Annotated in this window: 60 protein-coding genes (2 of these 60 running past the window's edge); 3 read left to right on the forward strand and 57 right to left on the reverse strand. The window is 37.2% G+C overall.

All coding sequences use genetic code 11. From position 1 onward, the window contains the following. From ACWNMY_RS02480 to ACWNMY_RS02495, 4 genes are all read right to left on the reverse strand, one after another. On the reverse strand, positions 1-150 hold the 5' portion of the coding sequence (locus ACWNMY_RS02480) for a YppG family protein (RefSeq protein ID WP_449536704.1). It extends 258 nt beyond the left edge of the window; the window shows 150 of its 408 coding nt (coding positions 1-150); it begins with the start codon at positions 148-150; its stop codon lies beyond the left edge, outside the window. 98 nt (positions 151-248) lie between these two features. Further along, positions 249-620 carry a YppE family protein gene (locus ACWNMY_RS02485; RefSeq protein ID WP_449536705.1) on the reverse strand — a complete coding sequence of 124 codons (372 nt, stop codon included), beginning with the start codon at positions 618-620 and terminating at the stop codon, positions 249-251. Positions 621-648: 28 nt separating this feature from the next. Further along, positions 649-909: a hypothetical protein gene (locus ACWNMY_RS02490; RefSeq protein ID WP_449536706.1), complete on the reverse strand. Its 261-nt coding sequence runs from the start codon at positions 907-909 to the stop codon at positions 649-651. A gap of 519 nt (positions 910-1,428) precedes the next feature. After that, complete coding sequence (locus ACWNMY_RS02495; protein WP_449536707.1) at positions 1,429-2,460, reverse strand: DUF2515 domain-containing protein; 1,032 nt, start codon at positions 2,458-2,460, stop codon at positions 1,429-1,431. Between the two features lie 191 nt (positions 2,461-2,651). On the opposite strand from ACWNMY_RS02495, the gene recU reads away from it, so the two are divergent. Both recU and ACWNMY_RS02505 read left to right on the forward strand, forming a co-directional pair. Beyond that, the gene (gene recU / locus ACWNMY_RS02500) at positions 2,652-3,251 is read left to right on the forward strand and encodes a Holliday junction resolvase RecU (protein WP_449536708.1); all 600 of its coding nucleotides are present in this window, start codon (positions 2,652-2,654) and stop codon (positions 3,249-3,251) included. 125 nt (positions 3,252-3,376) lie between these two features. Further along, positions 3,377-5,950, forward strand: a complete 2,574-nt coding sequence (locus ACWNMY_RS02505) for a PBP1A family penicillin-binding protein (protein WP_449536709.1) — start codon at positions 3,377-3,379, stop codon at positions 5,948-5,950. Positions 5,951-5,977: 27 nt separating this feature from the next. Here ACWNMY_RS02505 and ACWNMY_RS02510 read toward each other — a convergent pair whose 3' ends face one another. The 17 genes from ACWNMY_RS02510 to ACWNMY_RS02590 all read right to left on the reverse strand — a co-directional run bounded on the left by ACWNMY_RS02510 (position 5,978) and on the right by ACWNMY_RS02590 (position 22,076). Beyond that, positions 5,978-6,349 (reverse strand): YpoC family protein, encoded by a 372-nt coding sequence (locus ACWNMY_RS02510; RefSeq protein ID WP_449536710.1) that lies wholly within the window; start codon positions 6,347-6,349, stop codon positions 5,978-5,980. After that, entirely contained in the window at positions 6,342-7,001 is a 660-nt protein-coding gene (gene nth, locus ACWNMY_RS02515; RefSeq protein WP_449536711.1) for an endonuclease III, read from the reverse strand. The genes ACWNMY_RS02510 and nth overlap by 8 nt, the downstream gene beginning before the upstream one ends. A 24-nt stretch (positions 7,002-7,025) precedes the next feature. Then, entirely contained in the window at positions 7,026-7,736 is a 711-nt protein-coding gene (locus ACWNMY_RS02520; RefSeq protein WP_449536712.1) for a DnaD domain protein, read from the reverse strand. A 230-nt stretch (positions 7,737-7,966) separates the two neighbouring features. Further along, complete coding sequence (gene asnS, locus ACWNMY_RS02525) at positions 7,967-9,259, reverse strand: asparagine--tRNA ligase (protein WP_449536713.1); 1,293 nt, start codon at positions 9,257-9,259, stop codon at positions 7,967-7,969. 271 nt (positions 9,260-9,530) lie between these two features. Beyond that, complete coding sequence (locus ACWNMY_RS02530; protein WP_449536714.1) at positions 9,531-10,718, reverse strand: pyridoxal phosphate-dependent aminotransferase; 1,188 nt, start codon at positions 10,716-10,718, stop codon at positions 9,531-9,533. A 17-nt stretch (positions 10,719-10,735) separates the two neighbouring features. Further along, on the reverse strand, positions 10,736-11,209 hold the full coding sequence (locus tag ACWNMY_RS02535; RefSeq protein WP_449536715.1) for a cell wall elongation regulator TseB-like domain-containing protein: 474 nt from the start codon (positions 11,207-11,209) through the stop codon (positions 10,736-10,738). A 16-nt stretch (positions 11,210-11,225) separates the two neighbouring features. After that, positions 11,226-11,396 (reverse strand): YpmA family protein, encoded by a 171-nt coding sequence (locus tag ACWNMY_RS02540; protein ID WP_449536716.1) that lies wholly within the window; start codon positions 11,394-11,396, stop codon positions 11,226-11,228. Between the two features lie 367 nt (positions 11,397-11,763). Continuing rightward, positions 11,764-14,535, reverse strand: coding sequence for an ATP-dependent DNA helicase DinG (dinG, locus tag ACWNMY_RS02545; protein WP_449536717.1), 2,772 nt, complete (start codon positions 14,533-14,535; stop codon positions 11,764-11,766). 185 nt (positions 14,536-14,720) lie between these two features. Then, complete coding sequence (gene panD, locus ACWNMY_RS02550) at positions 14,721-15,104, reverse strand: aspartate 1-decarboxylase (protein WP_449536718.1); 384 nt, start codon at positions 15,102-15,104, stop codon at positions 14,721-14,723. 29 nt (positions 15,105-15,133) lie between these two features. Beyond that, a complete protein-coding gene (gene panC, locus ACWNMY_RS02555) occupies positions 15,134-15,979 on the reverse strand; it encodes a pantoate--beta-alanine ligase (RefSeq protein ID WP_449536719.1) in 846 nt (281 codons plus the stop codon). Beyond that, positions 15,976-16,815, reverse strand: coding sequence for a 3-methyl-2-oxobutanoate hydroxymethyltransferase (gene panB / locus ACWNMY_RS02560; RefSeq protein WP_449536720.1), 840 nt, complete (start codon positions 16,813-16,815; stop codon positions 15,976-15,978). The genes panC and panB overlap by 4 nt, the downstream gene beginning before the upstream one ends. A 313-nt stretch (positions 16,816-17,128) precedes the next feature. Further along, positions 17,129-18,115, reverse strand: coding sequence for a biotin--[acetyl-CoA-carboxylase] ligase (locus tag ACWNMY_RS02565; RefSeq protein WP_449536721.1), 987 nt, complete (start codon positions 18,113-18,115; stop codon positions 17,129-17,131). Beyond that, complete coding sequence (locus tag ACWNMY_RS02570) at positions 18,100-19,284, reverse strand: CCA tRNA nucleotidyltransferase (protein ID WP_449536722.1); 1,185 nt, start codon at positions 19,282-19,284, stop codon at positions 18,100-18,102. The genes ACWNMY_RS02565 and ACWNMY_RS02570 overlap by 16 nt, the downstream gene beginning before the upstream one ends. A 21-nt stretch (positions 19,285-19,305) precedes the next feature. Then, entirely contained in the window at positions 19,306-20,436 is a 1,131-nt protein-coding gene (gene bshA, locus ACWNMY_RS02575; RefSeq protein WP_449536723.1) for an N-acetyl-alpha-D-glucosaminyl L-malate synthase BshA, read from the reverse strand. Positions 20,437-20,501: 65 nt separating this feature from the next. Then, positions 20,502-20,912, reverse strand: coding sequence for a methylglyoxal synthase (mgsA, locus tag ACWNMY_RS02580; RefSeq protein WP_449536724.1), 411 nt, complete (start codon positions 20,910-20,912; stop codon positions 20,502-20,504). Positions 20,913-20,926: 14 nt separating this feature from the next. Continuing rightward, entirely contained in the window at positions 20,927-21,727 is an 801-nt protein-coding gene (gene dapB, locus ACWNMY_RS02585; protein ID WP_449536725.1) for a 4-hydroxy-tetrahydrodipicolinate reductase, read from the reverse strand. Between the two features lie 13 nt (positions 21,728-21,740). Continuing rightward, positions 21,741-22,076 carry a nucleotide pyrophosphohydrolase gene (locus tag ACWNMY_RS02590; RefSeq protein WP_449536726.1) on the reverse strand — a complete coding sequence of 112 codons (336 nt, stop codon included), beginning with the start codon at positions 22,074-22,076 and terminating at the stop codon, positions 21,741-21,743. Positions 22,077-22,364: 288 nt separating this feature from the next. On the opposite strand from ACWNMY_RS02590, the gene ACWNMY_RS02595 reads away from it, so the two are divergent. Further along, on the forward strand, positions 22,365-23,231 hold the full coding sequence (locus ACWNMY_RS02595; RefSeq protein WP_449536727.1) for a YitT family protein: 867 nt from the start codon (positions 22,365-22,367) through the stop codon (positions 23,229-23,231). A 210-nt stretch (positions 23,232-23,441) separates the two neighbouring features. Here ACWNMY_RS02595 and ACWNMY_RS02600 read toward each other — a convergent pair whose 3' ends face one another. From ACWNMY_RS02600 to der, 36 genes are all read right to left on the reverse strand, one after another. Then, positions 23,442-24,119, reverse strand: a complete 678-nt coding sequence (locus tag ACWNMY_RS02600) for a zinc metallopeptidase (protein WP_449536728.1) — start codon at positions 24,117-24,119, stop codon at positions 23,442-23,444. 207 nt (positions 24,120-24,326) lie between these two features. Continuing rightward, positions 24,327-25,127 carry a sporulation protein YpjB gene (ypjB, locus tag ACWNMY_RS02605; RefSeq protein WP_449536729.1) on the reverse strand — a complete coding sequence of 267 codons (801 nt, stop codon included), beginning with the start codon at positions 25,125-25,127 and terminating at the stop codon, positions 24,327-24,329. A gap of 106 nt (positions 25,128-25,233) precedes the next feature. Next, on the reverse strand, positions 25,234-25,824 hold the full coding sequence (locus ACWNMY_RS02610; protein WP_449536730.1) for a DUF1405 domain-containing protein: 591 nt from the start codon (positions 25,822-25,824) through the stop codon (positions 25,234-25,236). A gap of 123 nt (positions 25,825-25,947) precedes the next feature. Further along, positions 25,948-26,715 (reverse strand): c-type cytochrome, encoded by a 768-nt coding sequence (locus ACWNMY_RS02615; protein ID WP_449536731.1) that lies wholly within the window; start codon positions 26,713-26,715, stop codon positions 25,948-25,950. A 153-nt stretch (positions 26,716-26,868) separates the two neighbouring features. Then, positions 26,869-27,543 (reverse strand): menaquinol-cytochrome c reductase cytochrome b subunit, encoded by a 675-nt coding sequence (gene qcrB / locus ACWNMY_RS02620; protein WP_449536732.1) that lies wholly within the window; start codon positions 27,541-27,543, stop codon positions 26,869-26,871. 3 nt (positions 27,544-27,546) lie between these two features. Beyond that, complete coding sequence (locus ACWNMY_RS02625) at positions 27,547-28,062, reverse strand: Rieske 2Fe-2S domain-containing protein (protein ID WP_449536733.1); 516 nt, start codon at positions 28,060-28,062, stop codon at positions 27,547-27,549. Positions 28,063-28,386: 324 nt separating this feature from the next. After that, entirely contained in the window at positions 28,387-28,845 is a 459-nt protein-coding gene (locus tag ACWNMY_RS02630) for a YpiF family protein (RefSeq protein ID WP_449536734.1), read from the reverse strand. 235 nt (positions 28,846-29,080) lie between these two features. Then, a complete protein-coding gene (ltrA, locus tag ACWNMY_RS02635; protein ID WP_449536735.1) occupies positions 29,081-30,355 on the reverse strand; it encodes a group II intron reverse transcriptase/maturase in 1,275 nt (424 codons plus the stop codon). A gap of 536 nt (positions 30,356-30,891) precedes the next feature. Next, positions 30,892-31,428, reverse strand: coding sequence for a ReoY family proteolytic degradation factor (locus tag ACWNMY_RS02640; protein ID WP_449536736.1), 537 nt, complete (start codon positions 31,426-31,428; stop codon positions 30,892-30,894). 116 nt (positions 31,429-31,544) lie between these two features. After that, positions 31,545-32,798, reverse strand: a complete 1,254-nt coding sequence (locus ACWNMY_RS02645; RefSeq protein ID WP_449536737.1) for a tetratricopeptide repeat protein — start codon at positions 32,796-32,798, stop codon at positions 31,545-31,547. A gap of 18 nt (positions 32,799-32,816) precedes the next feature. Further along, positions 32,817-33,755, reverse strand: a complete 939-nt coding sequence (locus ACWNMY_RS02650; RefSeq protein WP_449536738.1) for a hypothetical protein — start codon at positions 33,753-33,755, stop codon at positions 32,817-32,819. A 202-nt stretch (positions 33,756-33,957) separates the two neighbouring features. Beyond that, positions 33,958-35,259, reverse strand: a complete 1,302-nt coding sequence (gene aroA, locus ACWNMY_RS02655) for a 3-phosphoshikimate 1-carboxyvinyltransferase (protein WP_449536739.1) — start codon at positions 35,257-35,259, stop codon at positions 33,958-33,960. Positions 35,260-35,364: 105 nt separating this feature from the next. After that, positions 35,365-36,477: a prephenate dehydrogenase gene (locus ACWNMY_RS02660; RefSeq protein WP_449536740.1), complete on the reverse strand. Its 1,113-nt coding sequence runs from the start codon at positions 36,475-36,477 to the stop codon at positions 35,365-35,367. 175 nt (positions 36,478-36,652) lie between these two features. Beyond that, a complete protein-coding gene (gene hisC / locus ACWNMY_RS02665) occupies positions 36,653-37,747 on the reverse strand; it encodes a histidinol-phosphate transaminase (protein ID WP_449536741.1) in 1,095 nt (364 codons plus the stop codon). Positions 37,748-37,768: 21 nt separating this feature from the next. Further along, positions 37,769-38,575, reverse strand: a complete 807-nt coding sequence (trpA, locus tag ACWNMY_RS02670; RefSeq protein ID WP_449536742.1) for a tryptophan synthase subunit alpha — start codon at positions 38,573-38,575, stop codon at positions 37,769-37,771. After that, entirely contained in the window at positions 38,538-39,770 is a 1,233-nt protein-coding gene (trpB, locus tag ACWNMY_RS02675) for a tryptophan synthase subunit beta (protein ID WP_449536743.1), read from the reverse strand. Before trpB ends, trpA begins: the two co-directional genes overlap by 38 nt. Then, positions 39,754-40,407, reverse strand: a complete 654-nt coding sequence (locus tag ACWNMY_RS02680; RefSeq protein ID WP_449536744.1) for a phosphoribosylanthranilate isomerase — start codon at positions 40,405-40,407, stop codon at positions 39,754-39,756. Before ACWNMY_RS02680 ends, trpB begins: the two co-directional genes overlap by 17 nt. Further along, positions 40,388-41,167, reverse strand: coding sequence for an indole-3-glycerol phosphate synthase TrpC (gene trpC, locus ACWNMY_RS02685; RefSeq protein ID WP_449536745.1), 780 nt, complete (start codon positions 41,165-41,167; stop codon positions 40,388-40,390). Before trpC ends, ACWNMY_RS02680 begins: the two co-directional genes overlap by 20 nt. Then, a complete protein-coding gene (trpD, locus tag ACWNMY_RS02690) occupies positions 41,157-42,182 on the reverse strand; it encodes an anthranilate phosphoribosyltransferase (RefSeq protein WP_449536746.1) in 1,026 nt (341 codons plus the stop codon). Before trpD ends, trpC begins: the two co-directional genes overlap by 11 nt. Beyond that, entirely contained in the window at positions 42,175-43,692 is a 1,518-nt protein-coding gene (trpE, locus tag ACWNMY_RS02695; protein ID WP_449536747.1) for an anthranilate synthase component I, read from the reverse strand. Before trpE ends, trpD begins: the two co-directional genes overlap by 8 nt. A 315-nt stretch (positions 43,693-44,007) precedes the next feature. Beyond that, positions 44,008-44,379 (reverse strand): chorismate mutase, encoded by a 372-nt coding sequence (aroH, locus tag ACWNMY_RS02700; RefSeq protein WP_449536748.1) that lies wholly within the window; start codon positions 44,377-44,379, stop codon positions 44,008-44,010. A 29-nt stretch (positions 44,380-44,408) separates the two neighbouring features. Continuing rightward, a complete protein-coding gene (aroB, locus tag ACWNMY_RS02705) occupies positions 44,409-45,488 on the reverse strand; it encodes a 3-dehydroquinate synthase (protein ID WP_449536749.1) in 1,080 nt (359 codons plus the stop codon). Next, positions 45,488-46,660, reverse strand: coding sequence for a chorismate synthase (gene aroC, locus ACWNMY_RS02710; RefSeq protein ID WP_449536750.1), 1,173 nt, complete (start codon positions 46,658-46,660; stop codon positions 45,488-45,490). Before aroC ends, aroB begins: the two co-directional genes overlap by 1 nt. Positions 46,661-46,874: 214 nt before the next feature. After that, entirely contained in the window at positions 46,875-47,648 is a 774-nt protein-coding gene (locus ACWNMY_RS02715) for a CheR family methyltransferase (RefSeq protein ID WP_449536751.1), read from the reverse strand. Between the two features lie 71 nt (positions 47,649-47,719). Then, positions 47,720-48,166 (reverse strand): nucleoside-diphosphate kinase, encoded by a 447-nt coding sequence (gene ndk, locus ACWNMY_RS02720; RefSeq protein ID WP_449536752.1) that lies wholly within the window; start codon positions 48,164-48,166, stop codon positions 47,720-47,722. A 281-nt stretch (positions 48,167-48,447) separates the two neighbouring features. After that, on the reverse strand, positions 48,448-49,410 hold the full coding sequence (hepT, locus tag ACWNMY_RS02725) for a heptaprenyl diphosphate synthase component II (protein ID WP_449536753.1): 963 nt from the start codon (positions 49,408-49,410) through the stop codon (positions 48,448-48,450). A gap of 38 nt (positions 49,411-49,448) precedes the next feature. Beyond that, entirely contained in the window at positions 49,449-50,153 is a 705-nt protein-coding gene (locus ACWNMY_RS02730; RefSeq protein ID WP_449536754.1) for a demethylmenaquinone methyltransferase, read from the reverse strand. Between the two features lie 3 nt (positions 50,154-50,156). Continuing rightward, positions 50,157-50,972, reverse strand: a complete 816-nt coding sequence (locus tag ACWNMY_RS02735) for a heptaprenyl diphosphate synthase component 1 (RefSeq protein WP_449536755.1) — start codon at positions 50,970-50,972, stop codon at positions 50,157-50,159. Between the two features lie 148 nt (positions 50,973-51,120). Beyond that, a complete protein-coding gene (gene mtrB, locus ACWNMY_RS02740; RefSeq protein WP_449536756.1) occupies positions 51,121-51,351 on the reverse strand; it encodes a trp RNA-binding attenuation protein MtrB in 231 nt (76 codons plus the stop codon). A 110-nt stretch (positions 51,352-51,461) separates the two neighbouring features. After that, a complete protein-coding gene (folE, locus tag ACWNMY_RS02745) occupies positions 51,462-52,028 on the reverse strand; it encodes a GTP cyclohydrolase I FolE (RefSeq protein WP_449536757.1) in 567 nt (188 codons plus the stop codon). Positions 52,029-52,156: 128 nt separating this feature from the next. After that, positions 52,157-52,429: an HU family DNA-binding protein gene (locus ACWNMY_RS02750; protein ID WP_449536758.1), complete on the reverse strand. Its 273-nt coding sequence runs from the start codon at positions 52,427-52,429 to the stop codon at positions 52,157-52,159. A gap of 378 nt (positions 52,430-52,807) precedes the next feature. Then, positions 52,808-54,286 carry a stage IV sporulation protein A gene (gene spoIVA, locus ACWNMY_RS02755; RefSeq protein ID WP_449536759.1) on the reverse strand — a complete coding sequence of 493 codons (1,479 nt, stop codon included), beginning with the start codon at positions 54,284-54,286 and terminating at the stop codon, positions 52,808-52,810. A gap of 456 nt (positions 54,287-54,742) precedes the next feature. Then, a complete protein-coding gene (locus ACWNMY_RS02760) occupies positions 54,743-55,462 on the reverse strand; it encodes a hypothetical protein (protein ID WP_449536760.1) in 720 nt (239 codons plus the stop codon). A gap of 27 nt (positions 55,463-55,489) precedes the next feature. Then, positions 55,490-55,690 carry a DUF2768 domain-containing protein gene (locus ACWNMY_RS02765; RefSeq protein WP_449536761.1) on the reverse strand — a complete coding sequence of 67 codons (201 nt, stop codon included), beginning with the start codon at positions 55,688-55,690 and terminating at the stop codon, positions 55,490-55,492. 445 nt (positions 55,691-56,135) lie between these two features. Next, positions 56,136-57,176: an NAD(P)H-dependent glycerol-3-phosphate dehydrogenase gene (locus ACWNMY_RS02770; protein WP_449536762.1), complete on the reverse strand. Its 1,041-nt coding sequence runs from the start codon at positions 57,174-57,176 to the stop codon at positions 56,136-56,138. 15 nt (positions 57,177-57,191) lie between these two features. Further along, a protein-coding gene (gene der / locus ACWNMY_RS02775) for a ribosome biogenesis GTPase Der (RefSeq protein WP_449536763.1) crosses the window boundary here: on the reverse strand, positions 57,192-57,671 show its 3' portion. The gene runs 831 nt beyond the window's last position; 480 of the gene's 1,311 nt are visible here — the last part of the coding sequence; its start codon lies beyond the right edge, outside the window; it ends in the stop codon at positions 57,192-57,194.

Genomic DNA, 57,671 nt, shown 5'->3' on the forward strand with positions numbered 1-57,671 from the left:
GCCGTGCAAATACGGATGAGGACTTGGATAGTTCCAATATGGTTGATACCCTCCATAATTCACATACTGATAAGTAGGCTGACCTTGGTACGGTGTTGCAAAGCCATTTGGTCTGGTAACATATTTGTTCCTTCTATAATTTGAATACATGGTGGAACAAACCTCCTGTGATATTCTTTTTCCTATAGAATATGTGAAATATGGGTTATTGTTAACAAAAAGAAAAGATACCACTCTTAATAGGGTATCTAAGTCATTTTATTAATTGTTACCTTTTCAAGTATATTATCAAGTACATATTGTATAGATTCATACATGTTTTTGAATCGTTTGACTTTAGTATCCCGGTAAAAACCTTGGATCGAGATAAATTGGATATTTTCATGTGTGGCATCTATTTGATTGGGATGGAGATTTTTTGGATGCTCTTGTTTAATCCAAGAGATGGCTAAATCTCTCCAGCTATCCGCTATTGCCATTGTATCGTCTACAAATGGCTTAACTTCTTTATAGAAATCCGCTTCATATGTTTCATTATCTTTAATTTCCTCTAACCTTACAAGTGATTGATCACAAAGATCTTTTAACAAGTTGGTTTTTGCGAGTAGTTCCGTATACATTCTCTCACCTCAACAATATCATACAGCTTTAGTAGCTTAATGTTAAGTGATAGGAATGGTCCTTTTTAGCTTTTGTACTATTTTCGAAACTTTGTTTGCGATAAAGGCTACGTAAAGACAACACGTCACTTTCTAACCTTTTCATATGCTCAACAAGTTGACTCTCCCCCTCATTTAGATGCTCATTAATCTCCACTTGGACTTGCTTATCAATCTTATTTAGCGTATGAATTAATTGATCAATATCCTCAAGAACTTGTGCTTTTGTTGTGAAACCATCCTTTACCATATTCATCCTCCTCACAGGCTTTTTTAACTAATTCGATGTCAAAATTTTTCCTCCTGCACACTTGACAAAACTAGTTTTCATTCGTCAAAGAAAGTGGATATATCTCAAAGTTTCTACTCTGTTTCGACAACAGTTCCGCATTATTGAGAATGGTAAATCGCAAATATGCTCAAACTACCTGTAGGAGGTGAGGGTTCCATGGCAAAGAAAGATAAAAAGAAAAATAAACAAAGACCTAATGAAGAGACAGCAACAGGTTATGGGGACAAAAAACTAGAAGGACCTAACCGACCAGCAGAATAACATTACATACAAAGGCTGATCATCAGCCTTTGTTTCAGACTGTTGACAAACGCTCGCATACTGCGTTGCTTGCCTCTCTCGTCCGCTCATGAAGGTAACTTCTATTCGCGTCTTCGATCGACTGCGCGCCTTGTCTGACAAGTGTTTTCAAGACAGTCTGGGGAAAGTAATTTATTTTTAGAAGTACTGTGAAAAATCGTGTAGACAAAGGCTTTATCAGCCTTTGTTTTTTAGTATCAATTCCTCTAATAAAATTCCAGCCTGTAGTTGCTTTTGTTTCTTCAGATACCATTCCGTCAGATCAAACTGTTGATCCAGGTTCGCTGGACGAAACCATTTATCCTTCCTCTTCCCCTTATACCAATCCATTGTATGCCCCCTGCTATGCTTAATCACCGGATATGTAGAACGTAGAAAAGGTGTATTACGGAACCTTCGCTCCGACACAAATCGCTCATAATCAAACCTTGAACCCGTATGTTCGTTTTTGTTGGAAAATCTTTGGAATAACTGATAATACTTTTTATGAAATAGAAGTGAAGCCAACCTTTTACCTAATTCAATTCTTTCATCAAGTTTCGTAAATTGATGAACCGAAAACCCATATAGACGACCATCTAGTGTCGGAAAAATTACAGAGCTAAAATGTAGAAAATCTTGTAGGTTATAAAAAAACGTACGAAAGACCTTTTTCTTATAAAAAGGATGTTCTAACACTGGCTTTTGAATGATATTTTGTTCATTAATAATTTGAGACGTGATTAAGCGAATACTATCTCCATTGTGCCAATAATACTCCCATTCTGCTTCTATGAATCGTGATACAGAAAAGAATGGGAGGAGGTGAAATAAGGGTCTACCAAGTTGTTTAGAGTATTCATATAGTAGGATCTGTGGATACGCATCAGAAAAAATAAGCCAGTTCGCACGTTCATATGTGTGGAACAGGACTTTTCTCTCTTTTTTAGTTAGGACCTTTGGAAACCATTCTCCCTCTAGATCTGTCATGTTCCAGCCAGCATTCCGTGAGACCATGCTAGCTAAAAAGGACCATTTTATCTCATTATTACGTTGGTAATAACTTGCATAGCTCTTTGTCCTTGAAATATTATCAATATTTCCTTTAGCTATTTTCGCTTGAATTTCGTTTATCAGGTTCTTTTCATCTATACTTAGTCCTTTTTCCTGCTCTCTTCGCCTGGTTACCATCATCTCAAATTCATCTATTCCAAACTCTTTTTTGTTCATTCAAACACCCCTCATACTGTAGTGTAACCATCCTTTTGTATAGCACGCCCAAAAAGTATATCTTTACTCGAATTGTATGATATAGTGATATATATTCCGTGAAGTCTCTCTATCTTGGTCAAACAATTTGACAAACTATTGTTGAATATTTTTTGATATGATAGATAATAGGTTTTTAGGGGGGAAGAATCATGGAGTTTCGGTATCCAAATGGGAAAGTATATAAGCCCCAACAGGCAAAAAGTAAGCCTCATCTCAAACAAATGATCTATGGTAATCGGGGAATGACTTTAGAAGAAGACCTTAACGAAACGAATCTTTATTATTTAGAGCAGGCAATAGCAGTCATTCATAAAAAACCAACACCTGTACAAATAGTAAATGTTGATTATCCTAAGAGAAGTGCAGCTGTCATTAAGGAAGCCTATTTTAAACAAGCCTCAACCACAGATTATAACGGTGTTTACAAGGGCCGATATATTGATTTTGAAGCAAAGGAAACCAAAAATAAAACATCCTTTCCACTTCAAAACTTTCATCAACATCAAATTAAGCACATGGATGATGTTATTAAACAAGATGGAATTTGTTTTGTCATTCTACGATTTACTACTACGGATGAATTATATTTACTTGAGGCAAAGCATTTATTAACATTTTGGGAGCGTAAAGAAGCAGACGGCAGAAAATCAATTGCAAAACAAGAAATTGAAACATTTGGCCATCAATTAGCAATTGGTTACCATCCGAGGATTGATTATATTAAGGTGGTTAAGGAACTTTACTTTTAACCAATATGTTTTCAAAAATTATCTTACAGGAAAATGCAAAACGTAAAATTTAGCTTGAAATTGAAACCTAGCTGAATCAATTTACGTCATAATGTATGAAAGCATTTGAAAGGCAGGAAACTTGTATGTCTGAAAAATTCCAATCACGTGAAGCACGTCGACATGCGAATCAACAGAATAATAAGAAGAAAAAGGGTAAAAAGCAAAAAAGCTCTATATTTAAACGAATTTTATTAGTAATCCTTGCTCTAGGAATAATCGGTATGATTACAGGAGCTACGACATTTTTTGTCATGGCAAGTGGTGCCCCACCATTGGATGAATCATTACTAAAGGATCCACTATCTTCAAAGGTTTACGATATCAATGGTAATAAGATTTATGAATTCGGGGCAGAAAAAAGGACCTATGTACCACTAAATGAAATACCAGATAACCTTAAAAATGCAGTCTTAGCGGTTGAAGACGCTCGCTTCTATGAACACCATGGATTGGATGTTATCCGACTGGGTGGAGCGGTCTTAGCAAATATCACAGACGGATTTGGTTCTGAAGGTGCTAGTACTATTTCACAACAGGTCATTAAAAACTCTTTCTTTGCTGAAGGAGAGAAAAAACTCACTCGGAAGGCGCAAGAGCTCTGGCTTGCTTTTCAACTAGAACGAAAATACTCAAAAGATGAAATACTTGAGATGTATTTAAACAAGATTTATTACGGTGTCGGAAATACATATGGGGTAGCAAAAGCTGCTGAGTTGTATTTTGGAAAAACTCTTGATCAAATTGAACTACACGAGGCAGCATTTATAGCTGGTAGCGGACAGAATCCTGGTATCTATAATCCATTTGTTCATCCAGAACGGGCGGAAAAACGTCGAAACATCGTGTTAAATCTCATGGTTAGACATGAATTTATCTCGCAAGAAGAAGCAGATGCTGCAAAAGAAGTTCCAATTGAGTCATCTATAGTTGAATCGAAGGAACAATCTCAACCGATTGATTCTTTCTTAGACCAAGTAAAAGTAGAGCTTAAAGAATATGGTGATATTGATGTGTACAACTCTGGTGTAAAAATTTATACTACTTTTGATCCTAATGCACAAGCTCATGTCGACTCATTATTAGCAAACAAAAATGCAGATATCCAGTTCCCTAACGATGAGTTTCAGGCGGGAATCGCAGTTGTGGATACAAAGACTGGTGAAATTCGAGCGCTTGGTGGCGGAAGAAACCAAGCCCAAAATACGCGGGTGAATTTTGCGCTCGACGCGTCAAATCAGCCGGGTTCAACAATTAAACCGATCTTAGATTATGGCCCTGCAATGGAATATTTAAAATGGTCCACCTATCACCAAATAAAGGATGAGCCATATACCTATTCAGATGGCGTTCCAATTAATAACTTTGACCGAAAACATATGGGTCAAATTACAGCTAGAGTAGCTTTAGCCCATTCACGTAACATTCCAGCGCTTAAAGCGTTCCAAGAGGTAGGAGTTACGAAAGCAACTGAATTTGCTGAAGGCCTTGGAATAACATTTAAAGAAAGATTAAATGAAGCTTATTCTATTGGTGGAATCGAGGGAGGTATCTCTCCTCTTGAAATGGCTGGTGCTTATGCAGCATTCGGTAACCAAGGGAACTTTATTAAACCACATGCAGTTAAGAAGATTGTCTTTCCTGATGATAGAGAAGTCGTTCTATCTCCAGAGCCTGAAGAAGCAATGTCTGAGGCAACTGCCTTTATGATTACTGACATGCTGAAATCTGTGATGGATTTTGGTTCAGGACGAAGATATGATGTTTCAGGCTTACAAATTGCGGGTAAAACAGGAACAACAAATTATTCAGAAAAAGATCGCAAAAAGTATAATATACCTCCTGGTGTTCCAGATGTTTGGTTTAGTGGGTATACACCAAGCTATACTGTTGCAATTTGGACTGGATATAAAGATAATAAGACTCCAATTAAGCCAGCAGAACAAACCTTAGCACTAAGCTTGTTTAGAGACATTATAACGAATCTTTCTGAAGGAAAGGAAACGGAAGATTTCCCAATGCCGAAGACTGTTGTCAAAGTTGGGGTTGAAAAAGGGACAGATCCAGCGAAGCTTCCTAGTGAATTTACACCTAAAGAAAATATTGTTTATGAATATTTCCTTAAAGGAACGGAACCAACAGAAGTATCTGATAAATATGATAAGCTAACTACACCTACAGACCTAAATGTCATGTATGACGAAGTGGCAAATCAAATTAATTTATCATGGGCATACGCAGAAGGTGAACTTGAAGGAAAATCCTTTGAAATTGGGGTTTCCATCGATGAAGGACCAGTAAAGGTATTAACGACTACGAAAGAATTAACATATACGGTGCCTGATGTCATACCTGGAGCCATCTACCAATTTACAGTTACTGTTGTCAGTGATAAAGATCCTAAAAAACGAAGCGAGCCTGCCACTAACAAAATTGAAGTGCCAGAGCCAACTGAGGAGGAAATAGAGATTCCACTTCCACCTGGTAATAATAATGGCGGCGGAAATGGGAATGGTAACGGCAACGGAAATGGTGAAGGTAACAATGACGGCAATAACGGTGACGGTGAAGGAAATGGGAATGGAGGAAATCCAGGAGATGGTGACGCTGGAATGCCAAGTTTCCCTCCCCTCCCTCCTGACACCGGCAATGATGAATAAGCAAAAAATAACGCACAATATTGTGCGTTATTTTTTTTGCTTTATTATTTGTTTTTTAGCATTCAGCTTTTCTAGCTCATGAAACAGTTCTGTAAGTTGGATAAAGGAATGGTACTGATGCGGCTTTTTCATAATAAATTCAAGTCGTTCTTTTACATTTATCGGCTTATACTGTAGTGAATCAAGCTCTTTATTCAGCTCTTCTTTGTTCTTGGGATGTTTGTCATTTACTGCGTATAAAAACGAGAGAAATGCAGTTATTGATTCTTCCATGGGTTTACCAACTGAAGCCTTGTCTCTTTTTCGAAAAAGATTTGTAAGAAGTTCCTTTCGAGAGTCCCATGTTTGAATCAACTCGCTTATGGTCGTCTGTTTATTTGAGAAGTCCTTATTATCCAACCTTTTCTTTCCCCTTCATTCTCTTTTTCCCTTCTCTACAAACCTCTAGAAGAGGACATATTTCACATTGAGGATTCTGAGCTTTACAATGATATCTTCCAAAAAAGATCATTCTATGGTGCGTAATAGACCACTCTTCCTCTGGTACCTTTTTCATTAAAGTCTTTTCAACCTCTAAAACTGAATCCTTCCATCTACAGAATCCAAGTCTTTTGCTTACTCTTTCAACATGAGTATCAACGGCAATTGCTGGGATGTCAAATGCAACCGAGACTACAACATTAGCTGTTTTTCGACCTACTCCTGGTAACTTCGTTAGTTCATCACGATCTTGCGGGAGTATGCCACCGTATTCTTCAATTAGCATTTGACATAGTTTACGAATATTCTTGGCTTTATTTCGAAAAAGTCCAATTGATCGTATATCATTTTGCAACTCTTCAAGCGATACCGCCAAATAATCTTCTGGCGTTTTATACTTTTCAAATAGAGATGCCGTTACTTTGTTGACTAATGCATCTGTGCATTGAGCTGATAGTGAAACAGCTATTACCAGTTCAAATGGATTTTTATGATGTAATTCACAATGGGCTTCTGGAAACATTTCACCCATTATGTCTAGACAAAACTGAATTTGTTGTTTATTCAACATTTTTATCACCTAATTTTATACACTTTAATTTTCAAGCCAGTTGTAAAACGGGATGGTTCTTTTATAGTTGTCTTGCTGGTTTTGTTCTGGTTGTTTATTTTTATTCTGATATTGTCGAAATTTTTGTGAATGAGATTGTGCTTGTGCAATCGTTCGGATACCATTCTTTTTCCATTCGAATAGGATACGATCAATATAACGAAAGTTAAGCTTTCCGGACATAACAGCCTCTCTTAAAGCTGCTTTAATGATGGTAGGGTCGTGGTGATCCTGGTCTAACCACATGGCAAGCGATTCGCATTCAAAAGGAGAAAGGGGTCGTCCAAATTCTTGTTCGAAAATACTATACAAATTTGTTTCTACCTGCTTTTCTTTTTCCTTTTCATCATTCATGTCTTGATACAATAGCTGTTGAAGCATTTTTTCCCACAATGGACGTAATGAGTACTTTTCGTAAATTACTCGGTTTTCATCGTCCCCATCATTTATTTCTAAAAATCCACGTTGAATTAACTGACGTAGGATTTCCATGCATCTTGTTTCAGATATAGTCATACGATTTGAGATTTCAATTGGTGTCGGGAAAAAATTTCCGCTATCCATAAACGTTAGAATATGAAATAGCACCATCATTTCCTCTTCTTTTAATTGTAGATGTCGATACGAGGACATTAACATTTTGGGAATTGAAATACTACCCTGCTCAAATAAATCAATTAAGTTATCCATTTTCATGTATAAACACCTCTTCATACCTAGTATAACATGAGATTGAGAGTGTGAAGAAGAAAGAAATATTTGGTTAGGCTTGTACGTTAATTATCACCAAAACGCAGCCTTCCCCTATGCTTTCTTAGCCTTGCTCTTCTAATTTTACTTTCCGTATCAGAGTCTCATGCTTTATGTTAAAACTAAAAACAAAAATAAAATGAACCTCCCTTTTAGGAAGGTCCATTTACATTTTATTAAGGATATAAGCGATTTAAGAGACGTGGGAATGGAATTGATTCACGAACATGTTCTACTCCACTGATCCACGCAACCGTTCTTTCTAGGCCTAACCCAAAACCTGAATGTGGGACAGATCCATATTTTCTTAATTCTAGATACCACTTATACGCATCACCAGTTAAATTATGTGCTTCTAGTTGTTTCTCCATTAATTCATAATCATGAATTCTTTCGGATCCACCGATGATTTCACCATAACCTTCTGGAGCAATTAAATCCGCACATAATACGACATCGTCACGGTCTGGTGCAGGCTGCATATAAAACGGTTTAATATCTTTAGGGTATTGTGTAATAAATACAGGCTTGTCATAACTTTCTGCAATAGCAGTTTCATGTGGGGCACCAAAATCATCACCCCACTGAATATCTGTAAAGCCCTTTTCGTGCAGGAATTTGATTGCATCGTCATATGAAATACGTGGGAAAGGAGCCTTCACGTTTTCTAATTTGGATGTATCGCGACCTAAGGTTTTTAATTCTAGTTGACAATTTGTTAATACTGATTGGACAATATATGAAACATATTCTTCTTGTACCTTTAAACTATCCTCATGCTCATAGAAAGCCATTTCAGGCTCAATCATCCAAAATTCAATTAAATGACGTCTTGTTTTGGATTTTTCCGCACGGAAAGTAGGTCCAAAAGAGAATACTTTCCCTAAGGCCATCGCCGCAGCTTCCATATATAACTGCCCACTTTGAGATAAATACGCATCTTCATCAAAGTATTTTGTAGCGAATAGCTCAGTTGTACCTTCAGGAGCACTTCCTGTTAAAATTGGTGGATCTACTTTTACAAATCCATTATTATTGAAAAACTCGTATGTTGAACGAATGATTTCATTACGTACTTTCATTACTGCGTGCTGTCTCTTCGAACGTAGCCATAAATGGCGATTGTCCATTAGGAACTCAGTTCCATGCTCTTTTGGTGTGATTGGATAATCAATAGATTCATGAATAATATCTATATTAGTTACTGTTAGTTCATAACCAAACGGTGATCTTTCATCTTCCCTTACAATTCCAGTCACATAAAGAGATGTTTCTTGTGTAATTGATTTCGCTTTTTGAAAAACAGCTTCATCAACTTCTGCTTTAACAACGACACCTTGGATAAAGCCTGTCCCATCTCGAAGCTGTAAGAATGCAATCTTTCCACTTGAACGCTTGTTTGCTAACCAAGCTCCAATTTTTACTTCTTCACCAACATATTTATGAACCTCTGCTATTGTTGTTTTCAATACTTTCCCTCCAAAACCCTAAAACCTTATGTAATAAATACGCTTTGGCGAAATACGCCAGATTATCTTTTACCCACACGTAATGGGTTCTTCAAACAATGCCATAGGTTATGGCGTCATCTTACGTCAATAAATGCTATAAATAACGAAGCATCTGCCTTTTTATTATACATTTCTTGCTATAGTGAAGCAAGAAAATGGCGAAAACCGTAACATTTTGCATGAACATTCATAAAAAAGATGCCTAGTACCACTAGACACCTTATCTTAATTATTTCGACATTTTTTCTTCAACGAATTTGTGGATACGTTGAATTGCTTGCTCTAATTGATCTAGAGATGTCGCATAAGATAAACGAATATTTTCAGGTGCACCGAAGCCTGAACCAGGTACTACAGCTACTAGTGCTTCTTCTAGCAAAGCTTTTGCAAAATCATCAACATTGGTATACCCAGTAAGTTCAGCAGCTTTTTTTGCATTTGGGAATAAATAAAATGCACCCTGTGGCTTAATACAAGTGATTCCCGGGATTTTTGTTAGTTTTTCATAAATCACATCCAAACGCTTTTCAAACGCTTGTCTCATTGTCTCAACTGGCTCTTGAGTGCCCTCATAAGCAGCAATAGAAGCATATTGAGCAATCGACGTTGGGTTCGAAATACTATGGCTTGAAAGGTCAGTCATACTTTTAATAATTTCTTTTGGACCAGCCGCATAACCAATTCTCCAGCCAGTCATTGAATGAGATTTAGATAATCCATTAATGATAATTGTTTTTGCTTTTACATTATCATTAACTTGTGCGATAGAAAAATGCTCTGCTCCGAAGTAGACTAATTTTTCATAGATCTCATCTGAAATTACCCAAATATTATGAGTAACGCATAGTTCTCCAATTGCTTCCAACTCTTCCTTTGAATAAAGCATTCCAGTTGGGTTACTTGGTGAATTTAATACTAATGCTACGGTCTTGTCCGTAATTGAATGTTCAAGTTGCTCTACTGTTACCTTAAAATTGTTTTCTTCCTTTCCTTCAACATACACTGGCACACCTTCAGCAAGCTTTACCTGCTCTGGATAGCTAACCCAATATGGGATTGGAATAATAACTTCGTCCCCTTTATTTAAAAGAACTTGGAATAGAGCATATAATACAAATTTAGCACCAGTCCCAACAACCACCTCATTTGGTTGGTATTCAAGTTGTTGATCCTGTAATAGCTTGTTACAAATAGCTTGTTTAAGTGCCGGCAATCCAGCAGAAGGTGTATATTTTGTATGACCTTCCTTCATTGCCTTTACTGCAGCTTCTATAATATGATCAGGTGTATTAAAATCTGGTTCACCGGCACCAAGACCAATGACATCATGACCTTGGGCTTTTAGTTCCTTGGCCTTTGCAGTAATTGCAAGTGTTGACGATGGAGTTAGAGCAGCTACCCTATTTGCTAATTTCATGATTTTCCCCCCGTATGTTAAGGTTTGATTGAATTACGATATTTTCCTGTTTCAAAGTACAATTTGTGGTAGGTCAATCGATCATCACTACCAATATAAATAATCTCCCAAATAGGGATATTATCTTCGATTCCTAGTTTTATGGAACGTATTTCTTTTGGGCTACGTTCTTCTTTTACTATTGACAATGCTTCTTTTTCCGTGATCCCATCACTTTCAAAACGGGTGATAATCTCTCCCTTATCGTCAGGAATCCATGCGATCATCTTTTTATCTTTATCTGTTTTCCCAATAACCACTTGATACGTATTTGTTCCAAAATATGTATAGCTTTCATCAATTGTTTTTATTGCTGTTTCTTCAAGCGCAGTTTCATTTCCTTTTTCCTCAGCCTTTTGAAGTGGCTCTAACGCTGCTTGATAAATGTTGTTTCCTATCCAAATCACACAAACAAGCACAATAATAAATATTCCAATAATCCATTTTTTCATTTACACATCAACTACTTTACGTACGATATATAGTAAAAACTGCTTTTTCTTGGTCTTCTCGATCAAGAGCAAGGCCAAACATCAAATTTTCATGTTTTAATGTTCGATTACATATATCAACAATTTTATATAAATCAGGAGTATTTTTTATTTTCACTGTCGATAGAACCTCTATCTTACTTTCCAAGCAAAAGCTCTCCCTTCATTCATCACAAATTTTACTACTCATACGTTACAATGTCTACGGTAACAATAGTAGTACTACAACACTACAGTGAGTGTTCAAAAACACACCAATTTTTTTGAACATCCTTTTAAGTTGAAGTTGTCTTACATCATTATAACAGGTACAAGACCATTCACAATATATTTTAATCAAAAATTAACTCCTAATCCCACACCATTAACCTGTCCTTTGAGGCAGGTCTTTTTTTATTTGTTACTATTAATGCTAAGACATAAGGGACAGTTATTTAGTCCAACTATAATTATGTTGTAACGAACTATAGGAAAAAATAATTCAAACTAACTAACTGCCCTAACAATATAAAACTCTATATCCATTCGTCCATTAGCTCTAATAAGTGATCAAGTGGTTTATGATAAAATTTCATCTTTGGGATAGATGAAAGGAACTTCTTTCCATATCGTGCTGATACAATACGACGATCTAAGATAAAGACAATTCCCTTATCTTCGTCTGAACGGATTAGTCTCCCTATTCCCTGTTTAAAACGAATTATCGCTTCTGGTAGTGAAAGTTCGCGAAAGGAGTCTCCTCCACCCTCTTCAATTTGACGTGCTCGAACAGCGAAGATAGGATCATTGGGAGGTGCAAATGGCAGCCTAACAATAACTAGGGCTGTTAAATCCTCACCGGGAATATCAACACCTTCCCAAAAACTACTTGTTCCAAGCAAAATTGACTTTTCAAACGCACGAAAATTCTTAGTTAATTTTGCCCTACTCCCTCCACTGATACTCTGTGCAATTAATACAAACTGCTCGAGTAAAGGCATTTCCTTCAATCTCAAGTAGGTTTGCTGCAGCATGTCATATGAGGTAAAGAGTACAAGCATCCTACCATTTGTTTTGTTGGCAATTTCAGAAATTTGGGTAGCAATTGAATGTACATATTCCTCTTGCGAAACAGAATGAATAAGTGGTACATCAGTAGGCACCATAATTGCCGACTGTCGCTCATAATCAAATGGAGATGGAACTGATAGAGTGACTGGCTGAAAATCATGTAACCCGATTTTATCCATAATAAAAGAAAAAGATTCATCAACAGTTAATGTTGCAGATGTCATGATAATTGATTTTTTATTGGCAAAAAAGTGATCTGCTAAGTAATCCGAGATATCTGTAGGCTCTGCATATAGCATTGCTGAATTTACAGGTCCTTTTGGGTCAATCTCAACCCAAGTAATTTGTTCATTTTGCTTACCCTTAAGAAAGAACCTTTCAAGATTTGTACATTTTTCTAGTAATAAATCAACATTCATTAAATAATCGTTGAATATTCCAAGTTGCATTGGTGTAACCATCGATTTATTTTGGATGATGGATTCTTTGTGGCTTTGAATTGTGTTTTCAATGCCTTTTCTTGAGATACTTAGCCTGGTGAGTTGTTCATATACTTCTCGCCAATGCTCTCCAGTTTCTATGGAAGAATCAAATATATAATGAATTCGATTCATTGGGTTATCTTTAGTCTGCTTCAATAAAACATGGCTCCGAATCATTCTAAATACTTCATTTATTGACGCCTTCATATCTTTTAACAGTTGATTCACTTGGAGATATGAATTCCGGTCATATCCTATTCGTTCCATAACTCTACATGATTTTGAGAGCAAATCTTCTGTTTCAAGTAACCCTATTCTTGTAAAGATAGAGTGAAATGATAAATAGTGAAGGTTTATTCCTACCTGTCTTTTCGCTTGACCCTCAAAATGATGTGCTTCATCAATAATTAGGTAATCGTAGGTAGGAAGGATTTCGTACTTATTCGCAATATCCTGTAATAATAAAGCATGATTCGTTATTAACAAATCAGCTTTTTCCGCTGCTTTCCTGGCCCTTCGGTAAAAGCACCTTGATTCCCAAATTGAATCTTCATATCCTGGATTACCATAACTGCTCTTTACCCGTTCCCATAGTATCTTCCCGCCAGATGGTAGGTTCATTTCATCAATATCACCTGTTTTGGTCTCAGTTAACCATACTAAGATTTGCGCTTTTGTTAAGACTTCATCATAATTTTCCGTATCTTCGTAGAGAATCTGCTCAAATTTTCTGAGTGAGAGATAATTCCCTCGTCCCTTTAAGAGTGCAACTTGAAATTGAAATGGAATGATTTCCTTTAACTTCGCAATATCTCGATCAATCAACTGCTGTTGAAGTTGTAGAGTATTTGTACTAATCACGCACCTACCCTTTGTTTTAGCGATAAAAATGCTTGGAAGTAAATATGCGATTGTTTTACCAATCCCTGTACCAGCCTCGATAAGTGCATGTTGATTCGTTTCTAATGCATGTAAAATGCTCTGAACCATTTCCACTTGCCCGTTACGAAACGGAAAATTATTTAGTATAGTTTTAAATGCATCATCTGTGTATGTCTCATCTGAATGTTTATTCGGATATTTTAATCTCTTTCTAAGTGCAAGACCACGATAAATATCATATTTCGTGTCTTTCTTCGTTATATTTGTTTTGTGTTCAATGATTTCACTCAATATTTCAGTAATGTCACTTTTAAAATATTTTGACAGAGAATAAAGCTTTTTAATGGTAACCAGAGGCAGACTCTCAATTTTATGTAATATTTTCAAAAGGATCTCTGCTGTCACCTCAGCATCACTGTCCGCTTGATGTGGATTTTCATGAGTTAACGAAAGAGATTCTGCAAGTTGTCCAAGCTTATAGCTGTCTGCTAGCGGAAGCATTACTCTTGATAATTCAACAGTATCAATTGTTAGGCAGTGAAAATTGTGAAATCCACTTTGTGCAAGTTCCTCCTGTAAAAAGGAGTAATCAAATGGAACATTGTGTGCAACAAAATATGAATCCTTACACATTGAAATAATTTCAGGTGCAACAATTGAAAAGTCAGGCGCGTTTGCAACAACCTCGTTTGAAATCCCTGTTAATTGTTCAATAAATACAGGGATATTTTGCTTGGGATTTACAAATGTAGCAAACCGTTCAATTATTTCACCATTTTCAATCACCACTGCAGCAAATTGTATGATTCGATCACCCTTTTTTGGAGAATTACCTGTTGTTTCTAGATCAACGACAACAAAGCGTTTATTCATAAGATGCCACCTCCTAACACAAATACCCCCAATTTGGGGGCATTCGTTCATTCGCTCTTAGGAGTGAATAGACTTCTCTCCTAAACGCATACTAGCATAAGAATTTTGCTATTAAGCAATCATCGCAAAAAAGCTTGTTTTTCCAGCGTATGACTTACTTACCCGGTACAATCACCGTACGTTCACTACAATACAGTTGCAGCTGGTTCTTGATATAGCAATTCCTTAATTTGATTGTTATCATTCATGATCGCTACCTTCGGTGTATGAATTGAAAGTTTCTCCTCAGGTACAATTGCGTATGAAATGACAATAATTATATCATCTTTCTGTACAAGACGAGCAGCGGCACCGTTAAGACAAAAAACACCACTACCTCGCTCACCCGGGATGATATATGTTTCCAGTCGAGCCCCATTGTTATTATTCACTATTTGAACTTTTTCATTAGCGACCATTCCCACTGCATCAAGAATATCTTCATCTATGGTTATGCTACCTACATAATTTAGGTTAGCCTCTGTAACACGTGCTCTATGGATTTTTGCGTTCATCATTGTACGAAACATGATGGTCCCCCTCAAATCTAAAAGATTTTCTATATCTCAAAAGTAATATTATCAATTAGCCTCGTTTTTGTAAATCTCACTGCAAGAGCAATAATAATAGTGCCAGTCAGTTGAGTGAGTTCTTTTAGTTCTGGATAGCTATAAATTTCAACATAATCAATGACACCCGCCGTGTGTTCCGAAATGTGACTTTTTATTAATTCCTCAATTGCCTTTGGATTTCGCTCCCCATTGTCAATTTTACTTTTTGCCATCTGAAGACTCTCAAATAATCTCGGTGCTTCCGCACGCTCTTGAGCGGTTAGGTTTACATTCCGTGAGCTTTTGGCAAGACCGTCTTCTTCTCGAACAATTTCAACGGGTACAAGTTCAATCGGAAAATTAAAGTCGGTTAGTAATCCGTCAACTACCGCTACTTGTTGTGCATCCTTCAACCCAAAGTAAGCACGGTCTGGTTTTACAATATTGAATAGTTTAACCAAAACGGTTGCAACACCATCAAAATGCCCATTTCGTTGTCTGCCACATAACACATCTACTCTGGAGTGGACCTTAGCAGTAAGGGACATTTCATTTGGATACATTTCTTCCGTACTTGGGTGAAAAAGAACGTCTACTCCATTTTTTTCTGCTAGGCCTTGATCTCTTTCAAAATCACGTGGATATGCATCAAAATCCTCATTTGGACCAAATTGGAGTGGATTAACAAATATACTTACAGCAAGCATATCATTTTCTTTTCGAGCCTTGTTCATTAATGTTAAATGTCCTTCGTGAAGGTACCCCATTGTTGGTACGAACCCTATTGATTTTCCATTTTGCTTTGTAGTCTTTATATATTGCTGCATCTCATTTATCGAAGTTATGACCTTCATTTCCCTTTTCCCCCATAAAGACCTGTAAGCTCTTCCTCTTTCATCGTATACATATGTTTTTCCTCAGGGAATGTATGTCCTCTTACCTCAGCAACATAGGTTTTTAATCCATTAATAATTGGTTCATTCACAGATGCATATTGTTTAACAAACTTAGCAACACGATCTACACCGTATGAAATTAAGTCATGATAGACAAGCACTTGACCATCCGTCTTATTACCCGCCCCTATTCCAATTGTTGGTATAGAGATGCTATTTGTGATTTCTTCTCCTAATTGCTTTGGAACACATTCCAATACTAGTGCAATCGCACCAGCTTGTTCAACCTTCTTCGCGTCTTCGATAAGCTGCCTTGCACTTTCAGCATCTTTACCTTGCACTCTATAACCACCTAAAACACCAACAGCCTGAGGAGTTAGACCTAAATGAGCTACGACAGGAACTCCTGCATCCGTTAAGGATGAAATAGTATAGATAACGTCTTTTGCTCCCTCTACCTTTACAGCGTGCGCTCCTGATTCTTGAATAATTCTTGCGGCATTTTTTAATGCTTCGGAGCGAGAAACATGATAGGACATAAATGGCATATCCGTTACGATAAATGTATCCTTTGCACCACGCTTTACGGCTTTCGTGTGATGAATCATATCATCAACGGTTACTGGAATTGTTGTGTCATAACCTAATACAACCATACCTAATGAATCCCCAACAAGGATCATATCGACCCCGGCCTCTTCGGCATGCTTTGCTGATGGATAATCATAAGCTGTGACCATTACAATTGGTTCTTTCTGTTGTTTCATTTTCATAAACTGAGTTTTCTGTTTCATCACGATTCCTCCTTTGGCTTTAGAAAGCACATTTACTTTCTGTAAAGTAGCCTTGCTCAGGTGAGACCTGAGTTTCCTTAAAAGAGGAGATGAAAGACCGTGTTATTATGAAGTAAAAAATCCTTCTTTCAAAGAGAAAGAAGGATTAAACATGATATGTTCGGTTAATTTCATCCCTCTGTCCCAGTCCAATGGATCAAGGCAGAATACAATATAATGTTTCGTTGCATAATTTTGTTCCTTGGTGTAGTTCCATTACGGATACCACCCACTAAATTGAATTATACAAAAAATTCTTGCACAATTCTATACTTTATTTTTGAGGAAGCTCAATATCAGCTGAATATATATGATGAACAACCCCAGAAGCATCCTCTATCAGCAGAACACCTTCATCATTTATTCCAAGGGCTTTTCCTTCAATTGACCCTGATAAGGTTCTAGCTACAATATTCTTCCCTATACTTGTCGCATAGCTTTCCCATAAAAGCTTAACTACCTTAAAACCATGTTGTAAATATTCATTATATAGTTTTTCAATCTTTAATAGTATCGTTTGAATTAACTTTGCACGATCAATATTTTCTCCCTTTTCAATGGAAAGCGAGCTTGCAATGTGGTGTAGGCTTTCAGGGAAATGGTTAATGTCCTGATTTACATTGATGCCAATTCCAATGATAACAGAGTTAATTCGGTCGGTTTCAGCTTGGAGCTCTGTTAATATGCCAACAAGCTTTTTTTGATTCAACAAAATGTCATTGGGCCATTTAATATCTGGTTCTAACCCAGTCACCTCTTGAATTGCTTGGACTACACCTACTGCAGCTAAAAGTGTTAGCTGTGGTGCCTTGGAAGGTGGGATTTGTGGTCTTAGGATCATACTCATCCAGATTCCTGTATGCTTTGGTGAATACCAAGCTCTATCCAATCTACCGCGACCAGTTGTCTGTTCTTCTGCAACAACAATTGTACCTTCAATAGCTCCTTCGTAAGCTAAACGGTGTGCAATTTGCTGTGTGGATGTGACTGATTCCTCGAAGTGTATATTTCTTCCCAGAACCTCCGTTTTAAGACCTAACTGAATTTCATTATTAGTAATTTTATCTGGCTTTGTTAAAATCCTATATCCAAGCTTTCTAACAGCTTCGAGCTCATAGCCTTCACTTCGCAAATCTTCAATATGCTTCCAAACAGCCGTACGAGAGCATCCAAGTTGATCACTTAATTTCTGACCGGAAATAAAGTCTCCATTTGCATTAGAGAAAACTTCTAATAATTTATTTCTTATTTCTGATTGCAAGATAGAAGCCACTCCTTAATTTTTTGCTTATCATTTTCAATTTTATTTTCTAGCACTCCATTTTCTACTTTCTCATAAAGTTCGGCAACCCATTTTCCTGGACTTTGCTTGTACCAATTTAAAAAGTCTTCTCCCGAAATAGCTAGTTCAGAACGATTATGAATCGGCAATTCACTGTATTTCTCATAAAGTGACACTTCTTGTTTAACTCCTATTACATGAAGAATTCTCTCAACTTGTTGGATACAGGTAGCTCCAGCGTCATATAACAGGCGTGTACTCCAACCTATCTTCTGAATACTATTCATACAATCTACGTTTTTTATCACTTGATCAATTTGTTTTGTAGGTAACTTCCATAGCCGCAAAAATTTCTTAGTGTCATCTAGTTGTAGTACATAACAAACAAGAGTCCAATATTCAGCTCTCTCTTGAAGTAGATTCCATTGGTATAGTGAAAAACGTTGTAAGCTATGTTCTTTATTTAGTAAACCTGGTATGTATTGATATAGTTTTGTATCTACTAAAATTGGAAAAGCAGATTGGCAACTTGGCCCTTTTAGTAATTTTTCAAATTCTATGGTTATCCGTTCAACCGATATTCGTTGTAATAATGGAGCGTTTTTTTTAATGGCCCGCTTTGTGTCATCACATAGCATAAAGGATAATTGACTTACAAAACGAACAGCTCTCATCATCCGTAGTGCGTCTTCTCGAAAACGTTCGCAAGGATTACCAACCGTTTGAATTCTTTTCTCTTGAATAGCTACTCTTCCATTAAAAGGGTCCAAAATCTCACCATCAACCGTCATCGCAATCGCGTTCATTGTGAAATCTCTTCTCTTCAAATCCTCGTGTAGGGATGTTACAAACTCTACATGGGAAGGTCTTCGAAAATCCTCATAACCCTCTTCCGTTCGAAAAGTTGTCACTTCGTACTGCTCACCTTCATGTAACACAATTATCGTTCCATGTTCAGCACCCACGTCAATGGTTTTTGGAAACAACTTCTTAATTTGCTCTGGACGAGCTGATGTTGCAATGTCAATATCACCAATTGGCCGTTGTAATAGAAGATCGCGTACTGAGCCTCCAACAAAATAAGCCTCAAACCCATTGTTATGTAATGTTTTTAGAACTTTATTTGCCTTTACAAATGGTTCATCCATCCTAGAGAGCCCCTATCCACTTTATTTAGAAATAATAGAATAATATATATCCTCGTATTCATTTACAATCTTTTCGGAGTTAAATTTACCCTGAACGGTGAGTAATGCCTGTTTTGCCATTTCGCTATGTAAAACTGGATTAGATAACAAATCTATTGCCTTACTTGCTATGGTTTGAACATCCCCAAGTTCACAAATATAGCCATTCATTCCATCGTTTATTACCTCTGGAATACCACCTACATTTGTACCTATCGTTGGCACCCCACAAGCCATTGCTTCTATTAGTACTAGACCGAAACTCTCCTTTTCTGATAACAAGAGTTTCAGATCACTAATCGAAAATAATTCTGCCACATTTTCCTGTTTCCCTAATAGTAGCACCTTGTCTGTAAGTCCTAATTCATTGATCATATTACAAACTGTAGTAAGTTCAGGTCCATCGCCAACCAAAATAAGCTTTGACTTAATTTTTTCTTGAATCAGATGAAAAGCCATAATTACATCTTCGACACGCTTAACCTTTCTGAAGTTAGAAACATGAATCATTACTTTTTCATCATCAGCAATACCGTACTGCTTTCGTAAACTATCTGCTTCATGCTTGTAATAAATTTTTTCGTCGACAAAATTATAAACAGTCTTAATATCCTTTTTCGGCTCAATTAATTGATAGGTTTGGTTTACGAGTGACTGTGATACGGCTGTAACAGCATCAGATTGTTCGATACCAAACCGTATAAGGTCTGTTAACGAAGGATCATAGCCTAGAACTGTAATATCAGTACCATGTAGGGTTGTCACGACCTTTACATTTCCACCTACCATTTGCTTAGCTAAATACGCACATGCTGCATGTGGAATTGCGTAATGTACATGAAGCAAATCTAGCTTTTCCCTTTTTGTAACCTCTGCCATTTTACTAGCTAACGCTAAGTCGTATGGAGGATATTTAAAGACAGAATATTGGTTTACCTCAACTTCGTGGAAATAAATATTTGAATAGATTTTATTAAGACGAAACGGAAGACTTGAAGATATAAAATGTATCTCATGTCCTTTTTCTGCAAGTAGCTTCCCTAATTCTGTTGCTACAATTCCTGAGCCTCCAACGGAAGGATAGCAGGTAATTCCTATTTTTAGTTTCTTCATTCCAATCTCCCACTTCATGTCTGATACAATTTGAATTTATCTACTCTTTAAAACTGGTTTCCGGTTCATCCTTCTTGTCTATCACGGATAATTTCACGCCATGAAATAAAACCTTGTTCAAGCCCATGAATAAGAACTTCGGCAGTCCCCATATTTGTTGCTAATGGCACGGCATACACATCACAAAGTCGAATCAGTGCGGTAACATCTGGTTCATGCGGCTGAGCTGTTAATGGATCTCTAAAGAAAATAACCATATCCATCTTATTCTGGGCAATCATTGCCCCAATCTCCTGGTCACCGCCTAGTGGACCTGATTGAAACCGGTGAATTTGCAGACCGGTTGCTTCTGAAATACGTGAACCAGTTGTACCAGTGGCATATAATTCATGTTGTTCTAAAATTGATTGGTAAGCTGTTGAGAATTGTACAAGATCGTTTTTCTTTTTATCGTGAGCAATTAAGGCTATTTTCATATCTACTTATCCCCTTATTCGATAATATTTTCTAATCCATATACTAGTACGTCTAATTTCATCACTGTTTCTACGGATAATTTAACTCCTGACATAAAAGAAGCTCTGTTAAATGAATCATGACGTATTGTGAGCATTTGACCGTTTCCACCGAACATTACTTCTTGATGCGCTACCAATCCTGGCAAACGTACACTATGTATCCGGATTCCATCATATTCTGCACCACGAGCACCTGGTAGCGTTTCTTTTTCGTCAGGGTGTCCCTGCTTTTTTGGTACTCTTACAGTCGATATCAACTCAGCTGTTTTTGCAGCAGTTCCAGATGGTGCATCAAGTTTTTGATCATGGTGCAACTCTGTTATTTCAACATCTTGAAAATACTTTGCAGCCATTTGTGAGAATTTCATCATTAATACAGCACCTACTGCAAAATTAGGTGCAATGATTGTTCCTACTTGACGCTCTTCTGCCATAGTGGATAATCTATCTAATTCTTCTTTTGTAAAACCGGTCGTTCCGACAACTGGTCGAACACCATGTTGTATGGCAACCTCAGTATGATATTTCCCGATTTCAGGTGTTGTTAAATCAATGAGAACATCCGGATTTGTTTGTTGAAAGCATTCGGTAATGTCATTAAAAACTGGTACTTCTACGTTAGAGAAGCCTTCTACATCACTTAGGAGCTTACCGTTATGTAATCGATCAATAACACCGACAAGTGTAAAATGATTTGTTTCTTGAACGAGAGCAACCGCCTCTTTCCCCATTCTTCCTCTTGGGCCAGCAATTACAATTTTAATTGTTTCCATTTTAATTTCTCCCTTATTCTTTACTGTCAATTCGAGTCCATCTGTCTTTATCTCGTGTATTAAATTTATTCATTACTGTATTATGAGCATCTTCCAAGTCAATGTTCAAGGAATTAGCTAAGCAAATAAGAACAAATAGCAGATCTCCACTTTCTTCTGCAATACTTTTTTCTGTTTCAGATTTCTTTTTAGGCTTTTCTCCATAGTGGTGATTTACTTCTCTAGCTAACTCTCCTAATTCCTCTGACAATCTTGCGATCATTGCTAACGGACTAAAGTAACCTTCTTTAAATTGACCTATGTATGCGTCCACTTCTTGCTGTAATTGTTTCATTGTCTTGTCTGCCATCTCTATCACCTCATCGTTACTATCCTTATGGTAGCGTAAAATAGGGAAATTTGCCAAATTTTTTATTTATTATATCACTAGTAAAAGCCTCAATTTATCAAAAAATAACATAGCATCATACACAAAGAACACTACATCCGTTGCGACGGCCTAGTGACCCACCTCGTCCGTAATAACGTGGAGCAATTCGCCTATGTGAATTGTCATAACAAAGCATGATTTGTAAGTTGTTAAACCATACTCTATAATAAAGTGGCATTTATTACTATTTTTCGGGGGTATTTCATTTTGAAATTTTCGATAAAAAACATCTTTTTCATCCTATTAGGGTCAGCAATTTTTTCTTTTGGTCTAGTACATTTTAATATGCAAAATAATCTTGCTGAGGGTGGATTTACTGGAATAACCCTTCTTCTTTATTTTCTATTTGAACTCGATCCGTCCTATACCAACTTGATATTAAATATTCCACTCTTTATTCTTGGATGGCGATTGCTAGGTCGTGTTGCATTTTATTATACACTTATCGGTACGCTTAGTCTTTCCGTATTCCTATGGTTCTTTCAACGCTATCAATTTAATATTCCACTTGATGGAGATCTAATGCTTGCTGCATTGTTTGCAGGTGTATTTATTGGTGTTGGACTAGGGATAATTTTTCGATATGGTGGTACAACTGGTGGGGTCGATATCATTGCTAGACTTGTTCGAAAGTACATTGGATGGCCGATGGGGCGAACCATGTTCTTATTTGATGCAGTGGTGATCACGGTTTCCCTCATATTCTATTTATCACCACGTGAAGCAATGTACACCTTACTTGCAGTGTTCATTGGAGCAAGGGTGATTGATTTTATGCAGGAAGGTGCTTATGCAGCCCGAGGTGCCATGATTATTTCTGAGCAGAATGATGAAATTGCTAAGAGGATTCTACATGAGATGGAACGTGGAGTTACGATTCTAAAAGGTATGGGTTCGTATACAAAACAGGAAAAGCATATCTTATACTGCGTAGTTGGTAGAAGTGAGGTTGGACGGTTAAAGCAAGTCATTATTTCGGTAGACCCACATGCTTTTGTATCGGTTACAGATGTTCATGATGTTCTAGGTGAAGGGTTTACATTAGATGAGAACAAAAAGCCGATTGAACGGTAAAACTAACAAATTTATTTCTAAACTAGCTCATTCGAGAGAAGCTATGGCTTCTCTCGCCTTTCAGCAAGGCTGAAAGGTAACCAAGAAACAAGAAATTTTCTTGAAGCAAGCGAGCTTGCTCTGTAAATTTCTCGTTTTTTGGGTAAATGAGCTAATAGGTAAAACTCAGCAAAAAGCCAGTTATTCACTGTAGAATAACTGGCTTATCTTCTATTCTTCTGAACGTGTCATACCTGTATACATAAGTATCAATCTCAACAGTTCTAATACGGCTACAGCCGCTGCTGCAACGTAGGTAAGTGCTGCTGCGTTTAGGACTTTTTTGGTTTCGCGTTCTTCGTCATTTCGGATGACTCCAGCTGATACAATTTCGTTCATTGCTCTTGATGAGGCATTGAACTCAACTGGTAATGTAACTAACTGGAAAAGAACCGCTGCTGCCATGAAGATAATTCCGTAAAGCATTAGGCTAGGAATGGTAAAAATCATACCTGCAATAATTAGAATCCATGAGAAATTTGAACCAATGTTTGCTACAGGAACAAGTGCATGTCGGAAACGGAGAAATGCGTAATTTTGTTGGTCCTGAATCGCATGACCTACTTCATGGGCTGCTACGGCTGCCCCTGCGACTGAATTACCATAGTAATTGTTAGTCGAAAGTCTAACTGTCTTTGATCGTGGATCATAATGATCAGATAGTAGACCAGGTGTTTCCTCAACCCTAACATCGTATAACCCATTTTGGTCAAGAATCCTTCTTGCAACCTCAGCACCTGTCATACCTGAAGAAGCAGGAACCTGAGAGTACTTTTTATATGCACTCTTCACTTTCATTTGCGCATATAAAGGAATGATAATAATTAACGCAAAGTATACTAAAAACATTCTATTTTTCCTCCATACTATAGTATAGTTTTATTTTAGTAAGCAAAGCCTTTAAAGTCAATTAACTTGCTTACAAAATAATCAATCCCCCCATTCTTTAAATTGCTCTTTTCGAAAATAAACACCTTACAAAACAAACAGTGGGTGCTACCCCACTGTTTGTTTTTATACAGTGAAAGTCACGGAACCACTGCATACTTTCTTGAACTATCTATCCTCATAATCACGTTGTGTCTGACGTTTTTGCTTATCTCCCTTATATTTTCTCCAACCTACATAGATTAATGTAAGAATAATTGCACCGCCAGTTGAAATCATCACCCATATAAGCGAAGGATCCGCATCATCTTCTGTCATTCTTTCAAATAAATTATTAAGTTCAAGCTCCATTTCATCTAGTTGTTGCATTCTTGTGGTAGTTTTTAGCTCCTCATTCCTGTAGGTATCTAAGAATGCAATATGTGAGTCAATTTTTTGAACATCTTCAGGAGTAATGTCTACCTTAATACTTGGATGAATCACATTATATTTTGATAGAAATATAGTAAGAAGTTGATTGTAGTTTTCATTATCTCCTTCTTCAATCGTTTGCTTCATTTGGCTAAATGTCGTCATAATTGAATCTTCCATTTCGGTCCACATTGGTTGATGCTCTGACCGAAGTGCATCAATTACCAAACGAAATTGAGTGACTTTATTTATTCTTTCCTCAAAGCTAAGAGAAGTAGAATTTACAGCTTCAAGTGCGGCATTATGTGTCACCGTAATAACTCGCAGTTCATCCATTGAATAGGATTGTTCACGTTGATTCATTCGTAGAAATTCATTTGAAAAATGAGTCAATAATTGCTTAGCATCCTTGTATCTTTCATGCTTCACCATTTGTAGGGCTTGGTCAGAAATTTGATCAAGTTTTTCCCAATTCTCTTCGTTGGAGGCAGCGAATATGGATATAGGATGAATCATAACTATAAAGCAAATAATACATATAATTCTAGAGATTTTCATACTTGTCCCTCCTCAACATCTAGTAAAATGTATGAGAGATTGGACAAGAGTAGACCAACTTTTTAAAAGAGAGGGATAGAAAAGTCCCCCATTGATTAATATTTCTTTATTGAAGGTCTAGTTTATAACGATTGGTTTTAATGCAAAGAAGATAGGTAATCAAAATTGACACGATACTCAACCAAAACGTAAAGTACCCTATTTGAGGTGTAAATTGATCTAGGACACTATACCTCGGCATCATGAAGAAAACATAATCAATCACATCGTTATGCAAGGTCCATACTGCCGCAAGTACTAAATGAATTGGTTTAATCCGATAGTATGGAGCGTAAAGCAATCCTTGTATCGCCATACCAAGATGAGAAATTATTAACATATAACCAGAAGGACTCAATCCGACGGTAAAATACGTAAGGATATTCATTACAACTGCCCATATCCCATACTTAAATAGCGTTACGATAGCCAACGCTTCAATTAGTGGCCAATTCTTTCGTAGTATAAATGCTAGTAGTACTAAACAAAAGAATAGACTGGCCGTAGGACTATCTGGAACAAATAATAGAAATTCTTTGGGGGTTATTTTTAATTGACTTTCATACCAAATGTAACCATATATGGTTCCCGGTACGTTAATTAAGAGCAAAATCCAAATCACCCAACGCTGTCCCATTAAATACGTGATCCATTTCATATATGTACCAACTTTCCTTATTCTTACCTAAAGATTCTCTTAAAATTGGTAGACTTGTCAAGGTTAAATATGAAAATTATGCCAAGTAAAAAAGCTGACTTGCAAAAGTCAGCTTTTTTCATCTTATTTAGAAGTTACTCCTGAGATAAATTCAGTAAGTTTTTGTAATTCTTCATCTGTTCCTTCGAACATACCTGGTGGCATTCCGCCTTGACCATTTTTGGCGATATCTGCAATTTCTTCAGGTGTTAGTCCATTATCAACTAATGCCTTTCCAGCAGGTCCACCTTCTAGGTTTGCACCATGACATCCGATACAGCCTTTATCTTGATAGAGCAAGTATCCTTCAGATTCTTTATCAACTTCTGCTTCTGCTACAATTTTCCCAGATTCAGCTCTTGCTTCCCAGTCTACTTGGTCTGCTGATTCCCATGTTAAGTATGCAACTGAGGCAAATCCTAAAAGCATCATACCTGTAGCAATTGGACGCTTAGATGGTCTACGTTCTGGACCACGATCTAAGAATGGGGCAAGTAATAGTGCGCCAAATGCAAGGCCAGGAATAATAAGCGTACCAATAACGTTATAATCACCTGATGCATACGTATATTTAATCAATTGATACATGAATAAGAAATACCAGTCTGGTAATGGAATATATCCTGCCGCAGTCGGGTCAGCGATTTTTTCCAATGGTGATGGGTGTGCTGCTGTTAAACATAAAAAGGCTACTAAGAAAACAGAACCAACTAACCATTCTTTTAATAGGAAGTTTGGCCAGAACGCTTCTGTTTTTCCTGGATACTCAGAGTAATCCTTAGGAATGTGCTTTTTCGTACTAACAGGAACACGGGAGTCCCCAACAAATTTCATTCCTTTTCCGCGATGCATAATCAGTCCCCCTCCTTTTTAGAGAATTTTCATTCAAAAGAGTTTTTTTACATAGATTCACATACACAATCGAGCATGCTCGATTCATTTAATTCTAAAAAAGCCGCTGTAATCATATGAAAACAGTTAAGATCACAGAGCATCCCAAACATTTTACAATGGACCTGAAATACCTTGACGGCGAATCATGATAAAGTGAGCAGCTAATAAACCGAATAATGCTGCCGGTAAGAAGAATACATGAATCGCAAAGAAACGTGTTAATGTTTGCGCACCAACTATTTCTGGATGTCCTGCCATTAAAGTCTTTAAGTATGGCCCTAATAGAGGAACCGATTCAACAATTTGAATTGTAACCTTTGTTGCGAATAACGCTTTCATATCCCAAGGTAATAGGTAACCAGTTAAACCAAGTGCTAACATTACAAAGAATATTAAAACTCCAACAATCCAGTTTAGCTCACGTGGTTTTTTATATGCACCTTGGAAGAATACACGAAGAGTATGTAAGAACATCATTACGATAACAAGACTCGCTCCCCAGTGATGCATCCCACGAACGATTTGTCCAAATGCTACTTCGTTTTGTAAATAATATACAGAATTCCATGCATTGATGATATCTGGTACATAATACATTGTTAGGAACATACCAGATAATACTTGGATGACGACGATAAAAAATGTTAGTCCTCCAAAGCAATAAACAAACGCACTAAAATGATGCGCTGGGTTTACGTGCTCAGGAACCTCATGGTCTGCAATATCTGCCCAGAGAGGAGTAATATCAAGTCGTTCGTCAACCCAATCAAAAATCTTATTTAACATTGATTACTTTCCTCCTCTAGGATTTGGCTTAGCTTTTCCTAAATATAAATAACCATCTTTTACTTCACTTTGATATACGTCTAATGGGCCCATTGGTGGTGTTCCAGGCACGTTCATACCATCCTTTTCATATAACCCATAGTGACAAGGACAGAAGAAACGATTTGGGTTAGCTGGATCCTCAGCCCAAGAAACAGCACAGCCAAGATGCTTACACACCGGTGACAATGCAATAATGTCGCCATTATCATTTTTATAAACCCATGCTGATGTTGAAACGTCTGATTCATACCATGCATCAACTTGATTTATTTTAAAATCAAATTTTTGAGGTTCATTTGTTATCTTATCCACACTTACCACTTGTACCATGTCGTGTTCAGCTTCAGGCTGAAGTAATGGGTCAATTGCAAAGCGGACCATAGGCATTAACATCCCAGCTGCCATGAAACCTCCTACACCTGTTAGAGTATAGTTTAGAAATTGACGTCTTGAAACCCGTTGTTTATTCTCGCTCATTTTTTTCCCCCCTCTATGTTAAGCTAAGTCCACACCGGACATAATTATACACATTTAAAACTAGGACATTCTCATGATATATCAATATTTGGTACAGGTCAATAATAGGATTTACTGAAACAATGGCAACTATGTGACTTTATGAGGAAAAGTAAGGAATTTTTTTACCTTTATTCAACAAAAGTACCATTCGTTTTATTATTATTGTTACATAATGATATAAATCCTTACGTTTTGGCGTAATTAGTCTTTGTTCTTACTCCTGGAAAAAGGTTTCCTTAAAATACTTTGGCATCTGCCGTATGCTTACATTTATTCAGTAATTTACTTTTGCCAAATATTCATAAATAATGAAACTAACTGCTTCATCTGATCCTGTAACATAGTTTGTTTGTACTTTTCCTCTACATATTCAAGTGGCAGTGTAGGCAACCAAATGAGAGTACCAGTTAAATCAGCCTCTACCTGCTTCCAGCTGCTATCTGATGTAATAAAAATGGAATGTTTCATCCCTTGTCCACCCAAATCACTTGTCCACTGATTTAAACGACTTTTAGCCATTGTTAGTTCTTCACTAGTAGAATAAGTAAATGCAGGAAAAAGAATAATTCTACCTTTAAATTGCCTCTCTACCTCGTTAGAGAGTATAGTAATAAACTCTCCCATAGAAACTGTGTTTTTTAAATTCCCTTCCAGTGATACTGGAATAAGTGGAATGACAGCAGTGTCCACATATTCCTTTGCTTGTAAATAAACGTCCATATCCTTAGTGACCCATTTCATTATGTATGCTCCCTTTCCTAGTGCTTATAGAAATCAACTATACTTAGGCTAATATGTACCTAATTTTTAAACTTTATAGGTTTCCATTAAAATTAAAGTTAGCCCTATACTTAGGGGTAAACTCCGAAACTACCATATCATAAAATACACAAATCGAGTAGAGGGAAAATAACTTAATTTATTTCCGCCCCTCTCACAACACCGTACGTACGGTTCGCGTATACGGCGTTTCAATTTATATTCCAGTGTGTACTTTTAGGTAACGTTCCAAGGCAGAGGGAATTCCCCTCTGCTTTAGTCTTTTATTTGAAAGTGCTCTTTGAACTACTTTTGATAATCCTATATATCGGTAGCCTTTTCGACAAAAGGTTAATCCTTTCGCTTCTTCCTTTGGAATTCCTAGTTGAATTAGCGATTTGATTTGTTTTCTCGGTACCTTCCATTGTTTCCATATGATTACCCTAATTCTTGAGCGTAACTTCTCATCAATACGAGTCATTACCTTTTTCATATTTGATATTCTAAAGTAATTTACCCATCCGAAAATGACTTGTTTCAATTTCAATATTCGGTAATCTAACGGAATACTCCAGTTTCGCTTTGTCAATTGTCGAAGCTTCCTTTGAAATTTCTGTACAGAAGTTAGGTGTGGTTTCACTTGATATCTTCCGTTTTTAGCATCGTAGTAGTAACCAAAGCCTAAGAACTTCAAATCTCCCGGACGGGAGACTTTACTCTTTTCTGTGTTGACTAACAAGCCTAATTTCTCTTCTATAAATCTCACGATTGATTTCATCACTCTATTAGCTGCTTTCTCGCTCTTCACAAAGATAAGAGCATCGTCAGCGTACCTAACGAATCGTAGTCCTCTATTTTCTAGTTCCTTATCTAGTTCGTTCAACATAATGTTACTTAAGAGAGGGCTGAGATTGCCTCCTTGCGGAGTCCCGACTGGTGTTTCTTCATATCTACCATTCACCATGACCCCACTAACTAAGTATTTTCTTATTAGTGAGATAACATCTCCATCGTCTATTGTGTTGGATATAATTCGCATTAGTTTATCATGGTGGACTGTATCGAAAAACCTTTCAAGGTCAATGTCCACTACCCAATCGTGTTCATCATTCAGAAATTCCAAGCTTTTTATAATTGCCATCTCACAACTTCTTCTTGGTCTAAAGCCATAACTGAATTCACTGAACTGCTTTTCAAATATCGGACTAAGTACTTGATGAATGGCTTGTTGAACTACTCTATCCACTACTGTTGGTATTCCCAATTTGCGCATCTTTCCATTTTCTTTTGGGATTTCCACTCTTAAGGCAGCTTGTGGTTGGTATTTTCTTGTTCTGATGCGCGTGCGCAATTCATCCTTGTTCTCTTTCAGATATTGTTTAAGTTCGTTGACTGTTACTCCATCCACTCCACTTGTGCCTTTATTTTTATATACACGCAAGTAGGCTTCATTCATGTTTTGATTACTTAGAATTTGTTCTAAAATCGACACACTCGTTTCCCCTTTCCTCTCACGTAATAAGTGATAGCTCTATCTTTTGGTTATCCTTTGAGATACGCTCATACTTTCACCATTAACACATTCAGAGTTCGTCACTTACGCATTCGTGGTGTTGAAACACTATAAATTGTTCAGCCCTTCATGATTTAACTCATTACTATGGCTTCTGCTGACTTCTTGCGACTAACCTTTTCCGACTGTACTACTGTACATCCGCAAGACCTCCCAGGGTAAGACAACTATCTTTCCTCTTTTACTCGCCTGATTTACTCTACAAAGTACGCACATCTTTTGGACTTTGACTTGTTATGGAGCCTCATCCCCTTATAGAGCCTTAGTATCAGATTTCTGTACGTCGAGCCAAGATTTTATTCCACGCTTCCTCCAGCCCTTATCTCACGATAAGTACCTTGCGCTTCCTTAGTGGTTGGTGATGTGTACCCCCACAGTGGACTTTCACCACCTAGATAGCTGCCATGCCTGGCACACATAAAAAAGACTGACAAGAGTCAGCCTTACCAAAATATTTACAATGTTTTCAACTGTTCAGTCAGTTTCTGAAACTCTGTTTTATCCTGTTTGTCAAGCGCTTCATCGATACGTTTTAAGAGATGCTCCTTCTGGAATAAGTGAATTGACTCCTCAAGAAACTTTTTAGCAAGCTCTTTATCCTGTTCGTTCACCTGAAGATGCTTTGGCATATATGGATTTTCTTCCAATACAGCAACATAATTCGGAGAATGGAAGGAGGATCTGAAATTAAGTTGAATATAAATTTCTTCATCTCTGTTTAGCCGAATATCATGAAATGACTTCTCAGCATCCGTTGTCATTACATTTTCCTTATAAAAACGAAATGGAACATCATCCACACAATGAGTCGACATTATGATTCCTCTAGGACAATATTGGGCCTGCTCGACAAAATGAACATTTTTCATAAGTTGGTCATGGCTCATTAAATAATTTAAAATCCAAACACACTCTCTTCTTTTAAGCTGATAATTATTCAGAAACCAGCGAATGAAGTCTTTTTTCTCGTTGACAGATACAGGGGTAGTCATCGCATGCTTCCCTCCTCTGCTAGTATTAAGTAATGTACTGATATACTTCAACAATCACTTCAAAATATCCTTCATATGGATGTTAAAAAGTACGTCAAAACAACAGAAAGTTCCTGCTATTGCAGTTCGGAGATTAATTCTTCAATCTCATATTTCATCGGGTCAAGCTTTAGTAATTCCTTAAAGACTTCGATTGCTTCTTGTCGTTTACCATCCTCCATCAAAAAATATCCATACTCTTCTAAAAACTCTGGAGTTTCTTTAAAAGAAGTATATGCACGACGGTAATGATTTAATGCATCCGAATATTGTTCTAATTTATTTTTTGAATAAGCAAGATCCCATTCAAATTGTATATCATACTCACTATAACCCATTACTGTATCTAAGAGGTCAACTACGTCCTCATATCTTTCTTCACGAATGAGGAATTTTGATAGCTGTAGCGTGGCTTCCACATAGCCAGGATCAATTCCTACTGCTTCACGTAGATATTGTTCAGCAGAATCTTTATCACCAAGCATCATTGATATTTTACCAGCATAAAAGGTAAGCTCTTTATTCAAGGATTCCACCTTTAGGCCTTCTATTAGAACTTCTAAGCTATTCTTTAATAGCCCTTCTTCCTCATATGCCTTTGCTAAATAGAGGTAAAGGGATTCGTAATCTCCATCTAGTTCTTTGAGTCTTGACAGAACCTCGATTGCCTTTGTAAAATACTTTGCTTGGAATGCAGTAACCCCGAATCCAAACAGTGTATTACTGTCCTCTTGCTCTTTCATAGCCTCTTCGTAAAATGGAAGTGCCTCCTCAAACTTACCAGTAGCACTATAGCTTTCAGCTATTCGAGCATTTACGTTAACTCCAGCTATTTCGGTCTTTTCGTTTAACACTGTTTCATAATATGGAATGCTTTTATTATATTCACCGTGACTTGAATATAACTCAGCTAAAGCGAAATCAATAATTGGTTCATTATTAGATTGTTTTTTTGCTACTAGTAGTTTTTGTTCACTTACTTCATGTAAACCCTGGATTTGGAATAAGTCAGCCTGTAGAACGAGAGATTCTAAATAGACAGGGTCGTCTTCAGCAATTTGTTCTAGTATGTCTATTGCTTCTTCCTCCATATCAAGGTCAATCATGATTTCAGCTAAAAAAACAAATAGCTCTCCTTCATCTGGATATTGCGCAATTAATTCTTCAACAATTTCTTTTGCTTCCTCAATAAAGCCCCATTTATAGTAATTTTGGGCAATCGTGTATTTTTCGTCGTCATTTGATTGTTCTCGAAACTTTTTTATAGCCTCTAGCCCTTCCTCTACGTTTCCATCCTCTACTAGTTGAATTGCTTTATCTAATCGATTCATGAATGATTGCTCCTCTTATTATCTCTCTTTTACCAATACATCCTTATCAAAGGAAGATACAAAAAAGCCAGGTTTCTTTACTATACATTCATTACCAAAGCCCGAATGGAAGTATACCCTGTTTCCTATTTTTGTGAAATTCCCTTTGTGCATGGTTATAGTCGGTATAAGTTTATGATAATCGAGAGTTGGCTTTTCATCAACTGTATAGCCTATCGAATCATGTTCATAAAGGTTGTAATCAAGCTCCCCTCCAACGCGAATATCTCCTTTATCTGGGTAAATACCAATTTTTTTTAACATATCAATCGATAGTGGATGGTCTTCGCTTGGACAAACTGGGATAGTAGGTATCCGGTTATCCTCAGTGATGGCCTTCCAGATCTCTTCTTTTCGATTGTTTGTAAATATAGATTTCTCTTTAATATTCCACTCAGGGATAATTGGGATTTGGTAAGCATGATATGATTCCCTTATCCAGCCCCATGGAATTGTGTGTAAATCGTCTATATTTTCAATGGAGACAATGATTACTGGAACTTTTTTACGCCTACAGGCAACAAGCAGCGAGGGTGTTAAACTTCCGAGAGGAATTCGAATACCAACGTAATAATCGATTGGACTATTCAACAAATTATGCCTAGTGCTTTTTAGTGAATGAGCTAAATCGTTTTCATTTTTACTATCACTAATAACAAGTAGTGTTGTACAGCCTCTACGTAAGTAGTCTTCTGTCATCTTCTTTTTAAATGTTTGAAAGGAATGCTCAGACGAAAAAGAATAGTTGACCATAACATGACCTGGTGTTAATAGGTATTGTGACAGGTTCGTTTTCATATATGAAAGTCTTCTGAGGTTGTCACTCATATAATCAACTCGTTTGTTTTTTACTAGTATAGAGCATGAAACAACTTTATTTTCCTTTAGAATACTTGCTTTTTCTAAAATATACGGCATCAAACCTCCCCTTTCACATACCAGTAGACAAATACTCTTAAGACAAGCTATGCGAAAAAAGGGAAATGTATGTTTATTTAATAAGGGCTTCTTATGATTTTACTACTATTATTTTATAATCGGCCTGATTGGCTTAGAAACTTTCTTTTCCAAAGGAAAGAACCCATGGAATTTGGGACTCCATGGGCAAGTATAAGGAATTCTATTTGCTTTCTTTAACTAACAAATCAAGATGTTCAAAGAAACTTGGATAAGAAACTGAAATGGATTCAGGAGCTTGTAGAACAACCTCACCAGTAGCAATACAAGCAGCAATTGCAAGCATCATGCCAATTCTATGATCACCATGACTTTGTACTTTGCCTCCAGTTAAAGGCTCCTTCGTACCAGTAATAATCATTCCATCATCCGTTGATTCAATTACTGCACCAAGCTTAGAGAGCTCACCTACTACCGTCTCAATACGATTGGTTTCTTTAACCTTTAGTTCACCAGCATCTTTAATAACTGTGTTTCCGTTTGCTTGGGTTGCTAATAAAGCAATTATCGGAATTTCATCAATTAATCGAGGAATGATGTCACCACCTATTTCAATCCCTTTAAGGTCTGATGTTTGAACAGTCAGGTCAGCAATTGGTTCATTATTTACTTCTCGTTCATTTTCAATTTCAAGTCGTGCACCCATCTGGACTAGCACATCAATAATACCTGTTCTCGTAGGATTCATACCCACATTTTTCAATGTAAGCTTACTATTAGGTACGATTGCTCCAGCCACAAGAAAAAATGCGGCCGAGGAGATATCACCTGGCACCTGGATATTTGTCGCTGTAAGCTTCTGCTGCCCTCTCACTTTAACAGTAAGACCATCTTCTTCTACTTCACAGCCAAAAGCACGAAGCATTCGTTCCGTATGATCCCTCGATTTATGTGGCTCGGTAACAGAAGTTGTACCTTCTGCATTTAACCCAGCCAAAAGAATGGAGGATTTCACTTGTGCACTAGCTACAGGTGATAGGTATTCAATACCATGTAATGATCCACCTCGAATGGCAAGAGGGGTAAAATTCCCATCCTCTCTTCCATCAATTTTAGCTCCCATTTGACGTAACGGTGATGTTACACGCTTCATTGGTCTCTTGGCAATGGATTCATCACCGATCATACAACTGTGAATTGGAATACCAGATAGTAGACCAACCATCAATCTAGTGGTTGTCCCAGAATTTCCTGTATCTAACACTTCCATAGGCTCGCGTAACCCTTCAAAACCAGCTCCCTCTATCTCCACATGATCGTTTTGCTGTGTAATCTTTACTCCCAATTTTTCAAAACAACTTATTGTACTTAAACAGTCGTCCCCGGGAAGAAAATTATCTACAACCGTCTTTCCTTTAGCAATCGCTCCAAGCATAATGGAACGATGCGAAATCGACTTATCACCTGGAATATGAATCGTACCAGTTAATCCAGAAATATTTGTACGTAATTTTAATGCATCCATCTTACCCACTCCCTAATCAATGCACTTTGACTTTGCGTAAATGTAATTGTGTATGATTGCCATCCCAACTTTGTTGGGTAAGCATTTCTAATGTATCTTAAATAGTTATCCATTAAACGTTTCGTAATTTGTTTTACTTTCAATACATTGCTTAGCTTTTTCCCGGTCTTCTTCACCTTGGAAGCTAATTCGTAATACACCATATATTTCTTCTCTTGTTTCAATGATTCTTATATTTGTAATACTAATTCTTTCTTGTGCAAGTAGTCCAGTAATTTCAGAAACAACTCCTGGATAGTCAGGAATATCCACATACAAATCATAAAATGACGGAATCGCGCCTTTTGTACGTGTTGGTAGTCCATCTCGAAAATTTTTGGCATCCATGAAGTAGTTATAAATATGATCACCATTACCGGTCTTCACAAATTCTCGAATTTGATCCATTTCATGAATCCATTTTTCAAAAAGATCTAGTAATATATCTCGGTTCTGTAGCAAAATATCTCGCCACATGGATGGATTGCTGGATGCAATTCTCGTAATATCTCGGAATCCTCCCGCTGCTAGTGGTCGGACTAACTCGTTTTCCTTATCATATTTTTCAGCTTGATGAACAAGACTCGCCGCAACAATATGTGGAAAATGACTTATAACACCAGCTACGCGGTCATGCTCTTCAGGAGACATCGTAACAAAATTTGCCTTTGTCCCTTTTAAGAGTATCTTTAGCTGTTCAACCCCTTGTTTGCTAGAGGAATCCTGCTTAATAGGTGTAAAAATATAAAATGCATTTTCAAATAGATGTTCCTTTGCAGCAGCTACACCGCTTTTATGTGACCCAGCCATTGGGTGTCCACCTATAAAAGTCACCCCGATTGTGTTAAAAATAGACTCAGCCGTTGTCACAATTTGTTGTTTTGTACTACCAACATCTGTTACAATGACATCTTTTTTAAGTTCATATGTACGTAACTCATGAATAATTTCTACAGTTTGTTTCACTGGTACAGATATAAAAATAAAATCACATGTATGTACGACATCCTCCAACTTAAACACTACTTCATCAATTACTTGTAACGTCTTTGCAAGTAGTGATGACTCTGTATCACGGTCAAAACCGTATATTGTTGCTTCAGGATGTTCCTTTTTTATCGCTAGTGCGATTGAACCACCGATTAAGCCAAGTCCAATCACTAAAACATTTGTTTTCAACATCATCACCACCAAATTAGAAAAGCACAAGGCACACTTCCATATGTATCTTATTCGAAACACGGGAATCCCACTTCCTAGCGTGGACCTAATAACATGGGGATTGCTGGCACCTGGAACTAGACATCGAAGTAAAAACACATAATGGGGGTTACTCGATAACCCCCGCAGTTTATTATTTATTACTTTTGAGCATCTCTGTTAATAGAGCAATAATTTCATTATTTTGTTCTTCAGTACCCACTGTTATCCGAACACTAGATGGATACCCCAGAGCATTTCCTGACCGAACAATGAAGCCACGTTCCAATAGATAGTGGAATACTTCATCACCGGAACGGTCAAAGTGAATTAATACAAAATTGCCAAACGAAGGAAAATAAGTTAGGTTATTTTCTTCGCAAAATGTGTAAAACTGCTGTAAGCCTTGCTTATTTTTTTCAACATATGTAGCAATAAAGTCTTGATCTTCTAGTGCAGCTATTGCTGCTGCTTGAGCAACACGGTTTGTATTGAATGGCTGACGTACCGGTTCAATTTTAGTGATAAATTCACTATTTCCGATCGCGTACCCTACTCGAAGTCCACCAAGCCCGTATGCTTTTGAAAAAGTCCGTAAAACAAGAAGGTTAGGATAGTCCTGTAGTAAAGCTACTGTATCTGGATAATCCTCCTCGTTTGCGGCAAATTCATAGTATGCTTCGTCAACTACAACAAGAACATGTTTTGGAACCTGTTGTAAAAAAGTTAGAAGCCTGTTTGAGCTTACATATACGCCCGATGGATTATTTGGGCTACAAACCCAAACTATTTCTGTATTTTCATCTATTTTTTCAAGCATTCCATCTAGGTCATGATGACCATCAATAGCTTCAACTTCGCGAACCTCTGCGCCTTCTAATACCGCATTATGCTTGTATTGAGAAAAAGAAGGTGTCGCCATCACTGTATTTTTCCCTGGAGCGAGCAATGCAGTTGTCAGGATGTGGATAACATCATCAGACCCATTTCCAAAAAGCAATTGTGCCCCATCTACCCCTAAATGTTTTGCAACCTTTTCCCTAAGTTCAGTTGCATACCCATCTGGGTAGATAGCAAAGGAGGTTAAACTGCTAGTTACAGCTTCTTTTACTTTTTCTGAACTCCCGTAGGGATTTTCATTTGATGCTAATTTTACGATCTTATCTAGCCCATATTCCTTTTTTACCTCTTCAATTGGCTTTCCTGGCTGATATGGTTTTAATTCCAAAAGCTGTTCTTTGATATTCATTTAAGCTGCACCTCTTACTCATTAGTTAATAGGAGTTATTACATCACTAATAAAATCTTTAAAATGGCATAAGGCTGGGGCTCTTGTTCCTTCATCGACCAAACCTGGCACTAGTTCCTCTATTTTTTGAATCAAAGCACTGCCCATAATAACTCCATCACAGTGGTTCTTTAAGGTCTCAACCTGTGAAGCATTAGAAATTCCAAACCCTACCGCAACCGGTATGTTGCTATAGCGTTTTACTTCATCTAAGAATGAGTATACCTCTTTGTTTAGTGAATTTCGAACACCAGTTACACCGAGAGATGAAACGCAATATAAAAACCCTTGGGCATTTGTCGCAATCATTTTAATTCTACTACTTGAAGTTGGAGCCACTAGAGAGATAAATTTCAATCCCTCAAACTCACATTTCTTACGTAAATCTTCACTTTCTTCAAACGGAAGGTCTGGAATGAGCAAGCCATCTATACCATTTTGTCGCGCTAAAGCGAAAAAGTTTTCTTCTCCTAATTGTAGCACAGGATTGTAATAGGTAAAGATGATAACCGGAATTTTTAGTCCTTTTTTTCTCATTACAGAAACTAGATTCATAGAATTTTCTAGTGTTACCCCATTCTTCAACGCTCTTGAAGATGCCCTTTGAATAACAGGACCATCTGCCAATGGATCTGAGTACGGAATCCCTAATTCTAGGATCGACGCACCGGCTTCCTGTAGGGTAAGAGCTATTTCCACAGTAACATCGGGGTGTGGGTCACCAGCAACAATGAATGGGATAAATAATTTCTCAGCCTTGGGCAATCGTTTCGTAAAGGTTGTGTTCATTTTTAGCTCCCCCTTCTTCTATATATGTCATTAATGAATGGACATCTTTATCACCACGGCCAGATAAACATACTAACAGTGATTCTTCGGGTGACATCTCTTTTGCAATCTGGATCGCTTTTGCCATTGCATGGGCAGATTCAATAGCCGGAATAATACCTTCAACTCTAGTTAGCATTTGTAATGCATCAAGTGCCTCCTGATCAGTCACTCCTTCATAGTTTACTCTGCCGTTATATGCAAGGTATGCATGTTCAGGACCAACACCTGGATAATCTAGTCCAGCAGAAATAGAATATGGTTCGATGATCTGTCCATGTTCATCCTGCAATAGATAAGTTAGCGAACCATGAATGATTCCTTTAGTACCTTTTGTAATCGTTGCTGCATGTAAAGAAGTGTCAACACCTTTACCTGCTGCTTCTACACCAATTAAACGTACATCGTCATCTAGGAATGGATAAAACATGCCAATTGCATTACTTCCCCCACCAACACAAGCAACAATGGCTGTAGGTAACTGATTTTCACGTTGTAAGAATTGTTCTCTAGACTCATCACCAATAATTCGCTGAAAATCACGTACCATTTTTGGATATGGATGGGGACCAACAACTGAACCAATCATATAATAATGATCTTCACAATGTTGTACCCAGTAACGAATTGCCTCATTTGTTGCATCTTTTAACGTTTGATTACCGCTCGTTGCAGGTATTACTTCAGCACCGAGAAGCTTCATTCTAAACACATTTAGTTTTTGTCTCTCAATATCCTCTACTCCCATGAAAACCTTACATTCTAGTCCGAATTTTGCTGCTACCGTAGCTGCTGCAACTCCATGCTGCCCGGCTCCTGTTTCTGCAATTATTTTTTTCTTGCCCATTCTTTTTGCGAGAAGGGCTTGACCAATCGCATTATTAATTTTGTGTGCACCAGTATGATTTAAATCTTCTCGTTTCAAATAGATTTTTGCTCCACCTATTTGCTTAGTTAAATTTTCAGCATACGTAAGTGCTGTTGGCCGACCTGAATACTCCTTCAAAATCCGTAAATATTCGTCTCGGAAGTCTTGATCATTGTACGCTTCCTCAAGAGCCTTTTCGATCTCCTCTAATGGCGTCATCAATGTTTCCGGAACAAATTTACCACCAAAGTCTCCAAATCTACCATGTTGATTAGGTACGTTGTTCATACTTATCCACCTGCTTCTCTATAGTTTGAATGACACTGTAATCTTTCTTTCCTTCAAGTTCAATCCCACTCGATATATCAAACCCGTCAATTTCATATTGTAGGAGCTCTGAAATATTTCGAGAATGAATACCGCCAGCTATGAAACAAGGAACTCCCTGATTATGAGCCTCACGTTGGTATTTTGGGACTGATTTCCAATCAAATGAAACACCAGAACCTCCCCACATGTTTGCTACCTTTGTATCAATTACATAACCGTCCGCAACGCCCTTGAACTGTTTCATTTCCTGAAGAGATATATTATTATGATGGATCACCTTCCATACATTCTGTGTCGTAACTTCCTTAATTTGTTCAACAAACTCTACTGATTCAGTTCCATGGCATTGAATAATAGATAGAGGAACTTGGTCTAACACTGTCATAATGTCGTCAAGCTCTGCATTAACGAAAACACCAACTACCTTTTTATTCTGTATATCTACCTCTTGCAACCAATTCTTTACTTCAGTTGGCTCTACTTTTCTTTTACTATCAGCAAAAATAAACCCAATATAGTCCGCGTTACTTTTTGAAACTACTAGAACATCCTCATGTGATTTATTGCCACAATACTTAATAATTGGACGTTTCATTTGCTACCTCGCCAAAGATTTGCCTAATCCCTAATCCAGGTGATGTTGCCCGCATAAAAGCTTCACCAATAAGTGCTGCTTTTGCTCCAAACCTACTAATATCCTTGATATCCTGTGGACTATGAATCCCGCTTTCACTCACTACAAGACTCTCAGCAGGTGCTTCCATTGCAATTTCAGCCGTATGAATAATGGAAGTCTCAAATACCTTTAAATTTCGATTATTAATGCCTACTAGTTTTGGAGAAACATATTTACATACTTGTTCCAGTGTTTCCCGGGAATGCACCTCTACAAGACACTCCATCCCACTTTCATACGCTTCACAATAATATTCATGTAATTGTTTTGGATCAAGGACTTCTCCAATTAATAAAATCGCATCCGCACCGATTTTTTTACTTTGGCGAATCTGTTTTGCGTCAATGATAAAATCCTTTCTGAGTACAGGGATATTAACCCTTTTCTTAATATCAATTAAGTATTTCATTGATCCTTGAAAGAATTTTTCATCCGTTAACACGGAAATCGCATCTGCCTTTGCGTCCTCATACTCAGCTGCAATAGAGACTGGGTGAAAATCCTCTCGTATAATACCTTTTGATGGTGACGCCTTTTTCACTTCCGCAATTAGTCCAATTGACCGATTCGGTTTAACGAGTGCATTGTATAACGACCTCTGTTCTATCTCACAATCTATCTCAGGATATTCGAGGCTTTCCAACTCAATCTTTTTTTGTTCGATGATTTTATTTAGCATAGTATTCCACCTCACGATTTCTTAGCTGTTCAAATTGACGCTTTGCCATCCCCGTAACAATAGCTTCTCTTGCTAAATCAACACCTTCGCCAATGCTTTTCGCCTTTCCTGATACATAGATGGCCGCTCCCGCATTAAGTAAAACAATATTTGTGGCACTTTCGTTCGCAGTTCCATATAAAACCTCCTGTAAAAGAGTAGCACTTTCTATCACAGAAGATACTTGAATATCTTTCATATTTCCCCGTGGGAGATTGACATTCTCTGGTGCTAACACAAATCTTGAAATCTCTCCATTTTTTAATTCCACAACATCAGTTTCTGTGGAAATACTACATTCATCTAACCCGTCCCTACCAGATACGAATAAAATATGTTCTGAACCTAGTTTTTGAAGGGCATATGCCATCTTTTCGGCATACTCCGTAGAATAGACCCCTAACACTTGTTTCTTACACCTAGCCGGATTTGCCATTGGACCTAGTAAATTAAAGATTGTTCGGAATCCAATTTCTCTTCTCGGTGTAACCGCATGTTTCATTGCAGCGTGATAAATGGGAGCAAATAAAAAACTCATATTCCGTTTATTTAAAGCTTCTCTTGCCTCTTCTTGAGTGGATTGAATCTCAACGCCTAAATATTCTAAAACATCAGCGCTACCGCTTTTGGATGAAACGGCACGATTCCCATGTTTCGCTACCTTTACCCCTAGGGCAGAAACAACAATCGCAGATGCTGTTGAAATATTGAAGGTTGAAGCTCCGTCTCCACCTGTACCACAAGTATCAATCACGAACTCATTCTCATAATCTAGCTGCATCATGTGTTCTCGCATCGCTTTTGCAAAACCTGTAATCTCATCAACTGTTTCCCCTCGAAACCTCAAGATAGACAGTAGACTTGCAATTTGACTAGCAGTCGCTTTTCCAGACATAATCTCATCCATCACTTGATAGCTTTCTTCTTCAGTTAAATAGTCACCATTAATGCATTTATTTAAAAGATGTTTAAACATGAATATCCTCCTTATCGAAAGCTTCTTCTGCCAATTGAATTGTTTGTATCAATGCACTAGCCTTATTAACCGTTTCCAGCCATTCATGCTCAGGAACAGAATCTGCGACGATACCTGCCCCCGCTTGTACGTAGGCAACTCCATCCTTTATGACAGCTGTTCGGATAGTAATACACGAATCAATATTTCCGTCAAAACCGATGTAGGCAATTGTCCCTGCATACAAATTTCGAGCGGTCGGTTCAAGCTCTGAAATAATTTGCATAGCCCTAATTTTTGGGGCACCGGAAACCGTACCAGCAGGGAAAGCAGCTAATAAAGCATCCAACGGATCAATTTTTTCATCTAGTTCACCTGTTACTTTAGAGATTAGATGCATAACATGTGAGAATCTCCCAACTTCCATAAGAACAGGCGTTTTTACAGAGCCAAATGTTGAAACTCTTCCTATATCATTTCTTGCGAGGTCTACCAGCATATAATGCTCTGCCTTCTCCTTCTCATCTTGAAGTAATTCTATTGCGAGTGCATCATCCTCTTCTTTTGTTTTTCCTCTTCTTCTTGTTCCAGCAATTGGATGTATTTCTAAGTGCTTGTTGTGAATTTTTATTAAACGTTCAGGTGAACTACCAACAATCTCAATGTCATTTATTTTGATATAAAATAAATATGGTGAAGGGTTAACCATCCGCAACACTCTGTATAGTTGAAAACCACTAACAGTTACCGGTATTTCAAAGCGCTGTGATAAAACAGCTTGAAAAATATCACCCTCGGAAATATAATCCTTTATTTTTAGTACCGCATCGAGAAAATCCTGTTTTTCAAAGTTGGTTTTTATATCCGAAACGCTTGGGATCTCGTGCAACCTTGGTAAAAGTAACATTTCATTTTGTTCTTTATTTTGAATAATCTTAGATAGGTACATATTGATCTTAGAATTGGCGTGATCAAAGACCGCTCTCTTAATTGGTCCATTTTCATCCCCATTTAACCGAATATAATGAACAATAATTAATTCACGGGAATGATGATCTAAAGCAAGAATCGTTTCACAAAAGAAAAACTGATAGCGCTCCATATTTAAGTCATTATTATGGTGCTCTTCCACCTTTTCAAAGGTCGAGATTGCATCATATCCAATATATCCAACCGCCCCACCATAAAAGGGAATTTCAATATCAAGTGGTTTTAGGACTAAATAATCTTTAATCCAGTCAAAGGCATCCTTAACGGACTTTTTCTTAACCATACTTTGTTGGTTTTCGTTTTTCACAAAGTAGCGACCTTTGTTTTCATCGATAAACAGAAATGGCTTTAATCCAATGAAAGAATATCTAGACCAATCTGATTCATCATCCTTACTTTCTAACAAAAAGGAAGCTTCATTTTTTAAATTTTGGAAAATTTGAATGGGTGTTAACGTATCAACTAAGAAACGTTTCACAATTGGTATTGTCCGATATTGTGTTGAATCGGACTCAAACGAGGAAAAATCGTACGTATTCATTTGGCTCACTCCTTCATATAAAATGAAGAATGAGGATTTAGGAGGTATGTAACAAAAGGTATTGCCTATAACATACATAGTAAGATTTTATAGGCAAAAAATAAACAACCCAAAGACACATACGTTCGTATCTTTGGGTAGAAGACTACATATACACTAAAAACTAACCTCAGCTAAACTCTCTCATTCTCGTCTACCCTATGCTCAACTCTAACTTTTCTAAAAAATCTAACTATACTAAATAGTATTCATTTATAATATCTTATCAGGCGTGTAATTGTCAATCCATTGTATACCATTTTTTAATTACCTTTATTACTCTTTTACAACAGATAAATCAGGTCTAAGTACAATGGCTCCCTCTTGATAAACATGGTGGATATCCTGTTGTTTGATGATTGTATTAACAGTCATCATTACGCGAATACACATTGGCAGTGATCCTGGAACTGGAATTTCCCTCATACTTATCACCGGTACATATGTCCAGCCTTCAATTTGCCTAGCTGCTGCTGCCGGAAATGCCGCATTAATGTCATCCGTTACGGAAAATAATATTTGAGCGACATCAGATGCTTCTATCTGGTTTTCAACAATCATTTCGCGTAGTAGTTTTTCAGTGGCGTCTAATATCTCTTGTTTGGTATTTGCTGTAATTGTGGTTGCACCACGTATTCCCCTTACCATTCTCACTCCTCCTCATCGCCAGAGCCTACCTATCCATGTTTTTTTAATAAACGGAGTAACTGCTGGTCATCTATATCTTTTATGACGGTTTCTCCTATGTTTTTCAATAGTATCATTTTTACAATGCCAGAAGTTGCCTTTTTGTCATGTTTCATACGTTCAAGCAACTTTGCAGGATCTACCGTGTTCGGAATGCTGGTTGGAAACTCAAATTGAGCAAACCAGGCTTTTATCTTGTCAGAAGATAAATCAATATTGTATATTTCCTCACTAACCTTTAGAGCAAATATCATTCCGACTGCAACGGCATCTCCATGGGTTATCTTTCCATAACCAAGTTCAGCTTCAATTGCATGTCCTAACGTATGTCCAAAGTTCAAGATGGCACGTAATCCTTTTTCTTGTTCATCCTCAGAAACAACCTTCGCTTTCACCGCTACCCCTTGTAATACCGAGTACTGGAGCTTTTCATCACGCAGGTCATCTAAGGTTGTTATTTCATTTGTTAACCAACTAAAAAGTTCTTTATCCCAAATAAGACCATGCTTAATAACTTCTGCAAATCCTGAACGAAGTTCTATCTTTGGAAGTGTCCTCATAAAGTCGATATCATATAGCACTGCATTCGGCTGATGGAAGGCACCAATCATATTTTTTCCTAGCTCATGATTAATAGCTACCTTCCCACCAACTGCACTGTCATGTGCTAATAAAGTAGTCGGAATCTGAATAAATGGTATACCCCGCATGAATGTAGCAGCTACAAATCCCGCTAAATCTCCTACCACCCCTCCACCTAATGCCAGTATGACAGAAGATCGATCAAGTCCATTCTGCAATGCATACGATTGACATTGATAATACATATCAAATGATTTAGCACTTTCTCCAGATGGGATGACAAATGATAATGGATTATCAAATTGCTTATCGAGTATTCCCACGACTTTTTCTAAATAAAGTGCTGCTACAGACTCATCACTTATAACAAGTATCTTTGAAACAGATTGACAAGTATCTTCAATAACCTGAGGCAATTTATCAATGATATTCGACCCAATAAACATAGGATAGGTCTTTGATTTAGTTGTAATGGTTAGCTGTTCCATTAGAAATCCCTCGAATACTCTCGCATTTTGTCAATGTTTTCACGAATTAATTCGATTCTATCTTGTCCAAACTGTTCAAGAATTGCATTCGCAACTTCCCATGCTACAACGGCCTCAGCAACGACGGATGCAGCAGGCACTGCACAGCTGTCCGATCTTTCAATGCTTGCTTCAAATACTTCTTTTGTATCAATATCCACACTTTTTAAAGGCTTATAAAGTGTTGGGATTGGCTTCATAACACCTCTTACAACGATTGGCATGCCGTTTGTCATACCGCCCTCAAAGCCACCTAAATTATTTGATTTTCTCTTATAGCCATCCTCTTTATCCCAAGTGATTTCGTCATGTACTTTACTACCTGGAATTCTTGCAGCTTCAAATCCAATTCCAAATTCAACACCTTTAAACGCGTTAATACTAATCATTGCTGCTGCAATTTTGGAATCAAGCTTTCGGTCGTAATGGACATAGCTGCCAACGCCAACTGGCATTCCTTCTACAATAACCTCTACAATTCCACCAATTGAATCCCCGTTTTTCTTTGCTTGATCAATCGCATTCATCATTTCAATACCAGCTTCTTCATCTAGACATCTCACTGGTGACTCTTCAGTCTTTGTTTTAAGTTCTTCCAAGCTTGAATATGTAGAGTCTTTTGCACGAACGCCCCCAATTTCCAATACATGTCCTGCAACATGGATATCGAGTGCCGCAAGAAACTTTTTAGCGACTGCACCAGCTGCCACTCGAACAGTTGTTTCACGAGCGGAAGACCTTTCAAGTACATTTCTCATATCACGATGACCGTATTTTATAGCTCCATTAAGGTCTGCGTGACCTGGTCTTGGACGAGTGATTTTACGTTTGACTTCATCTGCTTCTTCGTCTGTGATTGGCTCAATACCCATTATTTTAGTCCAGTGCTTCCAGTCATTATTTTCAACTACCAAAGCAATAGGAGATCCTAATGTCTTTCCATGTCTCACTCCACTAACGATTTGCACTTGGTCTTTTTCAATCTGCATTCTTCTTCCACGACCATGTCCCTTTTGACGTCTAGCGAGTTCAAAATTTATATCTTCTGTGGTCACTTCAAGACCGGCGGGAACACCTTCTAAAATGGTTGTAAGCTGTGGTCCATGTGATTCCCCTGCTGTTAAATATCTCATCTATGTTACCCCCTTATATAGCTAAAAGTGAGAATTTCACTTTCATAATTTAAAGCGATTATGTATCAATATATCACAATCTATGTATATCCGGGAAGATTTTTTCAAATTTTTTGTACTCTTTACCTCTTGAATATAAAAGAAAAGAATTCACCGATTAGGTAAATTCAATTACTATATGTTAGCAAACACATATTGATTGGTCATTGTTTTTTCATTTCTTTCGATAAAAAAAGGTATCTTCTGTCTCAAAGCCATAAGACCCAGGGTTGAATATTTGTTCTGTGCTCCCAACAAATAATATTCCCCCATTTCTAAGGGCTCCACTAAATTTGTTGTATAGCATATCCTTTGCCTCTTCTGTAAAGTAAATTAATACGTTTCGACAAACGATAAGGTCAAAGTCTCTTCCAAACGAGTCGGCTAACAAGTTTTGCTTTCTAAATGTGACTGTCTTTTTAATATCGTTGTGTATTTCAAAGAAAGTGCCATCTTGAGTAAAAAACTTCTTTTTCATATCTAATGGGACTTCTTGTAGAGAACGCTCTGGATAGACTCCTATTTTTGCTCGAGCTAGAACATTGTCATCAATATCTGTAGCTAAAATGGAGATTTGTTGTAGAGGTAGAAACTTAGACAGTACCATCGCTAACGTGTATGGCTCTTCACCCGCAGAACAGGCAGCACTCCACACTTTTATACTCTTCTTTTCTTTGAGTAGCTTTGGAAGAATTAATTTTTCTAGTACCTCCCACCTTTTTCCGTTTCGGTAAAACTCTGAAACATTTATAGTCATTCGATCTAAGAATTCATGGAGAAGTGCCTTATCTTGCTCAATCCCTTTATAATAGTCTTGGAAACTAGAAAAGCCCCTTTTCTCATATAATGAGGTTAGTCTTCTGATCATCTGTGCTTCTTTATATAAACGTAAATCAATACCTGTCTTAGCTTTTATTTGTTGGATAAATCTTATGTAGTTTGTTTCCATGTTTTCCCCTCACTTCTTGGTGCCAAAACCTTTAGAAAAACCAGCCCTGAAAAAGAGCTGGTTTGGTTGGATTAATAAATCCAGTTATTAATTAGTTTATCATAGTCAACAAGTTCTTCTTCCTTGAAAAATAATGAAATTTCTCTTTCAGCACTTGCTGGTGAATCTGACCCATGAATCACATTTTTACCAACTGTTAAACCAAAATCACCACGGATTGTTCCTGGTGCAGCATCTTTAGGATTGGTTGACCCCATCATTTGACGAGCTGTAGAGATAACATTTTCCCCTTGCCAAACCATGGCGAATACTGGTCCAGATGTAATAAATTCAACAAGTTCTCCGAAGAACGGACGCTCTTTATGTTCACCATAATGTTCTTGTGCGAGCTCTTGTGAAATTGACATTAACTTTGCGCCTACTAATTGTAAGCCCTTACTTTCAAAACGTGATACAATCTCACCGATAAGCTGGCGTTGGACGCCGTCAGGTTTAACCATTAAAAAAGTTTTTTCCATGTTTATCTCCACCCCAACAAATATGTATATAGTCATTAATTAAGTGACCAATCAAAATAGTAACACTATTTTGATTGGTTTGCAACTTAATTCATCAACTATGCCTTTGGCGTAGTTACGCCGAGATTGTTGGCCCATACGAAGCGGGACATGAAGACGCTGCTATAGGAAGTGGCGGTTTTAGACTTCGGTCCCTATGCACGAATATTCTATTGAAATCTGTGGCATCCGCGCCTGAGTCTTTAACATTATTCAGTGGGAGATAACCTCCACTGAATATGTTAAAATTTTCTTTTTCCTATATACTTTGCAATACTTGTTAAGGTATTTCTCGCACGACTAGGAGGCAATTCTCCTAGAACCTTATATGCCTTTTCTAAATACCGATAACTCATTGCCTCTGATTGTTTAATCGCATCTGATTGTTTGATAGATGTAATGATCTGTTTAATCTCAGTTGAAGTGGTTTGGTCTGAAACTTGGATGATTTCTTGTTTTAATTTTTCATCCTGCATTGCATAGAGTACTGGCAAAGTAATGTTACCCTGTAATAAATCACTGCCAGCCGGCTTACCCAATTGTTCCTCCGTACCCGTAAAGTCCAAAATATCATCTGTAATTTGAAATGCCATTCCAACATAGTAACCATATAGGAAAAGCTTTTTATGAATTTCAGTCGGAACACCTGCGGCAATTGCACCTAGTTGACAACTAGTCGCAATTAACAATGCTGTTTTACGCTTTATTCTACGTAAATAACAACGAAGATTTTGATCGAAACGGTATTTATCCTTGATTTGTTCAATTTCACCTAAGCAGACTTCTACAATTGTGTGTGCTAGGATTTTATGCAATAAAGGATTTTCAAGTTTCGTGATGATTTCAAGAGAGCTCCCTAGAATATAATCTCCAGCATACATTGCAATTTTGTTGTCCCATTTGGCCTTAATAGTAGGTTTACCTCTTCTTATATCTGCATCGTCTATGACATCATCATGTACTAATGAAGCTGTGTGTATAAGTTCAAGTGTAACAGCAACATTTTTAATTACATCAATATCATAATTACCGAATTTGCCTCCTAACAGAACAAATACAGGTCGCAATCTTTTTCCACCAGATTGTAACAAATGCAATCCCGCCTGTTTTAATACGGGGTGCTCACCTTGGATGGATGCTTCCAATTCTTTTTCTATTATTGCTAAATCCGTATTCAAATAAGAATACATCAAAGATAATTTCATTGGTTTCACCTTAATTTACAAAAATATGAAGCAAAGGACTAATTTTTATATCCCAAATGCATGGCGGCAACACCTAATGTGTATGGCTTAACCTCAACATTTGTCAAACCCGCTTCTTCAAACATTTTAGCAAGTTCCTTCATTCCTGGAAAATCCCTTGCAGATTCTTGTAGCCACGAATACTCCTCATAGCTTTTCGCAAAGAGCTTACCAAAAACAGGCATAACAAACCGGAAATAGAAAAAGTATAATTGTTTAAATCCGATGAGTGTTGGTTGGGATGTTTCTAAACATACAACCTTGCCCCCAGGTTTTACAACTCTGTACATTTCTTTTAAGACTGTCAAATAGTCTGGAACATTCCGAAGGCCAAATCCAATCGTTACATAATCAAAAGAATTATCATCAAAAGGAAGCTCCATCGCATTTCCATGCACTAGTTGTACTTGGTCAAGTTGAAGATTTTTCACCTTTTCTTGTCCAATTTTAAGCATGTTTTTACTAAAATCTAGACCGATTACTTTTCCAGTAGGTCCCACTGCATTGGCTAATGCGATAGTCCAATCTGCAGTACCACAACAAAGGTCTAATGCGGATGCACCCTTTTGCACATTCATTCGTTTCATTGTATCTTTACGCCAAGCTTTATGTTGTTGGAAACTGATTACGGAATTCATTTTGTCATAATTCTTATATATTTTTTCAAACACATGATGTACGCGTTGCTCTTTAGATTGCTGCATGTATTACCCTTCTTCCACAATCTTATTCATTGTTAAAGAATTACCTTTGTGTAGTAATTCATTCATTCGATTCAGGAGGATATGATTTATTTTAGGATTTGTAGCAAGAACCTTTTCTAACAACTTACTTACATTAGATAAGTATTTATCAAATTCTAATAGAATAATTTCTTCCTGATTCTGTTTATCAAGTTGAGACAGAGACTTCTTAAGCGAGTCAAATACAATTGAACTTCCATCTCTGACATACATTTCTCTTTCATTTAGAAGCCTTTTCAATAATAAGAATGGTGGAACTAACTCGTCCCATTTTTTTATTTGAAAGCTATTTACTATTTTTTGAAAAATAGCTGACTCAACTAATTCTAGATAAGAAAATAATTTACTTATTTCAGTATAATCTATTTGATAGAGGTAAATTTTCGCTTCATTTACTTCTTTAATGCCTTCTGCCAATGTACGAATGAAGGTTATATCGGATGATTGAGCAAGGAGATAATAATACAATCCGCTAAAGTAGTCTCCTGCGAGCACACTCAATTGTTCACTTCGCATGCTTTCATCTGAATAGGTAAGTCTATTGGGGACTGATTCATGGGTATCTAATGCCTGCTGAACAAGCATAGTAGTAAGGATATAATGTTCTGATTGCTCTCTTGGTAAAAGTAAATCCTCATATAAAGAGTACAATAACAAGATTTTATCCTCATCAATACTCGGTGCTTCCATATACTTTTGAAGGTATGAGTGTTTTGTTTTTAACTCAACAAGTCCCTTAAGATTGCTAACTATTTCTTTGATGTCATGCAAATCAATCACCCTTGTTTCCCCAATTTAAATAGTTGTATTATTTCTATTTACAATTACTTTATATTAGTGTTCATAAAACAACGTTAATTATAACATACATCCATTAGTATTTTCCTTAGTTTTATGAAATGCAAAAGAAAAAGCAGGGTTTACCTGCTTATTTTTTCGAGTCTGATTTAATTTCCCCATGACTAGTTTGGATAATTGCATCTCCACGTACTTTTATAGCAGAAGTATGTTCTGTGAATTGAGCAATCATTACTTCCCCTTTATCCAATTTTTCGGAATGATGAAAACGCGTATCAGAACCTCTAGTTAACCCTATAACGTTCACTCCATCTTCAGCTGCCTTGATTACGATAAAATCCGAGTTTGAATTAGCACTCATCCTTTTTCACTCCTACAACGTGTCTATGTATATGTTCACTCATCAGAATTTATTCGGAAGATGAGAAAAACTCATATCTTTCCTTACTATCTCGTAAAATGGGTTTGATGTCAATTCTTTATTAATGATAAAACCTCACTACGGGCTGCTGGATCCTTTTGTAAAATTCCACGGACAGCTGAAGTAATTGTTTTTGCCCCTGGCTTCTTTACTCCACGCATAGTCATACACATATGCTCTGCTTCAATTACAACCATTACACCATGTGGCTGTAACGTTTCTACGATCGTGTCTGCAATAGTGGAAGTAATTCGTTCCTGTAGCTGAGGTCTTTTCGCGACGGCTTCTACAGCCCGTGCAAGTTTACTTAGGCCGGTTACCTTTCCTCCTTTTGGAATATAGGCAACATGAGCATGTCCGAAAAATGGTACAAGATGGTGTTCACACATTGAGAAAAAGGGAATATCTTTTACAAGTACCAATTCTTCATGTTCTTCACCAAAAATGGTTTGAAAATATTCTTTAGGATCATCCTGTAGTCCTGAAAAAACTTCAGCATACATTTTAGCAACTCTTTTTGGGGTATCAACTAATCCTTCACGATCTGGGTCCTCCCCAATTGCTTCTAAGATCATTGTCACCGCTTGTTCAATTTTATTGTAGTCTATGGAAGTCATACTTAGATAACCCCTCCTTAATCACATACTCAGTCCATTGATTCTAGCATAATTATGTATAAATAACAAAAAAGAGCCGTCAAAAAACGACCCTTTCCTAGTATCTTTCACATAGTATCTATGTAAAATTATTTTACTGCATCCTTAAGCGCCTTTCCTGGTTTAAATGCAGGAACCTTGCTAGCAGCAATTTCGATTTCTTCACCTGTTTGTGGGTTACGACCTTTGCGAGCTGCACGCTCACGTACTTCGAAGTTACCGAATCCGATTAACTGAACTTTGTCCCCCGACTTAAGAGCATCAAGAATAGAATCAAAAACTGCATCAACAGCTCTTGTAGCATCCTTCTTAGAAAGTTCAGCGCTTTCAGCTACCGCGTTAACTAATTCTGTTTTGTTCATGACATTCACCTCCTCCCAAAAGAAGATTTCAAATCATATTAATTTTTATACAAGTTTAGTCTAGTTATGTAAGTCACTCAATATGTAGTATGTTACTAACATGCCTTATAATAAACGATATCTAGACATAATTCAATCTTTTTCAACAGAAATTCTACCTTTTTATGTATATTTGTCCAAGAAATCATCTGCTTATATTGTAAAAAGCACTTAAGTACTGATTTGCAAGCAATATTTCTATTAATTATTCTAGGTTACTGGGTTCACATACTTTATCATCATACTTATAATCTCCAATCTTCATTTCAAAAGTATGTATATTGTTTTCCTATTCAGTATGCACAACAAAAAAAAGACTCCTTACAAGGAGCCTCAATCCTATAATATGATAGCAATCAGTCCGCCTGAACCTTCGTTAATAATTCTTTCAAGCGTTTCTTTTAACTTATAGCGTGCATTCTCAGGCATCAATGATAATTTTGCTTGTATACCCTCACGTACGATTGAACTTAGGGATCTACCAAAGATATCTGAATTCCAGATAGACAGTGGGTCGTCCTCAAAGTCCTGCATTAAGTAACGGACCAATTCTTCACTTTGTTTTTCTGTTCCGATAATCGGTGCAAACTCGGACTCTACATCTACCTTAATCATATGAATGGATGGCGCTACCGCTTTTAAGCGAACACCAAACCTTGAACCTTGTCGAATGATTTCAGGTTCATCCAAACTCATATCAGACAATGCTGGTGCTGCAATTCCATAACCTGTTTGCTTTACCATTTTTAACGCATCTGCTACTTGATCATATTCAGCCTTAGCGTGTGCAAAGTCTTGCATTAGCTGTAAGAGATGATCTTTTCCACGGATTTCAACACCCACAACTTCTTTAAGAATTTGATCGTATAAATCATCTGGAGCATATAAATCAATTTCCGCTACACCTTGCCCCATTTCAATTCCAGCTAAGCTTGCTTGGTCAATAAAGTCATATTCACTAAATTGGCCAACTACGCGGTCTACATCACGTAATCGTTTGATATCTTGTACTGTATCTTTCACAGCATCCTGATAACTTTCTCTTAACCAATGATCCTCTCTTAAGACCATTACCCAGCTTGGAAGATTTACATTTACTTCTAATACCGGGAATTCATATAGTGCTTCACGTAATACGTTATAAACATCACCTTCACGCATACTTTCTACACTCATAGCTAAAACTGGAATATCATATTTTTCATTTAACTGTTGGCGTAGAGCATCTGTCTCAGGATGATGAGGGTGCACAGTGTTAATAACCATGATAAATGGTTTGCCTACCTCTTTAAGCTCTTCAATCACACGCTCCTCGGCTTCGATATAATCCCTTCTTGGAATTTCACCTATCGACCCATCTGTTGTAACAACTACACCGATTGTTGAGTGCTCTTGGATAACCTTTCTGGTTCCAATTTCAGCAGCTTCGTGAAACGGAATTGGCTCTTCATACCAAGGTGTATTAATCATTCGAGGACCATTTTCATCCTCATACCCTTTTGCCCCTGGAACAGTATACCCTACACAGTCTACTAGGCGAATGTTCACATCAAGCCCTTCTTCAACATGAACAGAAACAGCCTGGTTTGGAACAAATTTTGGCTCAGTTGTCATAATCGTTCTACCTGCAGCACTTTGTGGAAGCTCATCTTGTGCACGAGCCTTATCAGCTTCATTACCGATATTTGGTAAGACTACTAATTCCATGAACTTTTTTATAAAAGTAGATTTACCTGTTCTTACTGCACCAACGACCCCTAAATATATATCGCCACCAGTACGCTCAGCGATATCTTTAAAAATATCTACCTTTTCCAAGTGTGATCCCTCCCGATTTTACAGTTCTTGGGATAAATTTATCCGTTTACTACATATTCTAGGACATTATATTTGTATGACGTTGTCCTAAATAAATATGACTATTTTTTGAAAAAAATTCCCCCCAATAATATGTAGCAGCAATGTCATGTTCAAAAAGGAAGATAGAATGCAACCTAGCAAGCTATTTTTCTTAAACCTTTTGAACAAAAAATTAAATCAAATACGCCTTGACGTAATTGCAACCAGATTTTTAGGTCCACATAAGGTGGGTCACAAAGATGTTGCCATAAGATGTGGAGTTCTAAATCTTTGATCTTGTTACCGAAGAATTTCCACTAAAAATCTGAAACAACCACCAGAGGCTTTACCTTTATTCAGATGAGATTTGAACTTTTATTTGAATAAAGAAAAACCCTTCTCTTAGAGTTTATGTCTAAAAGAAGGGTTCATGACTTAATTATCTAAAAAAATTGGTTCGTTTTCGTCATTAATGGTATACGGAAGGGAATTAGTAGGAACAAATAATGAATTATTAATTAATATATCCCTAATATCATCACCGGGTTTAAATGTATGGTCATGCTTCGTTAGATATTCATATAAATCCATTCGATAGTCTACAAATATTTCATTCGTATTCGTTATCAAAAGAGGTAGGTTTTTTCCTGAGAACGGACTAACAACAAATGGCTCCTCTTTTAATCCTAGCTTGCTATAATCTAAGGTAAATACATTTGTATTGAGCTGTTCCTTAAATGGAGCATACCCATTTGATTGACGATACATATGAACACGTAAGTTAAGCTCACTAATTTGTTCTGAAATTCGTACATCTAAAAGTTTAACGGTTGGTTTTGTTTCGACATCTACTAGTACATATAAATAAACCCCACCAGCTTCATATGAATTCCCAGGAGGTTCTGCTATGTATCTAGGTGAAAGCCTATTAAAATCAATTGGATATTTTTGATAGATAGGCGTTTCCATATCTCTTGTCTTAATTGGTAGAAGGCCGCTACTATCTTGCTGAAATTGATCTACAGCTCTTTGAACAGAGGCAATTTGATCTTCATAGGGTATTTGATTTTTTGCAAGCTTGTCTTCCGGGTACATGCATCCTGTAAGTAATGTTACCAAAAAAACAATAGCTAACAGTTGTAATGTAATTCTCATATTTATACCATCCTTATATTTGTATCTCTACTCACTAACAGGTCCGCTAAATACAACAAAGAATATAATAATTCCTGCTAGAATCATAAAAAGGTATGCAATCGTAGCTACTATCCCCTTAAGGATGCCCTTAAGTTTAAATCGACTAAAATAAATTGAAATGACAGCTATAAACATAAATGCAATTCCAGCAAAAGATATCCACATTTTAAGTAATCCTGGTGTCACTTTTTTCACTCCCTTGTCCAACTCTTACATCCGAAAAATATTATATCATAATAACCCCTTATAAACTAAGACAATGTTGTATAAAGCACAAAATGGTCACAATGAAACGAATAAATTGATCTTCGAATATCGCCAGTAAGATTTATCTTACTTTTCAATCCAAATAAAAAAAACTGAAGTAAAGAGGGGCACCTTTACTTCAGCAAGATGAAACAACTAAATATTACTCTTATCCAATCGTTCAACCCACAGTATACTACGTTGCATTTTATGCGAAATCAGCATGAAATGTATCGTCTAATGCCTATTTTTTGCGAGAAAAGTGCAAGCGCCTTGCTCTACTAGTATGATTGTAAAAGCAAATTGTTTAGAAATTCCGCTATTATTCTCTTTGCCATCATATGCACATAAAAAGGGGTACGTGTAATAAATATAGTTTTATTTTTTAAATGGAACCTTTTTCATCGAAAAAGTTAAAAAGGTCTGCCATCTCATTTGTCCTGCCTCGCGACATTAACTGATCTACAGCTTCTTTTGGTGATTGATTGTTAAATAGAACATCGTAAAGAGCAAATGTAATCGGCATTGAAACATCCATTTTTTTCGCTAACTGATAGGCAGCTTTCGTTGTTCGAACACCCTCGACTACCATCCCCATATTATCAAGTACTTCTTGAAGACTATGCCCTTTTCCTAACAAATTTCCTGCACGCCAGTTACGTGAATGCACACTTGTACAAGTAACAATTAAATCCCCTATTCCTGTTAATCCAGAAAAAGTCAAGGGATTTGCACCCATTTTGCTACCCAAGCGTGAAATTTCCGCTAACCCACGCGTAATTAACGCTGCTTTGGCATTATCACCATACCCGAGACCATCAGTAATACCTGCTGCTAATGCAATAATATTCTTTAATGCTCCGCCTATTTCAACACCGACTATATCTGGATTTGTATATACTCGAAAGTGCTGATTAATAAATAAATCCTGAACATATTCAGCGCTCTCCATATTTTTTGAAGAGACAGTAACAGTTGTTGGGTGACGTAGTACCACTTCTTCAGCGTGACTAGGCCCAGAAAGCACCACAACGTCCTTTAGAAGAGGAGATGGCATTACCTCCTCAATCATTTCAGATATCCGTTTTAATGTATCTGGTTCGATTCCTTTACTGACATGAACAACGGTTAATGGTGTTGAAGTAGCTTGACTTATTTTCGGAAGGACTTCTCGAATTGCTTTTGTCGGAACAGCAAGCACAATCGTATTGACACCCACTAATGATTCACCAATATCAGTAAAACCTGTAATTGTTTCAGGCAGTTCCACGGAAGGAACATATTTAGAATTCGTATGTTTCGTGTTAATCTCGTCAATTTGTTCCTTTCGATGTGCCCAAATCCGAACATCATGATTATTATCTGCAAGTACAAGTGCAAGAGCAGTTCCCCAACTACCTGCACCAATAACCGTCACTTTCTGCATTCTTTTTTCCCCTTTCTATTTTCTAGCCCGAGCAATTAGCTTAATTGGTGTTCCTTCAAATCCAAACGCATCTCTAATTCGGTTTTCCAAGAAACGTTCATATGAGAAATGCATTAATTCTGGTTCATTTACAAACACAACAAATGTAGGCGGTTTTACTGCCACTTGCGTTACATAATAAATACGCAATCGAACTCCCTTATCAGTAGGTGCCGGATTCATTGCTACAGCATCCATTACCACATCATTTAATACATTTGTTTGAACACGCATTGAGTGATTTTCACTAGCAAGATCAATCATCGGTAACAGTGTGTGAATTCGTTTTTTTGTTTTTGCTGATAAGAAGACGATTGGAGCGTAATCAAGGAATTGGAAATGATCACGAATTTTCTCCTCAAATTCAGTCATTGTTTTCTCGTCTTTTTCAATTGCATCCCATTTATTTACGACAATTACAACTGCTCGACCTGCCTCATGGGCATATCCAGCAAT

It is taken from the genome of Ferdinandcohnia sp. Marseille-Q9671 (genome assembly GCF_976954385.1).

What these genes read in the sequence shown, in the direction of transcription:
- ACWNMY_RS02485 (WP_449536705.1), bottom strand. Translation starts at nt 620, where the DNA reads ATGTATACGGAACTACTCGCAAAAACCAACTTGTTAAAAGATCTTTGT.
- ACWNMY_RS02490 (WP_449536706.1), bottom strand. Translation starts at nt 909, where the DNA reads ATGGTAAAGGATGGTTTCACAACAAAAGCACAAGTTCTTGAGGATATT.
- ACWNMY_RS02495 (WP_449536707.1), bottom strand. Translation starts at nt 2,460, where the DNA reads ATGAACAAAAAAGAGTTTGGAATAGATGAATTTGAGATGATGGTAACC.
- recU (WP_449536708.1), top strand. Translation starts at nt 2,652, where the DNA reads ATGGAGTTTCGGTATCCAAATGGGAAAGTATATAAGCCCCAACAGGCA.
- ACWNMY_RS02505 (WP_449536709.1), top strand. Translation starts at nt 3,377, where the DNA reads ATGTCTGAAAAATTCCAATCACGTGAAGCACGTCGACATGCGAATCAA.
- nth (WP_449536711.1), bottom strand. Translation starts at nt 7,001, where the DNA reads ATGTTGAATAAACAACAAATTCAGTTTTGTCTAGACATAATGGGTGAA.
- ACWNMY_RS02520 (WP_449536712.1), bottom strand. Translation starts at nt 7,736, where the DNA reads ATGAAAATGGATAACTTAATTGATTTATTTGAGCAGGGTAGTATTTCA.
- ACWNMY_RS02530 (WP_449536714.1), bottom strand. Translation starts at nt 10,718, where the DNA reads ATGAAATTAGCAAATAGGGTAGCTGCTCTAACTCCATCGTCAACACTT.
- ACWNMY_RS02535 (WP_449536715.1), bottom strand. Translation starts at nt 11,209, where the DNA reads ATGAAAAAATGGATTATTGGAATATTTATTATTGTGCTTGTTTGTGTG.
- dinG (WP_449536717.1), bottom strand. Translation starts at nt 14,535, where the DNA reads ATGAATAAACGCTTTGTTGTCGTTGATCTAGAAACAACAGGTAATTCT.
- panD (WP_449536718.1), bottom strand. Translation starts at nt 15,104, where the DNA reads ATGTTTCGTACAATGATGAACGCAAAAATCCATAGAGCACGTGTTACA.
- panC (WP_449536719.1), bottom strand. Translation starts at nt 15,979, where the DNA reads ATGAAGGTCATAACTTCGATAAATGAGATGCAGCAATATATAAAGACT.
- panB (WP_449536720.1), bottom strand. Translation starts at nt 16,815, where the DNA reads ATGAAACAGAAAACTCAGTTTATGAAAATGAAACAACAGAAAGAACCA.
- ACWNMY_RS02570 (WP_449536722.1), bottom strand. Translation starts at nt 19,284, where the DNA reads ATGGATGAACCATTTGTAAAGGCAAATAAAGTTCTAAAAACATTACAT.
- bshA (WP_449536723.1), bottom strand. Translation starts at nt 20,436, where the DNA reads ATGAAGAAACTAAAAATAGGAATTACCTGCTATCCTTCCGTTGGAGGC.
- mgsA (WP_449536724.1), bottom strand. Translation starts at nt 20,912, where the DNA reads ATGAAAATAGCCTTAATTGCTCACGATAAAAAGAAAAACGATCTTGTA.
- dapB (WP_449536725.1), bottom strand. Translation starts at nt 21,727, where the DNA reads ATGGAAACAATTAAAATTGTAATTGCTGGCCCAAGAGGAAGAATGGGG.
- ACWNMY_RS02590 (WP_449536726.1), bottom strand. Translation starts at nt 22,076, where the DNA reads ATGGCAGACAAGACAATGAAACAATTACAGCAAGAAGTGGACGCATAC.
- ACWNMY_RS02600 (WP_449536728.1), bottom strand. Translation starts at nt 24,119, where the DNA reads ATGTTTTTAGTATACTTTGCGTTAATTATTATCATTCCTTTATATGCG.
- ypjB (WP_449536729.1), bottom strand. Translation starts at nt 25,127, where the DNA reads ATGAAAATCTCTAGAATTATATGTATTATTTGCTTTATAGTTATGATT.
- ACWNMY_RS02610 (WP_449536730.1), bottom strand. Translation starts at nt 25,824, where the DNA reads ATGAAATGGATCACGTATTTAATGGGACAGCGTTGGGTGATTTGGATT.
- ACWNMY_RS02615 (WP_449536731.1), bottom strand. Translation starts at nt 26,715, where the DNA reads ATGCATCGCGGAAAAGGAATGAAATTTGTTGGGGACTCCCGTGTTCCT.
- qcrB (WP_449536732.1), bottom strand. Translation starts at nt 27,543, where the DNA reads ATGTTAAATAAGATTTTTGATTGGGTTGACGAACGACTTGATATTACT.
- ACWNMY_RS02625 (WP_449536733.1), bottom strand. Translation starts at nt 28,062, where the DNA reads ATGAGCGAGAATAAACAACGGGTTTCAAGACGTCAATTTCTAAACTAT.
- ACWNMY_RS02630 (WP_449536734.1), bottom strand. Translation starts at nt 28,845, where the DNA reads ATGAAATGGGTCACTAAGGATATGGACGTTTATTTACAAGCAAAGGAA.
- ACWNMY_RS02640 (WP_449536736.1), bottom strand. Translation starts at nt 31,428, where the DNA reads ATGACTACCCCTGTATCTGTCAACGAGAAAAAAGACTTCATTCGCTGG.
- ACWNMY_RS02645 (WP_449536737.1), bottom strand. Translation starts at nt 32,798, where the DNA reads ATGAATCGATTAGATAAAGCAATTCAACTAGTAGAGGATGGAAACGTA.
- ACWNMY_RS02650 (WP_449536738.1), bottom strand. Translation starts at nt 33,755, where the DNA reads ATGCCGTATATTTTAGAAAAAGCAAGTATTCTAAAGGAAAATAAAGTT.
- aroA (WP_449536739.1), bottom strand. Translation starts at nt 35,259, where the DNA reads ATGGATGCATTAAAATTACGTACAAATATTTCTGGATTAACTGGTACG.
- hisC (WP_449536741.1), bottom strand. Translation starts at nt 37,747, where the DNA reads ATGAATATCAAAGAACAGCTTTTGGAATTAAAACCATATCAGCCAGGA.
- trpA (WP_449536742.1), bottom strand. Translation starts at nt 38,575, where the DNA reads ATGAACACAACCTTTACGAAACGATTGCCCAAGGCTGAGAAATTATTT.
- trpB (WP_449536743.1), bottom strand. Translation starts at nt 39,770, where the DNA reads ATGAACAACGTACCTAATCAACATGGTAGATTTGGAGACTTTGGTGGT.
- ACWNMY_RS02680 (WP_449536744.1), bottom strand. Translation starts at nt 40,407, where the DNA reads ATGAAACGTCCAATTATTAAGTATTGTGGCAATAAATCACATGAGGAT.
- trpC (WP_449536745.1), bottom strand. Translation starts at nt 41,167, where the DNA reads ATGCTAAATAAAATCATCGAACAAAAAAAGATTGAGTTGGAAAGCCTC.
- trpD (WP_449536746.1), bottom strand. Translation starts at nt 42,182, where the DNA reads ATGTTTAAACATCTTTTAAATAAATGCATTAATGGTGACTATTTAACT.
- trpE (WP_449536747.1), bottom strand. Translation starts at nt 43,692, where the DNA reads ATGAATACGTACGATTTTTCCTCGTTTGAGTCCGATTCAACACAATAT.
- aroH (WP_449536748.1), bottom strand. Translation starts at nt 44,379, where the DNA reads ATGGTAAGGGGAATACGTGGTGCAACCACAATTACAGCAAATACCAAA.
- aroB (WP_449536749.1), bottom strand. Translation starts at nt 45,488, where the DNA reads ATGGAACAGCTAACCATTACAACTAAATCAAAGACCTATCCTATGTTT.
- aroC (WP_449536750.1), bottom strand. Translation starts at nt 46,660, where the DNA reads ATGAGATATTTAACAGCAGGGGAATCACATGGACCACAGCTTACAACC.
- ACWNMY_RS02715 (WP_449536751.1), bottom strand. Translation starts at nt 47,648, where the DNA reads ATGGAAACAAACTACATAAGATTTATCCAACAAATAAAAGCTAAGACA.
- ndk (WP_449536752.1), bottom strand. Translation starts at nt 48,166, where the DNA reads ATGGAAAAAACTTTTTTAATGGTTAAACCTGACGGCGTCCAACGCCAG.
- hepT (WP_449536753.1), bottom strand. Translation starts at nt 49,410, where the DNA reads ATGAAATTATCTTTGATGTATTCTTATTTGAATACGGATTTAGCAATA.
- ACWNMY_RS02730 (WP_449536754.1), bottom strand. Translation starts at nt 50,153, where the DNA reads ATGCAGCAATCTAAAGAGCAACGCGTACATCATGTGTTTGAAAAAATA.
- mtrB (WP_449536756.1), bottom strand. Translation starts at nt 51,351, where the DNA reads ATGAGTGCTAATTCAAACTCGGATTTTATCGTAATCAAGGCAGCTGAA.
- folE (WP_449536757.1), bottom strand. Translation starts at nt 52,028, where the DNA reads ATGACTTCCATAGACTACAATAAAATTGAACAAGCGGTGACAATGATC.
- ACWNMY_RS02750 (WP_449536758.1), bottom strand. Translation starts at nt 52,429, where the DNA reads ATGAACAAAACAGAATTAGTTAACGCGGTAGCTGAAAGCGCTGAACTT.
- ACWNMY_RS02760 (WP_449536760.1), bottom strand. Translation starts at nt 55,462, where the DNA reads ATGAGAATTACATTACAACTGTTAGCTATTGTTTTTTTGGTAACATTA.
- ACWNMY_RS02770 (WP_449536762.1), bottom strand. Translation starts at nt 57,176, where the DNA reads ATGCAGAAAGTGACGGTTATTGGTGCAGGTAGTTGGGGAACTGCTCTT.